53 protein-coding genes (2 of these 53 cut by a window edge) are annotated in these 56,417 nt (G+C 66.5%); 34 read left to right on the plus strand and 19 right to left on the minus strand.

Features of this window, described 5'->3' with window-relative positions; genetic code table 11:
* From FDT80_RS01010 to FDT80_RS01055, 10 genes are all read left to right on the plus strand, one after another.
* Positions 1-130 carry the 3' portion of a TRAP transporter small permease gene (locus tag FDT80_RS01010; protein WP_138660383.1) on the plus strand. The gene continues 386 nt to the left of window position 1, outside the view, so the window shows 130 of its 516 coding nt (coding positions 387-516); its start codon lies off the left edge, out of view; it ends in the stop codon at positions 128-130.
* Between the two features lie 11 nt (positions 131-141).
* Complete coding sequence (locus FDT80_RS01015) at positions 142-1,473, plus strand: TRAP transporter large permease (protein ID WP_138660384.1); 1,332 nt, start codon at positions 142-144, stop codon at positions 1,471-1,473.
* Between the two features lie 12 nt (positions 1,474-1,485).
* Positions 1,486-2,793 carry a histidinol dehydrogenase gene (hisD, locus tag FDT80_RS01020; protein ID WP_138660385.1) on the plus strand — a complete coding sequence of 436 codons (1,308 nt, stop codon included), beginning with the start codon at positions 1,486-1,488 and terminating at the stop codon, positions 2,791-2,793.
* A 3-nt stretch (positions 2,794-2,796) separates the two neighbouring features.
* Positions 2,797-3,555 carry an SDR family NAD(P)-dependent oxidoreductase gene (locus tag FDT80_RS01025; protein ID WP_138660386.1) on the plus strand — a complete coding sequence of 253 codons (759 nt, stop codon included), beginning with the start codon at positions 2,797-2,799 and terminating at the stop codon, positions 3,553-3,555.
* Positions 3,552-4,541, plus strand: a complete 990-nt coding sequence (locus FDT80_RS01030) for an alcohol dehydrogenase catalytic domain-containing protein (RefSeq protein ID WP_138660387.1) — start codon at positions 3,552-3,554, stop codon at positions 4,539-4,541. The genes FDT80_RS01025 and FDT80_RS01030 overlap by 4 nt, the downstream gene beginning before the upstream one ends.
* Before the next feature lie 12 nt (positions 4,542-4,553).
* Positions 4,554-4,868 carry a UxaA family hydrolase gene (locus FDT80_RS01035; RefSeq protein WP_138660388.1) on the plus strand — a complete coding sequence of 105 codons (315 nt, stop codon included), beginning with the start codon at positions 4,554-4,556 and terminating at the stop codon, positions 4,866-4,868.
* An 11-nt stretch (positions 4,869-4,879) separates the two neighbouring features.
* Positions 4,880-6,061, plus strand: coding sequence for a UxaA family hydrolase (locus FDT80_RS01040; RefSeq protein ID WP_138660389.1), 1,182 nt, complete (start codon positions 4,880-4,882; stop codon positions 6,059-6,061).
* A gap of 68 nt (positions 6,062-6,129) precedes the next feature.
* Complete coding sequence (locus FDT80_RS01045) at positions 6,130-7,143, plus strand: Ldh family oxidoreductase (RefSeq protein ID WP_138660390.1); 1,014 nt, start codon at positions 6,130-6,132, stop codon at positions 7,141-7,143.
* 33 nt (positions 7,144-7,176) lie between these two features.
* A complete protein-coding gene (locus FDT80_RS01050) occupies positions 7,177-8,193 on the plus strand; it encodes a YeiH family protein (protein ID WP_138660391.1) in 1,017 nt (338 codons plus the stop codon).
* A 31-nt stretch (positions 8,194-8,224) separates the two neighbouring features.
* Positions 8,225-8,632 (plus strand): universal stress protein, encoded by a 408-nt coding sequence (locus FDT80_RS01055; RefSeq protein ID WP_138660392.1) that lies wholly within the window; start codon positions 8,225-8,227, stop codon positions 8,630-8,632.
* Positions 8,633-8,674: 42 nt separating this feature from the next.
* On the opposite strand, the gene FDT80_RS01060 is transcribed toward FDT80_RS01055, so the two are convergent.
* The 9 genes from FDT80_RS01060 to FDT80_RS01100 all read right to left on the minus strand — a co-directional run bounded on the left by FDT80_RS01060 (position 8,675) and on the right by FDT80_RS01100 (position 17,354).
* Positions 8,675-9,532 carry a helix-hairpin-helix domain-containing protein gene (locus tag FDT80_RS01060; RefSeq protein WP_138660393.1) on the minus strand — a complete coding sequence of 286 codons (858 nt, stop codon included), beginning with the start codon at positions 9,530-9,532 and terminating at the stop codon, positions 8,675-8,677.
* 4 nt (positions 9,533-9,536) lie between these two features.
* Positions 9,537-10,103: a Mut7-C RNAse domain-containing protein gene (locus FDT80_RS01065; protein ID WP_212733836.1), complete on the minus strand. Its 567-nt coding sequence runs from the start codon at positions 10,101-10,103 to the stop codon at positions 9,537-9,539.
* On the minus strand, positions 10,100-11,206 hold the full coding sequence (locus tag FDT80_RS01070) for a Glu/Leu/Phe/Val family dehydrogenase (protein ID WP_138660394.1): 1,107 nt from the start codon (positions 11,204-11,206) through the stop codon (positions 10,100-10,102). Before FDT80_RS01070 ends, FDT80_RS01065 begins: the two co-directional genes overlap by 4 nt.
* Positions 11,207-11,210: 4 nt before the next feature.
* Positions 11,211-12,260, minus strand: a complete 1,050-nt coding sequence (locus FDT80_RS01075) for a dihydrolipoamide acetyltransferase family protein (RefSeq protein ID WP_138660395.1) — start codon at positions 12,258-12,260, stop codon at positions 11,211-11,213.
* Positions 12,257-13,237, minus strand: coding sequence for an alpha-ketoacid dehydrogenase subunit beta (locus FDT80_RS01080; protein ID WP_138660396.1), 981 nt, complete (start codon positions 13,235-13,237; stop codon positions 12,257-12,259). Before FDT80_RS01080 ends, FDT80_RS01075 begins: the two co-directional genes overlap by 4 nt.
* Entirely contained in the window at positions 13,230-14,294 is a 1,065-nt protein-coding gene (pdhA, locus tag FDT80_RS01085) for a pyruvate dehydrogenase (acetyl-transferring) E1 component subunit alpha (protein ID WP_138660397.1), read from the minus strand. The genes FDT80_RS01080 and pdhA overlap by 8 nt, the downstream gene beginning before the upstream one ends.
* Before the next feature lie 3 nt (positions 14,295-14,297).
* Entirely contained in the window at positions 14,298-15,632 is a 1,335-nt protein-coding gene (locus FDT80_RS01090) for an AMP-binding protein (RefSeq protein ID WP_138660398.1), read from the minus strand.
* Positions 15,633-15,718: 86 nt separating this feature from the next.
* A complete protein-coding gene (locus FDT80_RS01095) occupies positions 15,719-17,104 on the minus strand; it encodes a nicotinate phosphoribosyltransferase (RefSeq protein ID WP_212733837.1) in 1,386 nt (461 codons plus the stop codon).
* Positions 17,105-17,123: 19 nt separating this feature from the next.
* On the minus strand, positions 17,124-17,354 hold the full coding sequence (locus FDT80_RS01100; protein ID WP_138660399.1) for a hypothetical protein: 231 nt from the start codon (positions 17,352-17,354) through the stop codon (positions 17,124-17,126).
* A gap of 954 nt (positions 17,355-18,308) precedes the next feature.
* Between FDT80_RS01100 and FDT80_RS01105 the strand changes: the two genes are divergently transcribed.
* The 10 genes from FDT80_RS01105 to FDT80_RS01150 all read left to right on the plus strand — a co-directional run bounded on the left by FDT80_RS01105 (position 18,309) and on the right by FDT80_RS01150 (position 30,461).
* Complete coding sequence (locus FDT80_RS01105; RefSeq protein ID WP_138660400.1) at positions 18,309-19,163, plus strand: helix-turn-helix domain-containing protein; 855 nt, start codon at positions 18,309-18,311, stop codon at positions 19,161-19,163.
* 114 nt (positions 19,164-19,277) lie between these two features.
* Positions 19,278-22,265: a xanthine dehydrogenase family protein molybdopterin-binding subunit gene (locus FDT80_RS01110; protein ID WP_138660401.1), complete on the plus strand. Its 2,988-nt coding sequence runs from the start codon at positions 19,278-19,280 to the stop codon at positions 22,263-22,265.
* A complete protein-coding gene (locus FDT80_RS01115) occupies positions 22,262-23,089 on the plus strand; it encodes an FAD binding domain-containing protein (protein WP_138660402.1) in 828 nt (275 codons plus the stop codon). Before FDT80_RS01110 ends, FDT80_RS01115 begins: the two co-directional genes overlap by 4 nt.
* The gene (locus tag FDT80_RS01120; RefSeq protein ID WP_138660403.1) at positions 23,077-23,583 is read left to right on the plus strand and encodes a (2Fe-2S)-binding protein; all 507 of its coding nucleotides are present in this window, start codon (positions 23,077-23,079) and stop codon (positions 23,581-23,583) included. Before FDT80_RS01115 ends, FDT80_RS01120 begins: the two co-directional genes overlap by 13 nt.
* The gene (locus FDT80_RS01125) at positions 23,576-25,105 is read left to right on the plus strand and encodes an AMP-binding protein (RefSeq protein WP_138660404.1); all 1,530 of its coding nucleotides are present in this window, start codon (positions 23,576-23,578) and stop codon (positions 25,103-25,105) included. Before FDT80_RS01120 ends, FDT80_RS01125 begins: the two co-directional genes overlap by 8 nt.
* A gap of 20 nt (positions 25,106-25,125) precedes the next feature.
* Positions 25,126-25,932 (plus strand): enoyl-CoA hydratase/isomerase family protein, encoded by an 807-nt coding sequence (locus tag FDT80_RS01130; RefSeq protein WP_138660405.1) that lies wholly within the window; start codon positions 25,126-25,128, stop codon positions 25,930-25,932.
* Between the two features lie 38 nt (positions 25,933-25,970).
* The gene (locus FDT80_RS01135) at positions 25,971-27,230 is read left to right on the plus strand and encodes a benzoate/H(+) symporter BenE family transporter (RefSeq protein ID WP_138660406.1); all 1,260 of its coding nucleotides are present in this window, start codon (positions 25,971-25,973) and stop codon (positions 27,228-27,230) included.
* A gap of 578 nt (positions 27,231-27,808) precedes the next feature.
* Entirely contained in the window at positions 27,809-28,822 is a 1,014-nt protein-coding gene (dusA, locus tag FDT80_RS01140; RefSeq protein WP_138660407.1) for a tRNA dihydrouridine(20/20a) synthase DusA, read from the plus strand.
* A gap of 35 nt (positions 28,823-28,857) precedes the next feature.
* Positions 28,858-29,682: a sulfite exporter TauE/SafE family protein gene (locus FDT80_RS01145; protein WP_138660408.1), complete on the plus strand. Its 825-nt coding sequence runs from the start codon at positions 28,858-28,860 to the stop codon at positions 29,680-29,682.
* A gap of 26 nt (positions 29,683-29,708) precedes the next feature.
* Entirely contained in the window at positions 29,709-30,461 is a 753-nt protein-coding gene (locus tag FDT80_RS01150; protein WP_246039788.1) for a hypothetical protein, read from the plus strand.
* 40 nt (positions 30,462-30,501) lie between these two features.
* Here the strand turns inward: FDT80_RS01150 and FDT80_RS01155 are convergent, their stop codons facing one another.
* From FDT80_RS01155 to ccmI, 3 genes are read right to left on the minus strand one after another with little or no spacing between them, the layout of a single operon-like run.
* Entirely contained in the window at positions 30,502-30,732 is a 231-nt protein-coding gene (locus FDT80_RS01155) for a DUF1289 domain-containing protein (RefSeq protein ID WP_138660409.1), read from the minus strand.
* Positions 30,729-31,217, minus strand: a complete 489-nt coding sequence (gene ruvX / locus FDT80_RS01160) for a Holliday junction resolvase RuvX (RefSeq protein ID WP_138660410.1) — start codon at positions 31,215-31,217, stop codon at positions 30,729-30,731. The genes FDT80_RS01155 and ruvX overlap by 4 nt, the downstream gene beginning before the upstream one ends.
* On the minus strand, positions 31,214-32,455 hold the full coding sequence (gene ccmI / locus FDT80_RS01165) for a c-type cytochrome biogenesis protein CcmI (protein WP_138660411.1): 1,242 nt from the start codon (positions 32,453-32,455) through the stop codon (positions 31,214-31,216). The genes ruvX and ccmI overlap by 4 nt, the downstream gene beginning before the upstream one ends.
* Positions 32,456-32,784: 329 nt before the next feature.
* Between ccmI and FDT80_RS01170 the strand changes: the two genes are divergently transcribed.
* A complete protein-coding gene (locus FDT80_RS01170) occupies positions 32,785-34,029 on the plus strand; it encodes a sarcosine oxidase subunit beta family protein (protein WP_138660412.1) in 1,245 nt (414 codons plus the stop codon).
* Between the two features lie 35 nt (positions 34,030-34,064).
* Here the strand turns inward: FDT80_RS01170 and FDT80_RS01175 are convergent, their stop codons facing one another.
* On the minus strand, positions 34,065-34,256 hold the full coding sequence (locus tag FDT80_RS01175) for a hypothetical protein (protein WP_138660413.1): 192 nt from the start codon (positions 34,254-34,256) through the stop codon (positions 34,065-34,067).
* Between the two features lie 143 nt (positions 34,257-34,399).
* On the opposite strand from FDT80_RS01175, the gene FDT80_RS01180 reads away from it, so the two are divergent.
* The 4 genes from FDT80_RS01180 (at position 34,400) to FDT80_RS01195 (ending at position 38,721) form a co-directional block, all read left to right on the plus strand.
* Positions 34,400-34,627 (plus strand): hypothetical protein, encoded by a 228-nt coding sequence (locus tag FDT80_RS01180; RefSeq protein ID WP_138660414.1) that lies wholly within the window; start codon positions 34,400-34,402, stop codon positions 34,625-34,627.
* Positions 34,628-34,735: 108 nt separating this feature from the next.
* Positions 34,736-35,065: a sarcosine oxidase subunit delta gene (locus FDT80_RS01185; RefSeq protein WP_138660415.1), complete on the plus strand. Its 330-nt coding sequence runs from the start codon at positions 34,736-34,738 to the stop codon at positions 35,063-35,065.
* Positions 35,066-35,144: 79 nt separating this feature from the next.
* On the plus strand, positions 35,145-38,159 hold the full coding sequence (locus FDT80_RS01190; protein WP_138660416.1) for a sarcosine oxidase subunit alpha family protein: 3,015 nt from the start codon (positions 35,145-35,147) through the stop codon (positions 38,157-38,159).
* On the plus strand, positions 38,152-38,721 hold the full coding sequence (locus tag FDT80_RS01195; protein ID WP_138660417.1) for a sarcosine oxidase subunit gamma: 570 nt from the start codon (positions 38,152-38,154) through the stop codon (positions 38,719-38,721). The genes FDT80_RS01190 and FDT80_RS01195 overlap by 8 nt, the downstream gene beginning before the upstream one ends.
* A gap of 64 nt (positions 38,722-38,785) precedes the next feature.
* Here the strand turns inward: FDT80_RS01195 and FDT80_RS01200 are convergent, their stop codons facing one another.
* Positions 38,786-39,118, minus strand: a complete 333-nt coding sequence (locus FDT80_RS01200; protein WP_138660418.1) for a GYD domain-containing protein — start codon at positions 39,116-39,118, stop codon at positions 38,786-38,788.
* 230 nt (positions 39,119-39,348) lie between these two features.
* On the opposite strand from FDT80_RS01200, the gene FDT80_RS01205 reads away from it, so the two are divergent.
* A complete protein-coding gene (locus FDT80_RS01205) occupies positions 39,349-39,948 on the plus strand; it encodes a superoxide dismutase (RefSeq protein WP_138660419.1) in 600 nt (199 codons plus the stop codon).
* A gap of 131 nt (positions 39,949-40,079) precedes the next feature.
* Positions 40,080-40,532 carry a host attachment family protein gene (locus tag FDT80_RS01210; RefSeq protein WP_138660420.1) on the plus strand — a complete coding sequence of 151 codons (453 nt, stop codon included), beginning with the start codon at positions 40,080-40,082 and terminating at the stop codon, positions 40,530-40,532.
* 331 nt (positions 40,533-40,863) lie between these two features.
* Here FDT80_RS01210 and FDT80_RS01215 read toward each other — a convergent pair whose 3' ends face one another.
* A complete protein-coding gene (locus tag FDT80_RS01215; protein ID WP_138660421.1) occupies positions 40,864-41,418 on the minus strand; it encodes an LOG family protein in 555 nt (184 codons plus the stop codon).
* A 127-nt stretch (positions 41,419-41,545) separates the two neighbouring features.
* On the opposite strand from FDT80_RS01215, the gene FDT80_RS01220 reads away from it, so the two are divergent.
* From FDT80_RS01220 to FDT80_RS01230, 3 genes are all read left to right on the plus strand, one after another.
* Entirely contained in the window at positions 41,546-42,943 is a 1,398-nt protein-coding gene (locus tag FDT80_RS01220) for a LysM peptidoglycan-binding domain-containing protein (RefSeq protein ID WP_246039790.1), read from the plus strand.
* Between the two features lie 83 nt (positions 42,944-43,026).
* Positions 43,027-44,889, plus strand: a complete 1,863-nt coding sequence (locus FDT80_RS01225) for an ABCB family ABC transporter ATP-binding protein/permease (RefSeq protein ID WP_138660423.1) — start codon at positions 43,027-43,029, stop codon at positions 44,887-44,889.
* Positions 44,879-45,202, plus strand: coding sequence for a hypothetical protein (locus FDT80_RS01230; protein ID WP_138660424.1), 324 nt, complete (start codon positions 44,879-44,881; stop codon positions 45,200-45,202). The genes FDT80_RS01225 and FDT80_RS01230 overlap by 11 nt, the downstream gene beginning before the upstream one ends.
* Before the next feature lie 145 nt (positions 45,203-45,347).
* On the opposite strand, the gene FDT80_RS01235 is transcribed toward FDT80_RS01230, so the two are convergent.
* From FDT80_RS01235 to FDT80_RS01245, 3 genes are all read right to left on the minus strand, one after another.
* Positions 45,348-45,797 (minus strand): DUF302 domain-containing protein, encoded by a 450-nt coding sequence (locus tag FDT80_RS01235; protein ID WP_138660425.1) that lies wholly within the window; start codon positions 45,795-45,797, stop codon positions 45,348-45,350.
* Between the two features lie 97 nt (positions 45,798-45,894).
* Positions 45,895-49,710, minus strand: a complete 3,816-nt coding sequence (locus tag FDT80_RS01240; RefSeq protein WP_138660426.1) for an efflux RND transporter permease subunit — start codon at positions 49,708-49,710, stop codon at positions 45,895-45,897.
* Positions 49,707-50,951, minus strand: a complete 1,245-nt coding sequence (locus FDT80_RS01245) for an efflux RND transporter periplasmic adaptor subunit (RefSeq protein WP_138660427.1) — start codon at positions 50,949-50,951, stop codon at positions 49,707-49,709. The genes FDT80_RS01240 and FDT80_RS01245 overlap by 4 nt, the downstream gene beginning before the upstream one ends.
* Positions 50,952-51,260: 309 nt before the next feature.
* Between FDT80_RS01245 and FDT80_RS01250 the strand changes: the two genes are divergently transcribed.
* The 3 genes from FDT80_RS01250 (at position 51,261) to der (ending at position 54,894) form a co-directional block, all read left to right on the plus strand.
* Positions 51,261-51,938: a hypothetical protein gene (locus FDT80_RS01250; protein WP_138660428.1), complete on the plus strand. Its 678-nt coding sequence runs from the start codon at positions 51,261-51,263 to the stop codon at positions 51,936-51,938.
* A 64-nt stretch (positions 51,939-52,002) separates the two neighbouring features.
* Entirely contained in the window at positions 52,003-53,364 is a 1,362-nt protein-coding gene (locus tag FDT80_RS01255; protein ID WP_138660429.1) for a PQQ-like beta-propeller repeat protein, read from the plus strand.
* A 51-nt stretch (positions 53,365-53,415) separates the two neighbouring features.
* Positions 53,416-54,894: a ribosome biogenesis GTPase Der gene (der, locus tag FDT80_RS01260; protein ID WP_138660430.1), complete on the plus strand. Its 1,479-nt coding sequence runs from the start codon at positions 53,416-53,418 to the stop codon at positions 54,892-54,894.
* A 121-nt stretch (positions 54,895-55,015) separates the two neighbouring features.
* Here der and FDT80_RS01265 read toward each other — a convergent pair whose 3' ends face one another.
* Positions 55,016-55,732, minus strand: a complete 717-nt coding sequence (locus FDT80_RS01265; protein ID WP_138660431.1) for a tryptophan-rich sensory protein — start codon at positions 55,730-55,732, stop codon at positions 55,016-55,018.
* Positions 55,733-55,856: 124 nt separating this feature from the next.
* On the opposite strand from FDT80_RS01265, the gene FDT80_RS01270 reads away from it, so the two are divergent.
* A protein-coding gene (locus tag FDT80_RS01270; protein WP_138660432.1) for a DUF2235 domain-containing protein crosses the window boundary here: on the plus strand, positions 55,857-56,417 show its start. The gene runs 579 nt beyond the window's last position; 561 of the gene's 1,140 nt are visible here — the first part of the coding sequence; its start codon is at positions 55,857-55,859; the stop codon falls past the right edge of the window.

Genomic DNA, 56,417 nt, shown 5'->3' on the forward strand with positions numbered 1-56,417 from the left:
GTTCTTCCTGTCCGCCGTACCCTTCGGCTTCGCGCTGGTCATGCTGCGACTGGTTCAGTCCTTTCTTCGGGACATTTCCGATCTTCGTCACGGGCGCTCCGTGTACGAAGGCGACAAGCTCTTCGATTGAGGGGATAGATCATGCTTTGGCAACAACTCCAGAACCAGGCGGTTGATCTCGGGTGGGATTTCTACCTTCCGGTCATCGTGTTCGTGGTCCTTGTGTCGCTGGCGGTTCCGGTCTGGGCCGCGATCGGCTCGGGCGCGATCCTGATGCTCGTGATGTCGGGCGCGCTGCCCTTGTCGCTGGTCGGCGAAAGCCTGTTCCACGGGATCGACCATTTCGCACTGACGGCGGTGCCGCTGTTCATCCTGACGGGCGACGTGCTGGTGCGGACCGGCCTGTCCAAGAAATTTCTCGATGTGGCCGAGGCGATCACCTGCTGGGCCAAGGGCGGCTTCGGGTCTGCCACGGTCCTGGTCTGCGGCATGTTCGCGGCGATCTCGGGGTCGGATGCGGCAGGGGCCGCCGCCGTGGGTCGGATGACCATCGACCGGCTGGTCGAGAGCGGCTATCCCCGGCCATATGCCTGCGCGCTGGTGGCGGCGGGGGCCTGTACCGGCATCCTGATCCCGCCGTCGATCGCCTATATCATCATCGGTCTCGTGCTGGGCGTGAACGTGTCGATCCTGTTCCTTGCCGCCGTGATTCCGGGTCTGCTGATCCTTCTGTCGATCCTGATCACCAACGTCATCATCAACCGGCGCCATGCCTACGAGGCCGGTGGATTGCTGACCTGGGGTGAGTGGGGGATGAACCTGCTTGGGGCGCTGAAATCGGGCTGGTACGCCTTTATCGTGCCCGGCATCATCTTCTACGGCATCTTCTCGGGCCGCCTGACCCCGACCGAAGCCGGCGCGGTGGCCGTCGTCGTGACGATCGCCATCGGCTTCATCCTCGGAACGCTGAAATTCTCGGATTTTCCCGCGATGCTGGTCAGTTCGGCCAAGGTCAACGGGGTCATCCTGCCGATCATCGCGTTCTCGCTGCCGCTGGCGCAGGCGCTTGCCATTCTCGGCGTGCCGCAGGGATTTGTCTTTTCGGTCACCTCGCTGACGGATGATCCGCGTGTCCTGATCCTCTTGATGGTGCTGATCCTGATCGCGGCGGGCTGCGTGATGGAGACGACGCCGAACATCGTGATCCTCGCGCCGATCCTCTATCCGCTGGCCGAGAGCATCGAGATGAACGAGATCCAGTTCTGTATCATGATGATCACCGCCCTGGGTGTGGGTTTCATCACACCGCCCCTCGGTCTGAACCTTTTTGTGGTGTCGGGGATCACCGGGGAATCGATATTGAAGATCGCGGCCCGGGCCATCCCCTTCGTGTTCTTCATGCTGATCGTCACGCTGATGATCGCCTACATCCCGGCGATCTCCACAACACTCCTTCCGGACAACTACAAATAGGATGGGCTTCCCATGACACGTGAGTATCTCAAGAAAGCGACATTGACCTCGAGAAGCGATGCTTCCGAAGTCAAGGAGATCGTCCGCAACATCCTCGACGACATCGAGGCCGGCGGTGATGACAAGGCGATGGAATACGCGGCGAAATTCGACCAGTACGATGGTCCCGTGCTGCTGAGCCAGGCAGACATCGACGCGGCGATCGCGCAGGTGTCCGACAAACTCAAGGCCGACATCCAGTTCTCGCACAAGAACGTCAAGAAATTCGCCGAGGCGCAAAAGGCCAGCCTCAAGGATTTCGAAGTCGAGGTGATCCCCGGCATGACGGCAGGCCAGAAAAGCGTGCCGGTCCATGCCGCGGGCTGCTATGTGCCCGGTGGCCGCTACAGCCACATCGCGAGCGCGATCATGACGGTCACCACCGCCAAGGTCGCGGGCTGCAAGCACATCGTCGCCTGTTCTCCGCCGCGTCCCGGACAGGGGGTGCCGCCCGCGATCATCTACGCCGCGCATATCTGCGGCGCGGACAAGATCATGGCGATGGGCGGCGTACAGGGCGTGGCCGCGATGACCTTCGGTCTTTTCGGTCTGCCCAAGGCCAACATCCTCGTCGGTCCCGGCAACCAGTTCGTGGCCGAAGCCAAGCGGATGCTGTTCGGACGTGTCGGCATCGACATGATCGCCGGGCCGACCGACAGCCTGATCCTGGCCGATGCCACCGCCGATCCGATGGTCGCCGCCGTCGATCTGGTCGGGCAGGCGGAACATGGCTACAACTCGCCCGTCTGGCTGGTGACGGACAGCCGCGAAGTGGCCGAGGAGGTGATGCGCCTGGTGCCCGAACTCATCGAGGATCTGCCGGAGGTGAACCGCGACAACGCCCGTGCCGCATGGCGCGACTATGCCGAGGTCATCCTGTGCGCCGACCGCGAGGAAATGGCCGCGACATCGGACGACTACGCACCGGAACACCTGACCGTGCAGGCGCAGGATCTGGATTGGTGGCTCGACCGCCTGTCGTGCTACGGCTCGCTGTTCCTGGGCGAAGAGACCACGGTGGCCTTTGGCGACAAGGCGTCGGGCACCAACCACGTGCTGCCGACCTCGGGGGCCGCGTCCTATACGGGCGGGCTTTCGGTGCACAAGTACATGAAGATCGTGACCTGGCAGCGGTCCACCCGCGACGCGGCCAAGCACGTGGCCCAGGCAACCGCCCGCATCGCGCGGCTGGAGGGGATGGAGGGCCATGCCCGCACCGCCGACATTCGCCTGTCGAAGTTCTTTCCCGATGAAGAATTCGACCTCACGGCGGAAGACTGACCCATGGCGAACGCCCTTCATCCCGACCTGACCGGCCATGTGGCCTGCGTGACCGGGGCCAGTTCCGGCCTCGGACGCCGCGCCGCGCTGGCCCTGTCGCAGGCGGGGGCCAGGGTGGTCGCGGTGGCCCGGCGCGCCGATGCGCTTGCGTCGTTGCAGGACGACGCGCCGGGCGACATCGCGCCGCTGCCCTGGGATCTGAGCGATCGCGCCGGACTGGCGGAGCTGGCCAAGGCCGCGGCAAAGCCGTTCGGCGCGCCCGACATACTGGTCCACGCGGCGGGGATAAACACCCGCGAGGCCGCCGATCAGGTCACGGCGGAGGGTTGGGACATCACGCTCAACCTCAATCTGGCCGCACCGTTCTTTCTGTCGCAGCATCTCGTGCCCGCGATGAAATCGAAGGGCTGGGGCCGGATCGTCAATTTCGCCTCGCTGCAATCCACGCGCGCCTTTCCCGGCGGGCTGGCCTATGGCGCGTCCAAGGGCGGCGTGGCGCAACTGACCCGCGCGATGGCCGAAGCCTGGTCGCGCGACGGCATCACCGTCAATGCGCTGGGGCCGGGGTTCTTTCCGACCGAACTGACGGCGGCGGTGTTCAACGACCCCGACCGGGCGGCGCGCAACGCCGCGCAGACCTGCATCGGCCGCAACGGCGTGCCCGAGGATATCGACGGCCCGCTCCTGTTCTTTTGCTCTGACGCCTGCGGTTACGTGACCGGACAGGTGCTGATGGTCGACGGAGGATTCACCGCAAAATGAAAGCGCTTGTCTATCTAGCACCCGAGGCGATGGCGCTGCGCGATGTGCCGGACCCGACGCCCGCCGAGGGCGATCACCTGATCCGCATCGACAGTGTCGGGATCTGCGGATCGGACATGCACGCCTATCTGGGGCACGACGAACGGCGCCCCGCGCCCCTGATCCTGGGTCACGAAGGGGCAGGGACCATCGTCGGCGGCCCCCGCGACGGCGCGCGCGTGACGATCAACCCGCTGGTGACCTGCGGCGACTGCCCGGCCTGCCGGGCGGGCCGCGACAACCTCTGCGCGACCCGGCAGATCATCTCGATGCCGCCGCGCGAAGGCGCCTTTGCGCAATTCGTGGCCATGCCCGAACGCAACCTCGTCGCGGTTCCCGATGACGTGACGCTGGAACAGGCGGCACTGGCCGAACCGATCGCCTGCGGCTGGCACGCGGTGCGGCTTGGGATCACGGCCTGCGGCGCGCAGACGCCGGAAACGGCGCTTGTCATCGGCGGCGGCGCGATCGGCGTCGGCGCGGCGCTCAGCCTCGTGGCGCAGGGCGTCGGCGACGTGACCCTGATCGAACCCAACGCCCTGCGCCGCGCCTACCTGGCCGACAACGGCAGCTACAAGGTGCTTGCGCCCGATGAACTGCCCGCGGACCAGCGGTTCGACATTACGCTGGACGGCGTCGGCTTTGACGCCACCCGCGCCACCGCCTCCGCGGCCACGCGCCCCGGCGGGGTGATCCTGCACATCGGGCTGGGCGGGGGGGCCGCGGGCCTCGATATTCGCCGTCTGACACTGCAGGAGATCACCTTTATCGGAACCTATACCTATACCGCCGAAGATTTCCGCGATACCTGTGCCGCGATGTTCGACGGTCGCCTCGGCCCGCTCGACTGGACCGAAACCCGCCCCCTCAGCGAAGGCACCACAGCCTTTGCCGATATCCGTTCAGGCCGGATTGCCAGCCCGAAAATCATTCTGAAACCCGCATAACTGGAGACGCCAATGGCCGACACAAGCAAACCTATCCCGAACGAAATCCCCCATTTGTTGGTCCACGAAGAGGCCGACAATGTGGGCGTGGTGGTCGTCGAGGGGCTGACCGCAGGCACCGACATGCTGTGCTGCATCACCCACGACAATTCCACCTTCCGTCTGACCTCGGGCGCGGATGTGCCCATCGGTCACAAGATCGCGCTGACCGATCTCAAGGCCGGGGACACCGCCATCAAATACGGCGAGGACATCGGCAAGATCACCGCCGACATTCCCAAGGGCGGCCACGTTCACACCCACAACTGCAAAACCAAGCGCTGGTAAGGACACCGATCATGACATCCAAATATTCCAATATCACCGTCCAGGGCTATCGCCGCGACAATGGCCGGGTAGGGGTCCGCAATCACGTGCTGATCCTGCCGGTTGACGATATTTCCAATGCCGCCTGCGAGGCCGTGGCCAACAACGTCAAGGGCACGATGGCGATACCCCATGCCTATGGCCGTCTGCAATTCGGCGAAGACCTCGACGTGCACTTCCGCACCATCATCGGCACCGGCGCCAACCCCAACGTGGCGGCCGTGGTCGTCATCGGGATCGAACCCGGCTGGACCAAGAAGATCGTCGACGGCATCGCCGCCACCGGCAAGCCCGTCGAAGGCTTCTCGATCGAGCAGAACGGCGATTTCGAGACCATCCGCCGCGCCGGCTGGAAGGCCAAGGAATACGTCCATTACGCGACCGAACTGCAACGCGAGGAATGCTCCATCTCCGAGCTTTGGGTCTCGACCAAATGCGGCGAGAGCGACACCACGACCGGACTTGGGTCGTGCCCCACGGTCGGCAACATGTACGACAAACTGCTGCCCGAAGGGATCTACGGCTTTTTCGGAGAAACCTCAGAGATCACCGGCGCCGAGCACATCTGCAAGGAGCGCGCGGCCACGCCCGAGGTCGGCGAGCGCTGGTACAAGATGTGGAAAGCCTATTCCGAAGACGTCATCTTTGCCCACCAGACCGACGATCTGTCCGACAGCCAGCCCACCAAGGGCAACATCGAGGGCGGTCTGACCACCATCGAGGAAAAGGCCTTGGGCAACCTCGAAAAGATCGGCCGGACATCGAAATACATCGACATCCTCGGGCCGGCCGAAGCGCCGAATTCGGGCAATGGCCTGTATTTCATGGACAGCTCCTCGGCGGCGGCGGAATGCGTGACGCTGATGGCGGCGGGCGGTGCGGTTCTGCACACCTTCCCCACCGGTCAGGGCAACGTGGTCGGCAACCCGATCGTGCCGGTCATCAAGATCACGGCCAACCCGCGCACCGTGCGCACCATGTCCGAGCATATCGACGTCGACGTGTCGGGCATCCTGCGGCGCGACAAGACCATCGACGAGGCCGGCGACGACCTGATTGAAATGATCCGTCGCACCGCGAATGGCCGCAACACCGCTGCCGAAGCTCTGGGCCATCGGGAATTCTCGATGACCAAACTCTACCGCAGCGCCTGACCCCCCGGTTGGGGCGGTCCGCGGATCTGCGGATCGCCCCGATTCAAATTGCATCGATTGGCCCGACCATGACCCAAGTTGAACGCATCGGCCTGGCCGATGCGACAGATCTGATTTGCCGTGCCCTGACCACGGCGGGCGTGCCCTCCGGTCCCGCCACCTCGGTGGCCGAGGCGCTTGTCGCGGCAGAGGCCGAAGGCCAGGTGGGCCACGGGTTCTCGCGGCTGGGCGACTACGTCGCGCAGGTGCGGTCGGGCAAGATCAACGCCCGGGCGCAGATCAGCGTTCAGACCCTTCGCGCCGCGTCCTTGCGGGTGGATGCCGACTGCGGCTTTGCCTATCCGGCGATGGATGCCGCCATCGCGGCGGGCATTCCGGTGGCGCTCGAACAGGGCATCGCGGTCATGGGGGTGGCCAATTCGCACCACTGCGGGGCGCTGTCGGTGCAGGTGGAAAAGCTTGCGCGCGCCGGGCTGATCGGCCTGATGTTCGCCAACGCGCCCAAGGCCATAGCCCCCTGGGGCAGCCATGTGCCGGTGTTCGGCACAAACCCCATCGCCTTTGCCGTGCCGCGCGCGCAGACCGCGCCGCTGGTCATCGACCTGTCGCTGTCGAAGGTGGCGCGCGGCAAGGTGATGAACGCCTATAAATCCGGCCAGCCCATTCCCGAAGGCTGGGCGCTGGATGCCGCCGGGCAGCCCACCACGGATGCCAAGGCCGCACTGGACGGCACCATGCGCCCGATCGGCGACGCCAAGGGCACCTCGCTGGCGCTGATGGTCGAAATCCTGGCCGCGCTGCTGACCGGCAGCGCGCTCAGCACCGAGGCGACATCGTTTTTCGACGCCGAAGGCGCGCCGCCGCGCGTCGGCCAGACCCTGATCGCCATCCGGCCCGAGGACGGCGCGGCGGGCGGCTTTGCCGATCGGCTGGAAGGGCTGCTGGGCCTGATCGCCGGGCTCGAGGGCGCACGTCTGCCCGGCACCCGCCGCCTGGCCGCCATCGCGGAGGCGCGGGACCACGGGCTGTCGGTGCCGCGGCACTACCTTGATCTGGCAAGGAGCCTGTGCAATGCGGATTGATCGCACGTGCCGCACCCGCAAAGCGGGCCTGCAATGACCGCGCAGGGCTGGGTCGATACGCTGCGGGCCGCGGTGCCGGGGCTCACCGTCGCACTGGTCATCGCGCTTGCCAGCAAGTTCGTGTCCGAGCATTACGGCGCACCCTCGATGCTGCTGGCCTTGCTGTTCGGCATCGCGCTCAATTTCCTCGCGCAGGACGTGCGCTGCGGTCCGGGCATCGCCTTTGGCGCGCGCACGCTGCTGCGGCTCGGCGTGGCCCTGCTGGGGCTGCGGGTCAGCTTTGACATGATCAGCGCGCTTGGCTGGCCCATCGTCGGCATGATCGTCGGCGCGGTGATCGCGACCATCGGCTTCGGTCTTGGTGCCGCCCGGTGGTTCGGGTTCAGACACCGCTTCGCGTTCCTGTCCGCCGGGTCGGTCGCGATCTGCGGGGCCTCTGCCGCGCTGGCCATCGCGGCGATCCTGCCCAAGGACGACAAATCCGAGGACCGGCTGGTCTTTACGGTGGTGGGTGTGACGATCCTGTCGACCGTGGCGATGATCATCTATCCCGCCCTGATCGGCCTTTTCGGGTTCGACGATACGACCTCGGGCATCTTCATCGGGGCCACCATCCACGATGTCGCCCAGGTGGTCGGCGCGGGCTTCTCGATCTCGGAGTCCGCGGGCGAGACCGCGACGCTGGTCAAGTTGCTGCGCGTGTCGATGCTGGCGCCCGTGGTGATCGTGGCCGCGATGATCATCCGCGCCAGCGCATCGGCCCCGACCGAGGGCGAACGGCCGCCGCTGGTGCCCGGCTTTGTCGTGGCATTCATCGTTCTGGCCACCCTGAATTCGGTCGTGGCACTGCCGCAGGCGGTCACCCAGGTCGCCCAGGGCGCATCGGCCTGGCTGTTGCTGATCGCGATCGCGGCGGTGGGGCTCAAGACGCGCCCGCAGGAAATCCTCAAGGTCGGCAAACCCGCGGCGGCGCTGCTTTTGGCCGAAACGGTGTTTCTGGCGATCATCATCGTCGTTGCCCTGTTGCTGTTGCCGACGCCATCCCCGTGACCCCGCACATCCCGACAAAGGAGACCAGACAATGCACAGCAAGATCCTCATTCCCGTCGCGATCGACCACGAGGCGATGGTGCCGCGCAAGATCGAAGTCGCGCGCAGACTGCTCTCGCCCGGCGGCCGTATCATCCTGCTGACCGTGCTTGAAAAGGTCAGCGGGTTCGTGGCCGAATTCGTGACCGTGAAGTCCGAGAACCACCTGACCCAACGGGTGCTGGAACGGCTCGAGGCGGCGACGGAAGGCGCGGAGAACATCGATTGCGAGGTGACCACCGGCAAGCCCGGCCTGGAGATCATCCGCTTTGCCAGGGCCAATGACTGCGGCCTGATCATCATGGGATCGCAAAGCCCGGATGCCAGCGACTATATGCTCGGCTCCACCGCCGCACGCGTTGTCCGGCGCGCGCATTGCTCGGTCCACGTGGTCCGCTGACGCATCGCACGCAGCGGCGGGACGTGGCCCCGCGCGCGGGCCTCAGCCCGCTGCGGAATAGTGGCGCTCGCAGTCGGCCTCGCGGCCCCTCACGACCCGTCGGCCCTTGAGCGGCCCGTGGGTTTCCGTCACCACGGTGCGCTGGTGTTCGGGGCCGCCGGGGCGGGCGAAATACATCACAACCCAATCCGTCGTGCGGTGCAGATCATGCGCCAGAGCGGTGTTGGAGAAGAAGACGGAGAAGGACCAGCCGTCGCGGTCCAGATGCATGACCGGAAGCCAGGCCTCGCCTTCGGGGTTGAAGCGTCTGGGCGCGATGCGCCGCAAGCGGTTCGCCTGCGCCTCGCGGCGATAGGTCTCGTCGATCTCGAGCAGCAGCGCCACGGGCGGCTCTTGGTGATCGGCAGGCCCCCGGCGGCGACGGCGCGCCAGCATCGCGGCCAGCGACGCCCGGATCGACGCCGCGCGCCGGGGGCCGATCCCGGGAACCGTCTCAAGCCGTCCGTCGTGGGCGGCTATCTCCAGCGCCTCGAGGGTGTCGAGGTGAAGGGTGTTGCGGATGGCGCGGGCGGTATGGGCGCCGACGCCGGGAATGGATTGAAACAGATGCCCCGGCGCCGCCTCGCCGCGCATCCGGTCCAATTGGCTCCAGCGTCCGGTCGTCACCATCTCGTCGATGGCCCGCGCCAGACGCTCGCCGATGTTCGGCAGCGCCTCCAGCCCCTGCAACCCGTCGCGCTCCAGGATCTTGGCGGGATCCTGTGGCAGCCCGCGCACCGTCTCGGCGCCCATGCGGTAGGCGCGGATGCGAAACCGATCCGCGCCCTGCGCCTCAAGCAGGTTCGCCGCCGCGTCGAGCCGCTCGGCGATCTGCTCTCGGGAAAGTTGGCTCGCGGTCATCGCGTCATCCTTTCACGTCGCCTGTTTGATCCTGCGGCGGCGCGGATCGCGGCATGTCCCGGTTCCAGGCTTCGAGACGTTGGCGCATGCGCCGGCGATGGCTGCCCGCCCAATAGGACCTGCCGCAGGCCGGGCAGGCCAGGACCCGGGTGCCGCCGCCCTCCGCGCCAACCCAGTCAGGACGCCCGGCGGTCTCGGCCGCGGTCGCGGGGCGCAGGCGTGCGTTGTCCATCATGCACCGGCTGAACGGCGCGCGGAGCCAGTCCAGCCCAAGCCGCCGCTTCAGGTCGCGCGCCTGATCGGCGATTTTGCCCCCTTCGATCAGCAGGACGTGCCCGGCGGCGCCCTGTCGCTGCGTAAATCGGCGGTCGCGGGTCAGCAGGATCCGCCGCTCGGCCCGCGCCCGTGCCAGCAGGTCCCGGTCGGTTTCGGTGCCTTCGGCCAGCAGCGTGTCGTGCCCCGCCGCCCGCAGCCAGCGGGCAAGGCGGCCCAGCATCGCGTCGCACAGGAACCCGCCGTCGCGGTCCGGGTCGGGCGGTCGGCAAGGCGGGTCTGCGCGGTGCTGCATCATGCCCCCGTGAACCGCCCGTAGGACATGGCTTCGTGGATCCGCGCCAGCGCCATCGCCTGTGCGGCCTCGCGCGGCATGGCACCGGTGTCGCGGGCACGGGCCAGAACCTCGACGGTATTGGCCCGGATCTTTTCGGTCACCGCCGCGCGCGCGTCGCTTTCCGTGCCGCCGCGGTATTCGACCGAGGCGCAGATCACGCCGCCGGCATTGGCGATGAAATCGGGAACGACGAGCACATCGCGGTCGTGCAAGATCCGTTCGGCGGCGGCGGATGTCGGGATGTTGGCCCCCTCCAGCACCAACCGCGCCTTGACGTCGCGCGCGTTCGCCTGGGTGATCACGTCGGGGCGGGCGGCCGGGACAAGGATATCGCACTGCGCCGTGATCGTGGCCTCGCCCGCCAGGGCCGTGGCCCCCGCCAAGGCGGTGACGCTCCGGCTCGCGCGCTTGAGGGCGATCAGGTCGTCGATCGGCAGGCCCTTGGGGTGTGTGATGCTGCCGCCGCTGTCGGACACCGCGACAAGCCGCGCGCCCATGCCTGCCAGCGCTGTCGCCGCGTTCATGCCGACCGACCCGAAGCCCTGGATCGCGACGCTGGCCCCGTCGAGGCGCAGGCCGCAAAAGGCCTGGGCCGCGTCCGCCGCGACCCCGAGCCCGAAGCCGGTGATGCCGATCTGGTCGAGCGGGATACCGCCCAGCACCCGCGGCAGGCCGACCGCGCGCCCGATCTCGTCATGCACCCAGGCCATCGCGGTCTCGTCCGTGCCCATGTCCGGGCCGGGGATATACCCGCCAAGCTCAGCGATGGCGCGGGCAAAGGCGCGGACCAGACGTTCCTTGCCGGCCATGGCCGGGTTGCCCAGGATCACCGATTTTCCGCCCCCATGCGGCAGCCCGGCCGCGGCGTTCTTGAACGTCATCGCGCGGGCCAGGCGCGCGCATTCACCGAGGCTGGCATCGTCGGCCATGCGTACCCCGCCGATCGACGGGCCTGCGGCGGTATTGTCGATGACGACGATCGCCCTGAGGCCGACAGCGGCATCGTGCAGATGCACGATCTTTTCAGGGCCCAGACCGTCGGCGAGGGCGAAGGGGTCGGTCATGGCGTCATCCATGGCTGCCCGCCGATGGCGTTTCGAGATCGCCGCGCAGCGCAGCGAGGAACCGCGCGGCCTCGCCGCCGGTGACGACCCGGTGATCGAAGGTCAGCGACAGCGGCAGGACGCGGCGGGCGGCGATCTGTCCGTCGGTGACGACGGCGCGGCGGGATATGCGGCCCGCGCCAAGGATCGCGACCTGTGGCGTGCTGACGACGAGCACGGCGTGTACCCCGCCGATCATGCCGAAGTTGGACAGCGTGAAGGTGGCCGCCTTGAGCGCTTCGGGCGCGATGGACCGGTCGCGCACGGCGGTCTTGAGGGCGGCCAGCGACCCGGCGATGTCGGGATCGCCGTCGGCCGCCCGCAGCACCGGGGCAAAGAGCCCTTCCGGGGTGTCCATGGCAAGCGCAAGGTCGACGTGGTCATGCAGGTGCCGGCGGGTCCCGTCATACCACGCATTGAGGGCGGGCTCGGCCCGGCACGCCACGCAGACGGCCCGGATCAGGCGCAGGGTCGGGTCCGCGTCCTTCGGCCAGGCGCCGATGTCGGCATGGTCCATCACGGTGGCCGGCACCACGACGGCATGCGACTGTGCCATCGCGCGCGCCATCGCACGCCGCACACCGCGCAGCTCTTCGCCCGCCCGGGGCCGTTGCGCGGCGGCCAGCACATCCGCCGACACGATGGCGCCGTTGGGGCCGGTCCCGGTGAGGTCGGCCAGATCGACACCATGTTGGCGCGCAAGCGAGCGGACGGCGGGGCTGGCCGAGGGGGGCTGCGCCGTGGCCAGATCGCCGACGATGGCACCGGTGTCCTTGCCGCCCCCGGTGCCGATCTCGATCAGCGCGCCACCGGTCGGCACGACATCCCCGACCGCCGCCAGCAGGTGCGTCACCCTGCCGGGATAGGGCGCCGGGATTTCGACGACCGCCTTGTCGGTTTCGACCGAAAGTAGCGGCTGGTCGGCCATCACATGATCCCCTTCTGAGACATGCCAGGCGACGATCTCGGCCTCCTGCAGGCCTTCGCCGAGGTCGGGGAGGACAAAGACGGTCATGCGAACTCCATCACGGATCGGACCGCATCGAGGATGCGTGCGGTCGAGGGCATGTAATGCGCTTCGAGCCGCAGATAGGGCATCACGGTGTCATAGCCTGCCACCCGCCGGATCGGCGCCAGCAAGCTGGTCAATCGGTGTTCCGCCAGATCGGCGGCGATCTCGGCGCCGAAGCCCGCGGTCAGCGGTGCTTCGTGAACGATCACGCAGCGGCCGGTCCTGGCGACGGATGCGCGGATCGCGGCGCGGTCATAGGGCTTGAGCGTGCCCAGGTCGATCACCTCGGCAGAGAGCCCCTCCGCCGCGAGTGACGTGGCGGCCTGGAGCGTTTCGGTCACCATGGCGCCCCAGGTCACCAGCGTCACGTCCGATCCCTCGCGCAGCACGAAAGCCGTGTCGAGCGCCAGCGCCGCACCGTCGTCCGCGACGTCCTCGGACACCGAGCGATAGAGGCGCTTGGGTTCAAGAAAGACCACCGGATCGGGGTCGCGGATCGCGGCCAGCAAAAGACCGTAGGCCTTGGCCGGGGCGCTGGGGATCACCACCCGCAGCCCCGGTATATGGGCCAGCATCGCCTCGGTGCTTTCGGAGTGATGTTCCGGCGCCTTGATGCCGCCGCCGAAGGGCGCGCGCAGCACCATCGGACAGCCCAGGCGGCCGCGCGTGCGGTTGCGCAACCGGGCGGCATGGTTCGCCAACTGGTCGATGGCAGGGTACAAAAAGCCCATGAACTGGATCTCGGCCACGGGCCGCAGCCCGTGGGCCGCGGCGCCGATGGCGACACCGGCGATGGCGGTTTCGGAAAGCGGCGTGTCGCGCACCCGCGCCGCGCCAAAGCGTTGCACCAGCCCGTCGGTGGCGCGGAACACGCCGCCGTCGATGGCCACGTCCTCGCCCATGACGATCACGTCGTCGTCGTCCTCCAGCGCGCGGGCAAGCGCGGTGCGGATCGCCTCTATCATGGTCATCTCAGCCATCGTCCAACTCCCTTGCCGCTGGCAGCAGATCCTCGGGCAGGGTCGCGAACAGGCTGTCCAGCATGGCGCGGGGCGGTTCGGGTGTCATCGCCAGATAGCGCTCGGCGGCGGTGTTGACCTGTGACTGGCAGCCGCGCAGCAGGGCGTCTTCCTCGTCTTTTGACCAGCCGTGCGCCTTGGTCAGATGGCTGCGCAAACGGACAAGTGGTTCCGCCTTCCAGTGCGGGCGCACGTCTTCATCCTCGCGGTAGCGGCTGGCGTCGTCCGCGGTGGTGTGGTCGCCCAGCCGGTAGCTCAGGCATTCGATCAACGTGCCGCCCTTGCCCGCGCGCGCATGCGCCAGGGCGCGCCGGACCGCATCGCGCACGGCAATCACGTCGTTGCCGTCGATCCGCTCGCCGGGAAGGCCCGCGGCGACGGCCTTTTGGGCTAGGGTGTCGCAGGCGGTCTGATGGCTTCGGTGCATCGAAATGGCCCATTGGTTGTTGTTGATCACGAAGACCGCGGGCAGGTGCCATGCGCCGACGATGTTCAACGCCTCGTAGAAATCGCCCTTGGACGTGGCCCCGTCGCCCGCCAGCGCCACGGCGACCCCGGGTTCGCCCTTGTGCACCATGGCCAGCGCGACGCCGGCGGCCTGCGGAAGCTGCGAAGCCACGGGGATGCAGACCGGGAAATCCCGCCTTGGGCCGGCAAAGTCGTTGCCGCGCTCGTCGCCGCCCCAAAACAGGAACATCTCCTCCAGCGTGACGCCGCGCACAAGCTGCGCGCCATGATCGCGGAACGCGGGCAGCAGGACATCGTCGCCGCGCATCGCATGGGCCACGCCGACGCCGATCGCCTCCTGGCCCAGACAGGACGCATAGGTGCCGAGCCGCCCGGTCCGTTGCAGCGCGATCGCCTTGGCGTCGAATGTCCGCGTTCTGACCATGTCGGAATACATCGCAACCAGCGTGCCGCGGTCGCGGGCGAAATCGGGCAGCTTGCCCTGGGGGTGCCCCGCCGCATCGAGACAGGCGGCGACGGCGGTCGGAAATATCGCCTGGGTGCTGGCCATGTTCTACCCCGCGTCCGCAAAGGCCAGGTCGCCGGCCATGATGTCGCGCATCACGAACTTCTGGACCTTGCCGGTGATGGTGGTGGGAAACGTCTCGACGAAGCGGATGTCGCGCGGGATCTTGAAATGCGCGATCTTGCCCTGGCAGAAGGCGCGGATCTCGTCCTCGGTGGCGCTGCGGCCCTCGCGCAGCTTGATCCAGGCGCAGACTTCCTCGCCGTTTTTCGGGTCCGGCACGCCGATCACCTCGACCTGATCGATTGCCGGATGCGTACAAAGGAAGTCCTCTATCTCGCGCGGGAAGATATTTTCGCCGCCACGGATCAGCATGTCGTTGATCCGTCCGACGATCCGGAAATATCCGTCGTCGTCCAGCACCGCGATGTCGCCGCTGGCGATCCAGCGTGCCTCGTCGATGGCGGCCGCGGTCTTGTCCGGATCGTTCCAGTATTTGGGCATCACGCAATATCCGCGCGTCAGCAGTTCGCCCGGCGTGCCGCGCGGCACGATGCGGCCATCGCGATCCACGATCTTGATCTCCATATGCGGCAGGACCCGGCCAACGGTCTCGACCCGGCGCGCGACCGGATCGTCAACCGCGGTCTGGGTGCTGACCGGGCCGGTCTCGGTCATGCCGTAGGCGATGGTGATCTGCGTCATGTGCATCTTTGCCATGATCCGTTTCATCAATTCCGCCGGGCAGGGCGCGCCCGCGATGATCCCGGTGCGCAGGCCCGCCAGCTCTGCGACGCGCGCGCGCGCGGGTTCGGTGGCGCGCACCGTCAGGTCGGCATAGGCGATGGTACCCGGCGCGGCGGCATCGCCCCCGTCAAGCGTGATCACCCAGCGAAGGCTCGGCACCGCCTTTGCCGACAGCTTTCCCGGTGCGGCGTCGGCAAGCTCTGGGATCAGGTCGGCCAGCATCGCCAAATAGGTGCAGGACTTGAACCCGGGCACCAGCACCAGCGCCGCCACCTCGACCTGGTTCAATGCCAATTCAAGCTCGGACAGGCGGTAGGCGGGGTTGATCGTGACCAGGATCAGCCCGGCTTGCGCTGTGGCGAATTGCAGCACGACCCATTCGGCCATGTTCGGCGCCCAGACCCCGATCCGGTCGCCGGGAACAAGCCCGAGCGCCACCAGCCCCGCCGCGACGTCTTGGACCCGGCGGCCCAGTTCCGCATAGGTCCAGCGGACATCCTGACAGGGCACCACGAGCGCGTCGCCCTGCGGGTGCCGCGCGATGGTGTCGGCAAGCAGCCCGCCCACGGTCAGCCCCATCAGCGGCGTGCCCGAGGCGCCATGTGCATAGCTGGCGCGCGCCTGTTCGCTGGCCATGAATCCCCCCTTTCGATGGTTCAAGGGTACGCTCAGGGACGGGCAAGGGTATTGATACAAGACAAGAAAGCCGTCGCGGCGCGAGGTCAGCGCGGCGCGTCTCCGCGATCGATGAACCCGTCCACGTCGGCGGCGAGCCTGCGCAGGCTGTCCGAGATCCGCACCTCGTAGCGGGGCGCGGTCTGCAGGGCGCGGAGGGCCGGCGGAAGCCTGTCGCGTTCGCGCGCGGCGTGGCTTCGGATGGCATCGAGCGGGGGCGGCGGGGCAACGCGGCGCCCGTCCTGCATCACGCGGCGCAGCAAGGGCAGGCCCTTCTGCGGATCGCTGGCGCACGACAGGGTGTCGCCCGCCATGCACCCGTTGGCATCGACGTGCCGCCAGACCTGCTTGCGCCCCGGCCATGTTGCCTTGCCTTCCGACCGCTTGCGCCGCGCCCGTCCGGCATATTCCTGCAATTTATACGCGCAATCCAGCGCGGGCGCGTCCGATGACGTGGTCAGGCTGGTCCCGACGCCGAAGCCGTCGATGGGCGCCCCTGCGGCCACCAGCCGGTGGATCGCGGTTTCATCCAGACCGCCGCTGGCAAGGATCGTGACATCGCGCAGCCCGCCCGCATCGAGAATGTCGCGCACCGACCGCGACAGCGTGTCGAGATCGCCACTGTCGAGGCGGACGCCGCCGACCGTGATGCCCATGGCGCGAAGTCTGGGCGCCAGCGACACCACCCGTCGCGCACCCGCTATCGTGTCGTAAGTGTCGATGAGCAGCACCAGGCGGTCGGGCCGCGCGCGCGCGAAGGCTTCGAAGGCGGCGGTTTCGCTGTCGAAGGCTTGAACGAAGGAATGCGCCATCGTTCCGGCCGCGGGCACCCCGTATGTCCGCTCGGCCAGGGTATTCGACGACCCCGAGACCCCCGCGACATAGCATGCCCGCGCGGCCCACATGCCCGCCTCTGCCCCATGCGCGCGGCGCAGCCCGAAATCAAGCAGCGTCCTGCCCTCGGCGGCCAGAACCATGCGCGACGCCTTGGAGGCGACAAGGCTCTGGAAGTGCAGGATGTTGATGATCCGTGTTTCGACGTATTGCGCCTCGGGCAGGGGGGCGGTCACGCGCAGGATCGGCTCTTCGGGAAAGAATACCGTGCCTTCGGGCATCGCATCGACATCGCCGGTGAACCGGAAACCGGCGAGCCGGTCGATCATGTCGCGGCTGGCGTGTCCGCTGCCCGCGAGCCATGCCAGTTCGTCCGGGGCAGGGTGCAGATCCTCCAGAAAGCGCAGCACCTGCTCCAGCCCTGCTGCGACAAGGAAATTGCGGCCCGCGGGCAGCTTTCGCACAAAGAATTCGAACACCGCCGTGCCGGTCTGGCCGGTCTCGTAGTAGGCCTGCATCATCGCCAGTTCGTAGAGATCCGTCAGCAGAAAGTCGGGCCGGGCCGTGGTCATGGCATCCGCGACCTGTCGGGGGCCCATCCGGCGGATCCGCCCCCGATCAGCGTTCTTCGTCCCACTGCGCCTCTTGTTGGCGCAGCAAGGTATAAACCGTGAGGGCCCGCCCGGTCAGCGGCTTTCGCAGGTCTCCCATGACGTCGGTTTCCTGAGCCAGGTGGGCGGCGATCTCTTCGAGTTCGCTCAGCGTTGCGCCGCTGCCTTCGATCTGCGCGACCGTATGATCGTCAAGATCCCCGAGCAGGCGCGTGATGTCTTGGTATGTCGGTGTCATGGCACGTCCGGCTCCTGTGTCGCCCCGTGTTGGGCGGTACGGCTTCCCGCTGTCTTCCTGCCTAGCCGACAGAAGGCGGCGGCGCCTTGACTTTGCGCAAGGCGCGCACGCCGTGTTTCTGCCCGGCCTGACGCGGTCACAAGTTCCCGATGATCCGGCCCGCGCCATCGTTCCAATTGTCTGAACCGCAACCGATCGACCGTCAAACGTCGGTATTCTGCATCTCGCCGATCAAGAACGACCTCGATGATGACAAGAGCCTTCACCGTGTCAGGCGCTGTCCGCCTCTCCGTCGCGCCGATGGGGGATCGAACGGGCGGTTGGAAATTTCCTTTTCATTTCCCGTGCTTTGCTGTCGCGCGGTAGGCGATGTTGCAAGAAACCTTGCAACCAATTCAAGCCCGCTCTCCGGTACGCGAGAGCTTTCAAAACCGCGACGGCCCACCCCGCGATGGTCTGCGGTGAAGAACAGGGTGATTTCTTGTGCGACACGATAGCCCGCGATCTTCTGATACGGACCTCGGTAACCGCGTCTTCCTTTTTTGATCGGGGCGCAGAGAACCGTCGCCCCCCCCCGAGACCTGCCGTTCTTGCATCTTGCGGCGGATGAGGACCGGGCCCAGTATGTGCTCGGAGCGGGAATGTCTGCAATTCTCACGACAGTAGATGCCAAGTCTGCCTGGAAGGAAGAAAGCATGATTGTGCCATCTGACGCCGGTCCGAGAAGATGGGCATTTTCGGTGTCAGTGAAGGGAGCCTAAGGCGCTAACCGGTTGCGCCGGGGGGGAGAAGGCCAGGTCAGATGTGATCTGACGCGTCAACCGGCAGCTCCGAGCGGAGCAAGGCGTCGCAACTTTGCCATTTGGCTTCTGCCGGATGGACAGAGCGCCCCCGCGGCCAAGCAAGTCACCGGGCATAATTTGACCGACCCGAGAAAACTGTTAAGGATTATGGATGTCATCTGCGCTTAGGATCGCCATTGGTTCGTTCGGTCGGGTCGCACTCCTCGATATGGACCGACCCCTGGTCAAGCACGCCCACCAACAATGCCATGTACTTCTGAAGGTCGAGGGCGCGGATACGGAGTTCGATGTCGGCGGGACCAGAGTGCCGCTGACCGATGACAGCGCCGTGCTCATCAATGCCTGGGAGCATCACAGCTACGTGCACCGCGACGGTCAGCCGCCGACGATCATCCTCGCACTTTATATCGAGCCGACCTGGCTTGGGTCGTTCCGCGGGAATTGGCAGGCCAGCGCTGGACCGGGGTTCTTTCCGCGTCCAGGCGGTGCGATCACGCCGCAGATACGCCGCCAAGTCGGGGCGACGGCAGAGGCGATGGTTCAAGCCCCGGGCGATGCGGCCGCGCATGAGCAACTGATTGGCCGGCTGATGATCTCGATCATCGAGCGGTTGGCGCTTTGGCGCGAGGCGCAGCCCTCGCTCCGGGCCCGTGCCAAGGCGATGCGCGCGCCCGACCGGCGTATCGCGCGGGCGCTGGCGCTGATGCGCGAGGACCCGGTCCGCATTACTTCCATGGATTGGCTCGCGCGCGAGATCGGGTTGTCGCGTGCGCATTTCTTCCGGCTCTTCGAGGCGGAGACGGGACTCTCGCCAAGGATCTATCTGAATACCCAGCGGGTGGAGCGCGCGGTGCAGGCGGTCGCCAGTGAGGCGCGCAGCTTCGTAGCCATCTCCGAGGAACTCGGCTTTTCGGTGCCGGCGCATTTTTCGCGCTTCTTTCACGATCACGCGGGTTCGTCGCCGCGCACGTTCCGCGATGTCACCGCCTTGCGCGACAAAGCCTGACCACGGTTTTTGAGACTCCTCGGTAAGTTCTGAGACCTCACGGGATCGCGGGGCGTGTCGGCCATCTCATAACGTCTCCTCCAGGGGCTTGCCCATGCCAAGCCGGGAGGGAACATGAAAGATAACGCTACAGAGCCATTTGTCGGACGGTCGGTCACGCGCGTCGAGGATCAGGCGCTGCTGTCCGGGCACGGACGCTTCATGGACGATCTGCCCATCGCGGCGGGCACGCTGGCCCTGGCGTTCGTGCGTTCGCCGCACGGGCATGCGGAAATCCGGTCGGTGGATATGGCCGAGGCCGCCGCCGCCCCGGGCGTGGTTGCCGTAATCACCGGGCGCGATGTGATGGCGCGCATTCGCTCGATGACCGTTGGCGTGAAGGCCGATGTCGAATGCTGGCCCATGGCGGTGGACCGCGTGCGCTATGTCGGCGAGCCGGTGGCCATGGTTGTCGCGACGGACCGTTACCTGGCAGAGGATGCCGCCGATCTGGTCGCGGTCGACTACGCTCCGCTCGGTGCCGTCGTGGATCCCGTCGCGGCGCTTGCCGAAAACGCTCCGGTGCTGCATCCAAGTCTTGGCGGCAACCTCATCAACGAGCGGCGCTTTCGCTATGGCGATCCCGAGGCCGCCTTTGACGCGGCCCCGCACCGGATCGGCATCGACGTCACCTATCCGCGCAGCGCCTGCACGCCAATCGAGACATACGGCGTGATCGCCAGTTACGAGCCCGGCGAGGATGCCTATGACATCACCGCGAATTTCCAGGGCCCGTTTTCGATCCATGCGGTCGTGGCCCGGTCGCTCAAGGTGCCCGGCAACCGGTTGCGGCTGCGCACGCCGCCCGATTCGGGCGGCTCTTTCGGGATCAAGCAGGGCGTCTTTCCCTACATGATCCTTTTGGGCATCGCGGCGCGGATCGCGCAAGCGCCCGTCAAATGGATCGAGGACCGGCTGGAGCATCTTTCAGCCAGCGTCTCGGCCACCAACCGTCAGACGCGGATCGAGGCGGCGGTGGAAGCCGATGGTCGGATCACCGCGCTCGACTGGGACCAGATCGAGGATTGCGGCGCCCATCTGCGTGCGCCGGAGCCTGCGACGCTCTACCGGATGCATGGCAACATGACCGGCGCTTACGACATTCGAAACATGGCGATCCGCAATCGCGTCGTGCTGACCAACAAGACGCCGACGGGGCTCAACCGCGGCTTTGGCGGCCCGCAGATGTATTTCGCGCTGGAGCGGCTGATGGACGCCATCGCGCGGCAGATGGGGTTGGATCGGCTGGACGTGATCCGCCGGAACCTGGTGCCTGCCAATGCCTTCCCCTACCGCACCGCCAGCGGCGCGCTGCTCGACTCGGGTGATTATGCCACTGCCCTGAACCGCGCTGTCGATGAGGGGGGGCTGGCAGAGCTCTGCGCCCGCCGCGACAAGGCGCGCGCCGAGGGCCGTCGCTACGGCATCGGCTTTGCCTGCGTGGTGGAGCCTTCGGTGTCGAACATGGGCTATATCACGACCGTCCTGACGCCCCAAGAGCGCGCCAAGGCGGGGCCGAAGAACGGCGCGCAGGCCACGGCGACGGTCGCGATCGACCCGCTGGGCTCTGTCACTGTCAAGGTCGCCTCGGTTCCGCAGGGCCAGGGCCACCGGACCGTGCTTGCGCAGGTGGTCGCCGACAAGTTCGGCCTGCCTTTGGCCGCGGTGCGCGTTCTGGCGGATGTCGACACGATGCGCGATGCCTGGTCCATCGCCTCGGGCAATTACGCATCGCGCTTTGCCCCCGCCGTGGCCGGAGCCGCCGAGATCGCGGCGTCGCGGCTGCGCGACAAGCTGGCCAAGGTCGCGGCGGCGCAACTGAACATCGCCCCCGGAGACGTCACATTCGAAGCAGGCCGCATCGGTGCAGCGGGCAATCCCGATAACAGCCTGTCGTTCGCAAGGGTGGCGGCCACGGCGCATTGGTCGCCGGGCACGCTGCCGGACGACGTCGACCAGACCATGCGCGAGACCGTTTACTGGACCCCGCCCGAGTTGGAAGCGCCGACGGCGCAAGACGGGATCAATTCCTCGCTCTGTCACGGGTTCATTTTCGATTTCTGCGGGATCGAGATCGACCCCGAAACGGCCGAGCCGAAGATCGACCGCTATGTGACCATGCATGATTGTGGGCGTATCCTGCATCCCGCCATGGTCGATGGGCAGGTGCGCGGCGGCTTTGCCCAAGCTGTCGGCGCGGCCTTCCTCGAGGAATATGCCTATGGGGCCGATGGGTCGTTCCAGTCGGGCACGCTCGCCGACTACCTGCTGCCCACGGTGATGGAAGTGCCCGAGCCGCTCATCCTGCACCACGAAACCCCGTCGCCCTTCACCCCGCTGGGGGCCAAGGGCGTGGGTGAAGGCAACTGCATGTCCACCCCGGTGTGCATCGCCAATGCGGTGGCCGACGCGCTTGCTCCGGATGGTCCTGCGCCCGACATCGTGCTTCCCATAACGGCGGCGAAACTTGCCCCGCTTATCTTTGGCGACGAGCCGGTGTCGAAAGAGCCGGTGCCCGAAACGCAGGCCGAAGCCAGCGCGAACGGGCGCAAGCTGACCGGCGAGGGCCGCGCCGTGGTGCAGGCCAGCCGCGAGGATATATGGAAGATGCTGCTCGACCCCGCGACGCTGGAGGCGATCATCCCCGGCTCGCATGGCGTGCAGAAGGTTGGCGAGACCCGCTTCAAGGCGGACGTGACGTTGGGCATCGGCCCGGTCCGGGGCCGCTACAAGGCCGATATCGAACTCTCCGACCTCGATCCGCCCAATGCCGTGACGCTGTCGGGCCGTGCCGTGGGCGCGCTGGGAAACGGCGGCGGACATGGCCGCGTGACGCTGACCGACACCGCTGAGGGCACCGAGATCGCCTATCGCTACGAGGCCCAGATCGGCGGCAAAGTCGCCTCGGTCGGCGGGCGGCTCCTCGACGGGGCGGCCAAGGTCGTGATCGGCGAGTTCTTCCGCGCGCTGGCCCGTCACAGCGGCGGTGGCGGCGCGGGCAGCGGACCGTTGGCCCGCCTGCGGCGCCTCCTGCAAAGCATCGCGACAGGAGGCCGGTCATGAAGCCCGCTCCTTTCGATCTTGTTGTCGCCACCGATCTGGGCGAAGCGCTGGAGGCGCTGCATCAGGGCGGCACCGAGGCCCGCGTCATCGCTGGCGGCCAGTCGCTTGTGCCGATGCTGAACATGCGCCTTGCCCGGCCTGCCACGCTGATCGACATTACCCGCATCCCGGAACTGTCGCGGATCGAGGCAACCGCCGACACTGTCAGCGTCGGGGCCGCCGTGCGTCAGACAACGCTGGAGCGTTGGGAGGACCTGGCGGACCGCCTGCCGCTCGTGCGCGCCGCGCTCCCTTGGGTCGGGCACACGCAGTTGCGCAATCGCGGTACGGTCTGCGGCTCTGTCGCCCATGCCGATCCCAGCGCCGAGCTGCCGCTTTGCCTGATCGCACTGGGCGGTTCCGTGACCCTGCGCCGTCGTCGCAAGACGCGGCAGGTCGCGGCGCGCGACTTCTTTCAGGGCATGATGTCCACCGACCTCGCCCCCGGAGAGATGATCGCTTCCGTCACCTTCCCGACGCACCGCAAGGGCACCGGATACGCGTTTCGCGAAGTGGCCCGCCGCCACGGCGATTTCGCCATCGTCGCCTGCGCCGCCATCGCACGGCACGATGGGAGCGCCACGCTGACCGTGGGCGGTGTCGCGGATACGCCCCGCACGCTCGACCTGCCTGCGGAGGCTGCCGATCTGGACGACAGACTGAACGAATTTGCCTGGCATCTGCAGGCCCGTGACGACCTGCATGCCACCGCACGCTACCGCCGCGACCTGGTCCGGCACCTTGGCCGCGCAACCTTGAAGGAGGCTTTGTCATGCCGCGACTGACCCAAGACGAAACGCATGAGGTGCGCTTCACCCTGAACGGACGCGCCGTCTCTGCCCGCGTATCCCCGCGTCTGTTGCTGACGGACGTCCTGCGCCATGAGATCGGCGCGACAGGTACGCACGTCGGCTGCGAGCACGGCGTTTGCGGGGCCTGCACGGTGCAGGTGGACGGGGAGCCCGTGCGCGCCTGCCTGATGCTTGCCGCGCAGGCCGAGGGCAGCGAGATCCGCACGGTCGAAGGGCTTGCGAAGAGAGAACAGCTTGCGCCGCTGCAAGAGGCCTTCCGCGAAAACTTCGCGCTGCAGTGCGGCTTCTGCACGGCAGGCATCCTGATGACGCTTGATGCTCTGTTTTCGCGCGAACCGGACGCTGAAGAAGACACGATCCGCGAGGCTCTGTCGGGGCATCTGTGCCGCTGCACTGGCTATGTGCCCATCGTTCAGGCGGCACTGGCCGTCCGCAACCGCATCAAGGGAGGACCAATCGATGCTTGACCTCGGAACCAGCTTTATCGCGTCCGTGGAGCGCGACCCCGGCGCACTGGCGATCGCCGAAGGCGACCGGACACTCACCTATGCCGACTGGTTCATCCGGATCAGCGCGCTTGTGGACGGGCTGGGCCAGATGGGGCTGCGCAAGGGCGATACGCTCGTCACGGCGATGCAGAACCGCTGGGAGAATGCCTCGCTGCATTGGGCCTGCCAGTTGGCGGGAATCGTGATCACGCCGGTCAATTGGCGGGTCACGGCAGATGAGTTGGACCATGCGTTGCGCGATAGCGCCGCCCGCGTTCTCGTTCATGACGATGCCGCGGCCGAGGCGGTTGCCGGATCGGCGCTGGTCTCGGGTCTGACCGTTCTGACGCTGCATGGCGATCATGGTCTCGCAGCCATGCTGTCGGGCCGCGCGCCCGATGCGCTGCCGCAAGCGGGGCCCGAAGACCTGTCGGTCATGCTCTATACCTCGGGGACCACGTCCAAGCCCAAGGGCGTGCCGCGACGCCACCGGGCCGAGCGGGCCGCGGCCATCGCCCATGTGGCGCAGAACATGTACGGCAATGGCGAACGGACGCTGGGCGTCATGCCGCTCTACCATACGATGGGCATCCGGTCGCTTTTGTCGGCCAGCGTCATCGGTGGCGCCTTCATCTGCCTGCCGCGGTTCGACCCGCCGGGCGCGCTCGCCGCGATCGAGCGGCATGGCGTCACGAACCTTTACCTCGTGCCGACGCTCTATCACGACATCGTCCATCACGCCGATTTCACGCCATCGCGGGTGGCGAGCGTGCGCAAGCTGGGCTTTGCCGGGGCGTCGATGACCGACGGTCTGCTTCGGAAACTCGCCGACGCCTTCAAGCCCGATCTTTTCGTGAACCATTACGGCTCGTCCGAGATCTACACCTTCTCCATCTGTCAAGACGCGGCGGCCAAGCCCGGATCGGCGGGTCGCGCCGCGATCAACCAGCGCCTGCGCATCGTGCCGCTCGGCGCGGCGGATGCCAGCCAGACCTGCGCGCCGGGCGAGGAAGGCGAGATCGTCGCCGCCATGCAAGGCGACGAGGCGTTCGAGGGCTATTGGAACCGCCCCGAAGCGGATCGCAAGGCCATCCGCGACGGCTGGTACTTCACCGGTGATTGCGGGCTTTTCGACGAAGACGGCGATCTGTTCGTCACGGGCCGCACCGACGACATGATCATCACCGGCGGCGAGAATGTCTCGCCGGTCGAGGTGGAGAGTTGCCTGTCGCTGCATCCCGGCGTGGCCGAGGTCGCGGTCGTCGGCCTGCCCGATCCACGCTGGGGCAAGATCGTGACCGCCTTCGTCAGGCGCGACGGCACCGTCACCGAGGACGAACTCGATGCCCATTGCCGCAACTCCGACCTGTCGAATTTCCGCCGTCCCCGCCGCTACGTCTTTGTGCGCGAGATCCCGAAATCCCCCGTCGGAAAACTGCTGCGTCGCCTGCTCGTCGCCGGCGACTACGAGGCCGAACCGACCCAGAACACACCTGCCTAATCCAACAGAAAGAGACTGAAATGACAGAGACCATGACCTTTTCCGATCCGCGTCTGGCCGAACTGGACGGCTTCAATGTCCGCCTCGACGCCGAGAACGAGCGCGCCGACATCATCTTGGCGCGCCCGCCCTATAACGTCATCTCGATGGGTGCACGCGATCAGTTGCGCCTTGTCTTCGAGGCACTCGATGCCGACGCGCGTGTCCGCATCATCGTCATCTCGGGCGAGGGCGAACATTTCTCCTCGGGCGGCAATATCAAGGGCTTCCTTGAGGCCAGCCCGGAACATGTCTCGCACCTGGCCTGGAACATCGCAGCACCTGCGCGCTGCTCCAAGCCGGTGATCGCGGCCAATCGCGGGTACACTTTCGGCGTCGGTTTCGAGCTGTCGCTGGCTTGCGATTTCAGGATCGCGTCCGAGACGTGCCGCTACGCGCTGCCCGAACAGAAGCTGGGCCAGATCCCCGGATCGGGCGGCTCTGCCCGCCTGCAGAAGATCGTCGGCGTCACCCGCACCAAGGACATCGTCATGCGCTCCAGGCGCATCAAGGGCCAGCAGGCTTTCGACTGGGGCATCGCCACCGAATGCGTGCCCGATGGCGATCTCGAACAGGCGGTCACCGATCTCGTCAAAGAGTTGCGCGAATTCTCTCCGATGGCGCAGCGCACCGCGAAGAAACTTCTGAACGACACCGACGACGCGCTCTTGAGTACCGCGATCGAGATGGAGGGGCTCAACTACAGCCGCCTGCGGCAATCGGAAGATTTCCGCGAGGGCGTCGAGGCCTTCCACGACAAGCGCAAGCCTGCGTTCACCGGCCGCTGAGGCGGCCACGCATCCATATCCCAGGGAGGAAACCCAAAATGGAACGGACACAACACTCAGACTGGATCGAGAAAGGGCCGGGCTTCGGCGCGGGGCTTTCGGGGCTGCGCGAGGCGCTTGGCATCAAGACCGCCAGCGCCGGGCTCGTCGCGGCGATCTTCGGATGCTCCGGCCCGGCGCTGATCGTCATCGGCGCGGCCAACAATGGCGGGCTGACGGAGGGGCAGACCGTGGCCTGGCTCCTGGCGATCTACGGCCTTGGCGGAGTGATCAGCCTGATCATGGCGCTTTATTACAAACTGCCGGTGACGGGGGCCTATTCCATCCCCGGCGCAGCACTGGTCGCCGGTGCACTTGGCACGTTCCCGTTCGAGCAGGCTGTCGGTGCCTTCCTGATGGCGGGCGCGATGGTCTTCGTGCTGGGCATCACCGGGCTCATCGGCAAGGTGATGCGCTGGCTGCCGATGCCCATAGTCATGGCGATGATCGCGGGCGCGCTCATCCGGTTCGGTATCGGGGCCGTGACCTCGATCGAAAAGCTGCCCATTGTGGTCGGGGCGGCGACCATCGCCTTTTTCCTGTCGATGCGGTTTCTGCGGGCGGTCCCGCCGGTGCTGACGGCACTGGTGGTCGGTCTGGTCGCGGTGGCCCTGACAGGCGGCTTCCAGGGCGGCGATGCGGCGATCAGCTTTGTCGCGCCGGAATTCACCGCGCCGGTCTTCACGGTCGATGCGTTTTTGGCCATTGCCGTGCCGCTGGCTGTCCTGGTCATCGGGGCCGAGAACGCCCAGGCCATCGGAGTCCTCTACGCCGAAGGCTACCGCCCGCCGATCAATGCCATGACCGTGATCTCTGGCGTCGGCGGCATGCTGGCGGGGCTTATCGGCGGGCATAACGCCAATATTGCCGGGCCCATGACGGCGATCTGTTCTTCTGATCAGGCAGGCGAGAACCCCGAGGAGCGGTATGCCGCGACGGTGTTGAACGGTGTGCTGTTTGCCGCCTTCGGGGTATTTGCCGGAGTGGCGGTGCCGCTCATCATGGCACTGCCCGGACCGCTGATCGGTGCGGTTGCGGGGCTGGCGATGATCACTGTCCTGCTAAGCGCATTCCAATCCGCTTTCGACAGGAATGCGGGTCATCAAATCGGTGCCTTCGTTGCGCTGATCGTCGCAATGTCGAATGTGTCCTTCCTGAGCATCAGCGCGCCGTTCTGGGCGCTGGTGGCGGGTGCCGCAGTGTCGGTTCTGAATGAGCGGGTTGCCAGGTCACCCGCCGTTGGCACCACCCCAACTTGAAGCAAGGCGCTTGCCTGTTCTTGTCACCGGGATTGGGGGGCGATGGTGCGAGCACCTCGCCCCCCAGTTCATCATGTTTGGAGTGGCCGTGATTTTTCCAATGTCGCTGCGATGGCTCAACACCTAAATTTTCTTGGCGGATGTCCCCAAAACGTGTCGGTCCGCTGTGCGGACGGGATGGCTCCTCTCATAGGCAATTCATGACAACGGCACTGTGGCGCATCGCGACGACGGATCATGCAGGACCATCCTTTCCATCCGCACTGCTGGCATCCAACCCAATGGATCGAAACGTCGGCTTCAAGCCTTATCATCCTGGAAGCAAAGCAGTTTGAAGGTCGAATATCCTACCACCAACGTCTGTGATCCGGAAAACGCGCAGCCATGCCCAAAGGTGCAAAGACCGTGTGGGGAAAGCGTGCGGCAGCTTGGAAGAGGGCCGATAGAAAGCGGTGATTGCATCATCTGTTTTTGACCGCAGCATGTGTTGTAAATTAGTGGAAAAAGGGCGCGAACAGGCAGTAATCGGACAAAATCTTCTTCTGGTGGCGGCTATTGATTCTGTTTAGACGAAGGTCATGGAAAGAAAATCGCAGAATATCGTACCGTGGCGAATGTCCATTGCGCCGATGATGGATTGGACCGACCGGCATTGCAGGTATCTGCACCGGCAGTTGAGCCGCCGCACGCTGCTCTATACCGAAATGGTGACGGCGCCCGCGCTGGTGCGCGGTGGTGCGCTGCATCTTCTGGATCACCATCCCGACGAGCACCCTGTCGCATTGCAACTGGGCGGGTCCGATCCCGTCGAACTGGCGCAGGCGGCGCGGATCGGCGAGCAGGCGGGGTATGACGAGATAAACCTGAATGTCGGCTGCCCTTCTGACCGGGTGCAATCGGGTGCATTCGGCGCGGTGCTGATGAAGCAGCCCGCGCTGGTGGCCGACTGCGTCGCGGCGATGCGCGCGGCGACAAAAGTCGAGGTGACGGTGAAATGCCGCATCGGGGTGGACGATCAGGACCCCGAAGAGGTGCTGCCGGAGTTCCTGTCGCGCATGGTCGGCGCGGGGATCGAGCGGGTCAGCATTCATGCCCGCAAGGCCTGGCTGGAAGGGCTGAGCCCCAAGGAGAACCGCGATATCCCGCCGCTGGATCACGACCTGGTGCTGCGGATGAAGGGGCTCTTTCCCAACCTGCATATCTCGATCAATGGCGGCATCACCTCGCTGGATCAGGCGCGGGAGTTTCTGGATCGGGGCCTTGACGGCGTGATGATCGGGCGCGCGGCCTATCACAGCCCCGCCGATATCCTCTGCGCCGCCGACCCGTTGATCTATGGCACGGGCGAGGAGACCACGCCCGAGGCCGCCGTGCGCGCCATGCTGCCCTATATCGAGGCGCACCTGGCCGGGGGCGGCAAGCTGAACCAGGTCACCCGGCACATGATGGGGCTGTTCGCGGGGCGCCCCGGTGCACGCCAGTGGCGGCGCATGCTGTCGGAGGGCGCGCATGTTCCGGGTGCGGGGCCCGAACTGGTCGATGCGGCGATGGACCAGGTGACGGCACTGGCGGTGCCGGCGGATGCGGTGTAGGCACGCCCCCAAGACAAATTCCAAAGGATAAAATCATGCAGGACATGGGACTTTTGCTGCAGATGCTTGCGCTTTTGCTGTTCATCGGCGCGTTCGCGGGCGTTCTGGCGGGGCTTTTGGGCGTGGGCGGAGGCATCGTGCTGGTGCCCGCGTTTTTCTATGCCTTTCAGACGCTGGGCTATGGCGGCCCGCAATTGATGCAGATGTGCCTTGCGACCTCGCTGGCGACGATCATCGTGACCTCTGTGCGTTCGGTTCTTGGCCACAACAAGAAAGGCGCCGTGGACTGGGAAATCTTGCGCACCTGGGCGCCGGGCATCGTGATCGGCGCGATCGTCGGGATGTTGCTGGTGGCGCAATTGCGCACCACGACACTGCAGGCGATCTTTGGCGGGCTCGCGCTGATCGTGGGGCTCTACATGGGCTTTGGCCGCTCTCACTGGCGCCTGGGGCAGGCCATGCCCAAGGGAATTCTGCGCGCGGTCCTGTCGCCGGTGATGGGGTTTCTGTCGGTTCTGATGGGTATCGGCGGGGGCAGCTTCGGCGTGCCGACAATGAGCCTTTACAATGTTCCGATCCACCGGGCGGTGGCGACGGCGGCGGGCTTTGGCGTGTTGATTGCCGTGCCGTCGGTGGTCGGGTTCCTGTTCGTCGCGATCGACCCCGCGTCGCGCCCGCCCTACACGCTGGGGGCGGTCAACGGTGTCGCTTTCCTTGTGACCATCGCGATGACCCTGCTGACCGCGCCGCTCGGCGTCAGGCTCGCGCATGCGATGGACCCCAAGCCGCTCAAGCGTGTGTTCGCGGTGTTCCTGGTGCTGGTGGCGCTGAACATGCTGCGCCGCGCCTTTGGGTGGTAGGCGACTGGTCCGACAGGGGCTGGGCGGTGTTCCCGCCCGAGCCGGATATGTGCGACTGGGCGCGTCATGCACGGCGCGCGGCGCAGCGCGCTGTCGCTGACCCTTCCCATGCCGCGCAATTTCAGTGCAAGGGCACGTGGTTCGTCGGTCTCGATGCACTGGACAACGATCCGCAGGGCCGCGTGGCGGGCGCAGGTCCGCTGCGCGGCGCCGCGGTCGAGGCGATCCGCGCCGTCCATGGCTGGCCCGCATTGCACCGCGCGCAGATCTCGATCACCTATCCCGACTATCCCAAACCGCGCGCGACGGAAACCGACGCCGCCTTTGCCTATCGCCGCGACCGCGACGCCGCGCATGTGGACGGGGTGCTGGGGCTGGGCTCCCCAAAGCGCCGTTTCGTGCGCGAACCGCATTCCTTCATCCTCGGCGTGCCGCTGACCGATGCCGCGCCTCAGGCCGCGCCGCTGGTGGTGTGGGACGGAAGCCACAGGATCATGCGCGACGCCTTTGCCCGCGCCTTTGCGGGGCGCGACCCCGCCACGCTGGGCGATCTGGACGTGACGGAGACCTATCAGGCCGCGCGGCGCACCGCGTTCGAGACATGCGCCCGCGTCGTCGTGCATGGCGCGCCGGGGTCGGCCTATGTCGTTCACCGGCTGGCGCTGCATGGTGTCGCGCCTTGGGGACAGGGGGCCACGGCCGCGCCGGAGGGCCGCATGATCGCCTATTTCAGGCCACCGATGCCAGGTGGTGCCGCAGCCTGGGTCGCGGCGGGCTGATCCATTCGTCCGGGGCCCGGCCCCGTGCCGGGTGCGCAGATCAGCGCGCCAGTCGCGCGGCGCGCCCGCCGCGGCGTTTGGCGATCTGGCCCGACCGCGCGGGCAGCTCGGCCATGATCGCGCGGCGATCCTCGGCGCTCAGTTTCGACCAGCGGGTGATTTCGTCGATCGACCGCAGGCATCCCGTGCACAAACGCGCCTCGGGATGGATGACGCAGATCTTGATGCAGGGGCTTTCGACCTCCGCGCGCTTCCAGACCTCGTCACTCATTCGATCACCCCTTTCAGAACCCGCAGCCGGTCCAGCACCCCTTGCAGGATAAACCCCGCGGCCACGTGGTCGATCACCTCGGCGCGACGCTTTCGCGACGTATCCGCCTCAAGCAGGGCGCGTTCCGCCGCCACCGTGCTCAGCCGTTCATCCCAAAAGCCGATGGGCATGTCCACCAATTCGGGCAGCCGCGCCAGGTTGCGTGCAAAGGCGCGCGTCGACTGGCAGCGCGGGCCTTCTGAGCCGTCCATGTTTCGCGGCAGGCCCAGCACCAGCCCGCCGATCCGCCGGGCCGCGAGGATCTGCACCAGCGCCGCGGCATCCAGTCCGAACTTGCGGCGACGGATCGTCTGGAGCGGCGTGGCGACGCTCAGGAAGTTGTCGCTGACCGCCACGCCAATGGTCTTTTCCCCAAGGTCGAGGCCGGCAATCGCCTGCATCGGGGGCAGGGCGGCGGCGAATTCGGCGACATCGTCAAGGATCACTCCACCACCCTCGCGCGCTGGCCCGCACGGCGCATCAGGTCAAGCGCGGTCTCGTCGCCGGCGAAGACCTCGACCGCGTTGTCATAGACCGCGCGCGCCCGGCCGGTTTCGCCCAACACGCCCAAGGCGCCGATAAGCTGCGCCCAGTCCTCTGCCGGGCCACCCTGCGTCGCCAGCCGCTCGGACAGGCGGCCGACCATGCCTTCGATCATCTCCATGCGTTGCGCCGGGGTCATGTCCTGCGCGGCCTCGATATCGGCGGCGTCGGGGCCACGGCCCGCTGCGACGCCTATCTCGGGCAGTTGGTAGCGGACACCGGCCCGCAGGGCCATCTCCTCGATCTGGTTGAGAATGGGCGCGATCCAGGGGGCATCCTCGGGCCCCTCGCGCAGCAGTTGGTCCCACAGGCGAAAGGCGGTGTCGGGCCGCCCGGTCTGCGCCAGCATCAGCCCCATGTAATAGCGTGCGGTGCCATTCGTGCCGTCGCGGGCCAGCGCCGCGCGCAGCACCGCTTCGGCCTCGGGCGAGACATAGCCGCCCGCCGCGATGATCAGCATGTCGGCATAGTCGATCATCTCGTCCACGCTGGCCTGCGCGCCCTTGATGCGCAGCACGGCCTGCTGCGCACGGGCGGCGGCGGCGTAATTGCCAAGGTTGGCTTCGCTCTGGGCCAGCAACAGATGTCCTTGCAGGTCGTCGGGCCGCGCCGCGACGGTGGCGCGCAACTGTTCGACCAGCGCGATGTAATCGGGGCTGGCATCGCCGGGCACCTGCGCATCGGGCAGGCTGGCTTCGGCCTCGGACTGGCCGGGCCGTTCGCGGCGCAGGGTCTCGGCCATCTCGATCCGCTGCGCCAGCGCCAGATCGCCGTATCCCGGGGCGCCCAGCCGCAGATACAACGCAAAGCTGCCCGCGACCATGCCGGCGACCAGCAGGCCCGCCAGCACGGCGGTCGTCCGGCTGCCGTCGGCTTCGGTCTCGGGCGCGGCCCGCACTTCGGCATCGGCGGCCAGCAGGCGGCGCGACACTTCGGTGCGCGCACGGTCGGCATCTGCCCGCGACACCACGCCGCGTTCCAGATCCCGCTCCACCTCGCGCAGCTGGTCACGGTAGACATCGACGTCATAGGCCGCCGGTGACCGGTCGTCCGCCGCCTGCGCGCGCGACCGCGCAAGGCTCAGCGCAAGCAGCCCCGAGACGACAAGTGCCAATAGCCCGGTGAGTATCCAGAACGCCATGCGACCTCTTTCGTTGGTTCGTCCCTTGATGTAGCGATCAAAGGGCAGCGACAAAAGGGCCAATCGGCCCCGATCCGCGGCGCGGTCCTGCGCCATTGCGGCGCAGCGGCACCATCCTGCGCGGGGCCGGGGGGTGGGGGCCGCGCCTGGGGGGCGCATGGGCGGCCGCTTTGGCAATTGCGGGGGATATCGCAAAACTGCTAAGGCCAAATGCGGCAGGTGTCGCAAAACCTGTACCGAATGCCGCGCGCAGTATCCTCTTTTCCGGGGGCTCGCGCAGAAAGACCGAAAGCCGGGCTCGAACCGGCGAATCCTTCGAGGGGCGCACCATGAAACGCTATTCCGCCTTTGCCATCGCCAGAGAGGCCCTGCGGTATCACACCGGATGGGACCGTGCGTGGCGCGCGCCCGAACCGAAGCCGCATTACGACGTCATCATCATCGGCGGCGGTGGTCACGGGCTGGCCACGGCGTATCATCTGGGCAAGAACCACGGCATCACGAACGTCGCCATCCTTGAAAAGGGCTGGCTGGGCGGCGGCAACACGGGCCGCAACACGACGATCATCCGCTCCAACTACCTGCAGGATCCTTCGGCCGCGCTCTACGAGAAATCGCGCAGCCTTTACGAGACGATGAGCCAGGATCTGAACTACAACGTGATGTTCAGCCCGCGCGGCGTGATCATGCTGGCGCAAACCCAGCACGAGGTCCGGGGTTATCAGCGCACCGCGCATGCCAACGCCCTGCAAGGGGTGAAGACCGAATTCATCAGCCCCGACCGGGTCAAGCAACTGGTGCCGATCATCAACATCGACGGTCCGCGCTATCCGGTGCTGGGCGGGCTGTGGCAAGCGCGCGGCGGCACCGCGCGGCACGATGCGGTGGCCTGGGGCTATGCGCGGGCCTGCTCGGACATGGGCATGGACGTGATCCAGCAATGCGAAGTCACCGCGATCAAGCGCGACGGCGGCAAGGTCACCGGGGTCAGCACCACCAGGGGCGAAATCACCTGCGGCAAGGTCGGCATTGTGGTGGCGGGCAATTCGGGCCACGTGGCCGGATTAGCGGGGTTCCGCCTGCCGATCGAGAGCGTGGCGCTTCAGGCGCTGGTCAGCGAGCCGATCAAGCCCTGCATGGACGTGGTCGTCATGGCCAATACCGTGCACGGCTACATGAGCCAGTCCGACAAGGGCGAGATGGTGATCGGCGGCGGCACCGACGGCTACAACAACTACACCCAGCGCGGATCGTTCCACCACATCGAGGAAACCGTGCGCGCCCTGGTCGAGACCTTCCCGATGGTGTCGCGCCTCAAGATGCTGCGCCAATGGGGCGGGATCGTGGACATCACCGGCGACCGCTCGCCCATCCTCAGCAAGACGCCGGTCGATGGCGTGTTCATCAATTGCGGCTGGGGCACAGGCGGGTTCAAGGCGACGCCGGGATCGGGCTGGGCCATGGCGGAATTGATGGCCAAGGGGCGTTCGCCGCTGACCGACGCCTTCGGGCTGGAGCGGTTCCGCGAGGGGCGTTTCATCGACGAAAGCGTGGCGGCGGGGGTGGCGCACTGATGCGCCGCGCCACCGCTCCCGGCCGCCCTGCGCCGTCAGTCCTCGGCGCGGTTGCGATTGGCGTCGCCCGCGGCGCTGCCAAAGGCGATGAGGTCGCTCACATCGACTTCGCGCCCGCCGCGCGCGGCCCTGCGGGCGGCCACGCCGCGCCGTTCCAGCACGAACATCACCAGCGCGACGCACAAAATCGCGCCAAACACCACTATTGCCATCGCTTCCTTGCTCATCGCGTCCTCCGCCTTGCGCAGAATGACGCCAGCCTAGCGCGAAAATCGCCGCACGGCGACGGAAACAATTTTGTGGCGCGGTGGAACAATGTGTCGCAGCCCGCTGTTTGCTTTTCAAATGGACCTGCAAACGGAGACACACCATGGCTGACAATACCGATCGCACGACAACCACAACCACAACCAACACCGGCGGCAACACCGGACTGGCGTTCATCGTCGGCATCCTTGTCGTCGTCGTCGCGGGCCTCGCGTATTACATGTTCGCCGACGGCGGCAGCGGCGATGACGTCAGCATCACCATCGAAGGCGCGGGCGATGCCGTCCAGGGCGCTGCCGAAGCCGTCGAAGGTGCAGCCTCGGGCAACTGACGCCGCGCAGAGCACCGCCTTGACGAAACAGGCCGACGTCCCCCGGGGCGTCGGCTTTTGCGTGTCCGGGCCTTGGTCCGCCGTCGCCCCCCACCGCAGGAGCCTGCCATGCTGATCCTCACCTGTCCCGTCTGCGGCGTCACCGCCGAGGAAACCGAATTTCACGCCGGCGGCGAAGCGCATCTGACCCGGCATGGCCCCGGCGCGTCGGATGCCGATTTCGAGGACTACCTGTTCATGCGCGCAAACCCCCGTGGCGTGCATTTCGAACGCTGGCGGCATGTCTATGGCTGCGGCAAGTGGTTTCATGCGGCGCGGTGCACGACCACCTTGCAGGTCTTTGGCACCTATACCGCCCAGACCTCCGCGCCGCCGCAGGAGATCCTCGACAAGATCGCCGATGCGCGCCCGGACTGGACCCCGAGGACGCCCGGATGATGTCTGCGTCTTTTACCCTAGCCCCGAAATTTCCCGCCGGAGGGGGCCATCCCCTCCGCCAGCCCGAAGGTCTGACCCCATGAGCACCCGTCTCGCCACCGGCGGTCGCTTGCTGTCCAAGGACAAAGCGCTGTCGTTCACGTTCAACGGTCGCCGGCTGCGCGGCTTTTCCGGCGATACGCTGGCGTCGGCGCTGCTGGCCAACGACCAGATGCTGGTGGGCCGGTCGTTCAAGTACCATCGCCCGCGCGGCATCGTGGCCTCGGGCGCGGAAGAGCCCAACGGCCTTGTGAACATGGGCGAGGGGGGGCGGTTTGAGCCCAATCAGCGCATCACCACGACCGAACTGTTCGACGGGCTGACCGCCACCAGCCAGAACCACTGGCCCAGCCTTGATTTCGATGTGGGTGCGATCAACTCGAAACTCGCGCGGTTCCTGCCGGCGGGCTTTTATTACAAGATGTTCATCCATCCGCGCCCCCTGTGGAAGCACGTGTACGAGCCGATAATCCGCCGCAGCGCGGGCCTTGGACGGGCGCCGACGGCACCGGATGCGGATACTTACGAGCATTTCCACGCCTTTTGCGACGTGCTGGTCATCGGCGGCGGTGTGGCCGGATTGCAGGCAGCCAAGGCCGCGGCCCGGTCGGGCGCCAGGGTGCTGGTGCTGGAGCAGACGCCCCATTGGGGTGGGCGGGCACCGGTCGACGGCGGCACCGTCGATGGCAAGCCTGTGGATAAGTTCGTGGAAGAACTGGTGTCGGAATTGGCAGACATGCCCAATGTCACCCTGCGCAACCGAACGATGGGCGCGGGCGTGTACGATCACGGCTACGTTCTGGGCTACGAGCAGCTGGGCGATCACGCGCCCGAAAAACCGGGGCCACGGCACCGCTTGTGGCGCATTCGGGCAGGGCATGTGCTGACCGCGACGGGCGCCATCGAACGGCCGCTGCCCTTTGCTGGCAACGACGTGCCGGGGGTCATGCTGGCCTCTGCGGTGCGCGACTACGTGGTCAACTACGGCGTGTCGCCGGGCGACCGGACGGTGGTCGTGACGAACAACGACAACGCTTACCTTACGGCAATTGCGCTCAAGTATGCTGGGCTCAGCGTGCCTGCGATCCTCGATGCGCGGGTGCTGCCGACCGACAGCCCGGCGATGGAGCAGGCCAAGGCGCTGGGGATCCGGGTGCTGATGGGCCACGCGGTGTCGTCGGTCAAGGGCGGCAAGCGGGTGACGGGTGTCGCCGTCTGCTCGCAGTCGGGCGAAGGCGCGGTGCTGGAAGAGATCGCCTGCGACGTGGTGGCGATGTCGGGCGGCTGGTCTCCGGTGGTGCATTTGTGGTCGCATTGCGGCGGCAAGCTGCTGTGGGACGAGACACAGGCGCATTTCCGCCCGGATGTGGATAAAGCGCCCATCGGTGCGGATGGGCATGGGTTTGTCACGCCCGCCGGATGCGCCAACGGCGTGATGCAACTTGACGCGATCCTTGCCGATGCGGTTCAGGCCGGTGAAATCGCCTGTGCCGCTGCCGGGTTCAGGGCCCGCCATTCCGATGCGCCGACCGCCGAGCCGTCGGGCGAAACCCCGATGACCCCGGTCTGGATGATGCCGCAGGGCGCGGGCATCAAGCTGCGCAGCAAGGCCTGGCTGGATTACCAGAACGACGTCAAGGTCTCGGACGTGCAACTGGCCGCGCAGGAAGGGTTCGAGAGCGTCGAGCACGCCAAGCGCTACACCACGCTGGGCATGGCCACCGATCAGGGCAAACTGAGCAACATCAACGGGCTAGCCACGCTTGCGGCCGCGCGCAACGTCGCCATCCCACAAGTCGGCACGACCACCTTCCGCCCGCCCTATACGCCCATTTCGATGGGCGCCATCGGCGGCGAGGCGCGGGGCGACGTGTTCCAGCCACTGCGCCGCACCCCGATGCACGACTGGCACGCCGCCAACGGCGCGGAGTGGGAACCGGTGGGCCACTGGCGCCGTCCCTATGCCTACAGGCGCAGCGGCGAAAGCACCCACGAAGCGGTGATGCGCGAAGTGCGCAATACCCGCGACAAGCTTGGGCTGCTGGATGCCTCGACGCTGGGCAAGATCGTGGTCAAGGGCCCGGACGCCCCCAGGTTCCTCGACATGCTTTACACCAACATGATGAGCACGCTGAAGCCCGGCAAGTGCCGCTACGGGCTGATGTGCAGCGAAAACGGGTTCCTGATCGACGACGGCGTGGTCGCGCGCATCGACGATGACACCTTCTTGTGCCACACGACCACCGGCGGGGCCGAGCGGATCCACCAGCACATGGAAGAATGGCTGCAGACGGAATGGTGGGACTGGAAGGTTCACGTGGCCAACGTGACCGAGCAATATGCCCAGATTGCCGTCGTCGGCCCCAACGCCCGGACCGCGCTCGAGCGCCTGGGCGGCATGGATGTGGGCAAGGACGCGCTTGGGTTCATGGACTGGGCCGAGGGTACGCTGGGCGGCTTTGCCGTCCGCGTGTACCGGATCTCCTTTTCGGGCGAGCTGAGCTATGAAATTGCCGTCGATGCAAGCCACGGTCAGGCGTTCTGGGACGCGCTGATGGTCGTCGGTGCGGATCTCGGCGCGATGCCCTACGGCACGGAGTGCCTGCACATCCTGCGCGCGGAAAAGGGGTTCATCATGATCGGGGATGAAACCGACGGCACGGTGATCCCGCAGGACCTGGGCCTTGACTGGGCGATTTCGAAAAAGAAGGAAGACTACCTCGGCAAGCGCGCGCAGGCCCGGTCGCACATGGCTGACCCGACCCGCTGGAAGCTTGTGGGGCTGGAGACCGAGGACGGCAGCGTGCTGCCCGACGGCGCCTATGCCGTGGCCGCGGGCGAGAACGCCAACGGTCAGCGCAACACCCAGGGGCGCGTCACCTCGACCTATCACTCGCCGACGCTCGACCGGGGCATCGCGATGGGTCTGGTGCTGCACGGCCCCGACCGCATGGGCGAGGTGCTGGAGTTTCCGCGCCTCGACGGCACGACCGTCAAGGCCAAGATCGTCAGCCCGGTATTTTACGATCCGCAAGGGGAGAAGCAGAATGTCTGAACCTGTCAGCGCGCTGCATGGCATCAGCGACGATCACGGACTGGTACGCATCACCGAACTGGGCCCGCGCGGCATGATCACCCTGCGCGGCGATCTGGCATCGTCCGCGATCAAAAAGGCCGCGACAAAGGGGACGGATCTGTCGCTGCCGGGGCCCGGGCAGGCGGTTTTGTCAGGCGACGACGGTGTCGCGTGGATGTCGCCCGACGAGCTGTTGGTGATGTGCGCATACGACGACGTTCAGGCGCGGCTTGCCAGGATGACCAAGGCCACGCAGGGCAAGCACGCGCTTGCGGTCAACGTATCGGATGCCCGCGCGGTCATCGAGGTGTCAGGCACGCGGGCTCGCGAGGTGGTTGCGAAACTGGCCCCCGTCGATCTGTCGCCCGACGCCTTCACGCCCGGCATGTTCCGCCGGACCCGCATGGCGCAGGTCGCGGCGGCCTTCTGGATGCACGATGACACCACGTTCCGCATCATCTGCTTTCGCAGTCAGGCGCGGTATGTGTTCGATCTGCTCAAGGTCGCGGCGCAACCGGGGTCGGAGGTCGATTACTTCTGATCCCCGTGCTTATGATCCCCGTGCTTATGATCCCCGTGCTTTTGATCCGCGGCCCCGACCGGCGTCATCCGGTGGCGGGCTTGTAGCTCGTCATCGCCGATTTGGCCTTTTTCATGGCGTCGACGGCCTCGCCGGTGGTCATCAGTTTGGTCGTCGATCCCCCCGCAAAAGCGCCTGACGCGGCCAGAACCATCGCGCCCGATGCCATCGCGGTGTCGTCGGGTGCTTCGATCAGGGCGATCACGTCGTCGGTGCCCATCGCAAAGAACACGTGATGCAGCGTGCCGCCAAAGCTTTCGACCAGTTTGCGCGCGGGCGGTTCGCGGTCATGCGGATTGTTGACCATGGCCTTGAATGCGGCCGAGGTGTAACGGCCTTGAAAAAGGTAGAATGACATTGCACTGTTCCCCCAGTTGAAATGATGATTTTGAACGATACCCGGCACGCCCCCACGTGCCCCGGCGTCGTGATCTTAGCACGAAATCGCCGCAGAACGGAAAATAACCTCGGCGGAACGGCCATTTGGAACCATCGTTCGGCTGGTTCGTTGAACCATGACACTTGACGCAAGGCGCGAACGCGCTCAGTTACGTCGCAATGACATTCAGACAGACAAGGGGTCCTACAATGGCTTTTGAACTTCCCGATCTTCCCTATGCTCACGACGCGTTGGCCGCAAAGGGCATGTCCCGCGAGACGCTGGAGTATCACCACGACATTCACCACAACGCCTATGTCACGAACGGCAACAAGGCGATCGAGGGGACGGAATGGGCCGGCAAGTCGCTTGAAGAGATCATCAAGGGCACCTACGACAAGTCCGCCGTGGCCCAGTCGGGGATCTTCAACAACATCAGCCAGTTGTGGAACCATAACCAGTTCTGGGAGATGATGAGCCCGAATGACAGCGCGATGCCCGGCGCGCTTGAAAAGGCGCTGACCGAAAGCTTCGGGTCGGTGGACAAGTTCAAGGACGAGTTCAAGGCTGCGGGCGCGGGTCAGTTCGGATCGGGCTGGGCGTGGCTGGTCAAGGACACGGACGGCAGCCTGAAGGTCACCAAGACCGAAAATGGCGTCAACCCGGTCTGCTTTGGCCAGACGGCGCTTCTGGGGTGCGACGTGTGGGAGCATTCCTACTACATCGACTTCCGCAACAAGCGTCCCGATTACCTGACCAACTTCCTTGACCACCTGGTCAACTGGGAAAACGTCGCCGGACGCATGTAACTGCGCTTCGGCCCCGGATTTCGGCACTTTGCGCCCCGTGGACAATTACGTCCGCGGGGCGTTTTTGCGTTGGAACAGTTTTGCGTGAAAATTCGTTGCTAGGCTGCGCTCACCAACCAAGGAGAGTGACGATGGTAAAGTTGACGCATGGCACATGGGTCCTGATCGCCGATGGCGAAAAGGCCCTGTTCACAGAAAACCAGACCGATGGCCAGGATCCGTTCCTGCAGGTGATCCGACAGGAGGAACAGGACAACCCGCCCAACCGCGAACAGGCCGCCAGTCTTCCGGGGCGGCTGAGCGACGGGCCCGGCGCGTCGCGGTCGGCGGTGCAGGACACCGACTGGCACCAACTGGCCAAGGACCGCTTTGCCGATGACCTTGCCGATATCCTGTATGATTATGCGCATAACGATGCGTTTCACCGGATCGTTCTGGTGGCGCCACCGGGCACATTGGGCGAATTGCGCGACAAGATGCACAGCGAAGTGGCCAGCCGCGTCATCGCCGAAGTTCCCAAGACGCTGACCAATCATCCGCTCAACGAGATCGAAAAGATCGTGTCGAAGGATCTGGCATCCTGAACCGCGCCGAGGCGCGAGGAATTTAGCCGAATTGCACTGGTTTGCGCGCGATGCGGCATTTGGGCGGCTGTGACTTTCAGATCACAACGCGGGGGCGACGTTCGGGGCATTGACCCGATGGCGGGATGCGGGGTGCGGGTGGCCGTTCAACGGGCCGGCGTGCGCCCGCGCCCCCTGGTGGGGCCGCCGCGCCGGTCGGCGCAAGCGGCGCGCGGCGATCCCGGCGTTCGCGCGGGCGCGGTGGCGAAACCGGTCATTTGCTTGGCGTCGTCGGGCCGGGGGGCGTGCGTCTGATCGACCCGCCCGTGCGGCGTGGATCGGCAGGGCAGGATCAGCGTGACAGATGGGCGGCCAGCGCCGCTTCGGCGGCGTCCGCGTCCGACACGACGGTGTAATAGCCAAGCAGCGTCGCCTCGGCGAAGCCCTGATCCACGACATGCTGCATCAGTTGGATCAACGGGTCCCAGTATCCATTGGTATTCACGATGAAAACCGGCTTTTGATGCAGGCCGAGCTGGCGCCATGTCAGCACCTCGAACAACTCGTCCAGCGACCCCGCACCACCCGGCAGAACGACCACCGCGTCCGAGTTCATGAACATCACCTTCTTGCGTTCGTGCATGGTCTCGGTCACGACATAGCGGGTCAGATCGGTCTTGCCGACCTCATGCTCCACCAGATGCGCGGGGATCACGCCAAAGGTGTCGCCGCCCGCCACCTGTGCCGCGCGCGCCACGGTGCCCATGATCCCGATATCGCCCGCGCCGTACACCAGCCGCCAGCCGTTGCGCGCCAGCGCCGTTCCGATCTGGGCCGCGTCGCTGACATAGTCGGGATCGGCCCCGGGGCGCGAGCCGCAGAACACACAAACGGATTTTTGGGACATGGCGCTGCTCCGGTGACAAATGGAATTGTGATATGTTGGGTGCGATGCTTTTGACCGGTGATATCCTGCTTGCTAGTAAGGCTCAACAACCTGCGGCGGAGCCGGGGAAAATTGCGGCGGAATGGCGATGAACACTCACGATCACAACAGCCCGCGCAGTGGCGGCATGACGCTTCCGCTGGTGCTGGCGGCGATACTTGCCCTCTTGATCGGAGGGTACGTGATGTGGACGCCATCCGCGCCCGACCTGTCGGATGTGACCCGCGCGGCGACCGACGCGCCCGCTGCCGCACCCAAGACGCCCGACGATACGCCCAAGCCGCCCGCCACCGCCGATACATCGGTCGCGCAAGACCTTGCCGCCGCCCGGACGCCTGACCCCATCACGGGCGATATACCCGACGCACCGCGCATCGACGAGGTCCGCATCGAACCCGACGGAATGACGGTGATTGCCGGGCGGGCCGCACCGGGCAGCACGGTGTCAGTTCTGATCGACGGGGCCGAAGTGGCCACGGCGCGTGCCGATGGCAGCGGCAGCTTTGCCTCCGTCACGATCCTTCCGCCCAGTGCCGCGCCGCGGGTGCTGACCCTGTCGCAAGAGACCGGAGGCCAGGCGACGGCGTCGCGCGACGAGGTGATCCTCGCCCCCGCCCAACGGCCCGAACCCCCCCTTGCGGTGGCACAGGCCGACACGCCCGACCCGCAGCAGCACACGCCCGTCACCGCCCCCGTGGACCAGCCGCAGGTCGCGCCCGACACAAGCGCCGCGGCGGCGCAGGGCGACAACGCGGCGCCCGGATCCGACACGGCCGACCAAGATGCGGGCGGGCAGGCACCGGTGCCCGACGCGGTCATCGCACTTGCCACGCCGGATCTTCAGGCCGGCCAGCCGCCGACAAGCGATCCCGCGCCGCAGGGGCTGACCGCAGCGACGGCGGTCACCGGTGGTGCCCCGCCTGCCATTGCGCCGCCCGCACCCCAGGGGGTCGCGGTACTGCGCTCCACCCCGGAGGGGGTCGAACTGATGGCCCGCGCCGGCGCGCCCGAGGTCATGTCCGCGGTCGCGCTCGACACGATCAGCTATTCGGATGCGGGCGAAGTCCGGCTTGCGGGCCGGGCACAGGCCGCCACGCGCGAGGTGCGCGTCTATCTCGACAACACCGTGGTCGCGACCCTGCCGGTGGATGACGCGGGCCGCTGGCGCGGCGATCTGCCGGATGTCGATGCCGGCATCTACACCCTTCGCGTGGACGAGGTGGGCAGCGGTGGTGACGTCACCAGCCGGGTCGAAACCCCGTTCAAGCGCGAAGACGCGGCAACGCTGGCGCAGGCGACGTTTGCCGCCGATGAGGGTCCGATCAAGGCGATCACGGTGCAGAAGGGCAATACGCTTTGGGGCATCGCCCGCGACCGCTATGGCGACGGGCTGCTGTATGTCAGGGTCTTCGAGGCCAACAGCGGCGCGATCCGTGACCCCGACCTGATCTATCCCGGACAGGTCTTCGATCTGCCGGCCGAATAACCGCCCCGGTCCGTGCGCGCGCACTGGCAACTCCGTGCCCGTCGGCCTATGTATCGTCGGGACAGATTTGTTCAGGATACTGCATGGCCACCGACACCTCCGCCGACCAGACCGACACCGCGACAGACGCGGCACAAGACGCCCGCGACCTGTCCGATCTGAAGGCGGCCGAACGGCGGTCCGGCCTGCGCACCATCCGCAAGGTGGCGCCCTACCTCTGGCCCGAGGATCAGCCCTGGGTCCGGCACAAGGTGCTCTGGGCGATGGTGCTGCTGATCGCCTCCAAGCTGGTGACGGTGGGCACGCCGGTTCTCTACAAGGGCGCGGTCGACGCCCTGTCGAACGAGGGCGTGCCGATGCTGGCGCTGGGGGCCATCGGCCTGACCGTGGCTTACGGCGTGGCAAGGTTGATGGGTGTCGGGTTCCAGCAATTGCGCGATGCGGTGTTCGCCCGCGTGGGCCAGCGGGCGCTGCGGATGCTCGCGCTCGAGACCTTCGGCCACATTCACCGCCTGTCGATGCGCTATCACATCACACGCAAGACCGGCGGCCTGAGCCGGATCATCGAGCGCGGCGTCAAGGGCGTGGATTTCCTGCTGCGCTTCATGCTGTTTTCCATCGGGCCGCTCATTCTGGAACTGATCCTGATCGGGATCATCCTGACGGTGCTGTTCGACGTGTGGTATCTGGTCGTCGTGGCGGTCACGATCGCGCTGTATGTCTGGTTCACCTTCGCGGTGACGGAATGGCGGGTCAAGCTGCGCCGCGAGATGAACGAACAGGACACCGATGCCAACCAGAAGGCGATCGACAGCCTGTTGAATTTCGAGACGGTCAAATATTTCGGCGCCGAGGAGCGCGAGGCGCGACGCTATGACAGCGCGATGGCCCGCTACGAGGAGGCGGCGATCAAGACAAGCTATTCGCTGGCCTTTCTGAACTTTGGCCAGTCGGTTCTGATCACGGGCGGTCTGATCGGCGTGATGATCATGGCGGCGGTGGGGGTGCAGAACGGCACCTTGACCGTGGGCGATTTCGTGATGGTCAACGCGTATATGATCCAGATCACCGTGCCGCTCAATTTCCTCGGGACGGTGTACCGCGAGATCCGCCAGTCGCTGACCGACATGGGCGAGATGTTCGATCTGCTCGAGCAACCCGCCGAGGTGACCGACAAGCCGGGCGCCACACCGCTGAAGGTCACGGGCGGCCGGATCGAACTGGACGAGGTGCGATTTGGCTACGACCCCAAGCGGCCGATCCTCAAGGGCATCAGCATCACCGCCGAGCCGGGCGAGATGGTGGCGATCGTCGGGTCCACCGGGTCGGGCAAATCCACCGTCGGGCGGCTGCTGTTCCGCTTCTACGACGTGAACGGCGGTGCCCTGCGGATTGACGGGCAGGATGTGCGTGACGTGACCCAGGAAAGCCTGCATGCCGCCATCGGTGTGGTGCCGCAGGACACGGTGCTGTTCAACGACACCATCCGCTACAACATCGCCTATGGCCGTGACGGCGCCACCCAGGACGAGATCGTCGCGGCGGCCAGGGCCGCGCAGATCCACGATTTCATCACCGCCTTGCCCGATGGCTACGACACCACGGTCGGCGAACGCGGCCTCAAGCTCTCCGGCGGCGAAAAGCAACGGGTCGGCATCGCGCGCACGCTGCTCAAGGACCCGCCGATCTTGCTGCTCGACGAGGCGACGAGCGCGCTTGATTCCGAGACCGAGCAGGAGATCAAGGAGGCGCTGATGCAGGCGGGCCGCGGGCGCACCGTTCTGACCATCGCGCACCGGCTCAGCACCATAGCGGAGGCGGACCGCATCGTGGTGCTTGAGCAGGGCGAAATCGTTGAGCAAGGCACCCATGACGGCCTGCTGGCCAGCAATGGCCGCTATGCGCAACTGTGGCACCGTCAGCAAAGCGAAAGCGATGCCGCGTAAGGACCACCCGCACACCCCCGACGGGCGCTATTTCGTCGCCAAGGAGCGGCTCTGGCGGCGCAGCGATCCCGGTCTGCCCGAGACCGAGCGCCGCGCCGCCGTCAAGGCGCTGATGCAGGCCCGCAGGGCCGTTGGAATGGCGGACACCGACGCGGCAAGGCGCGCCGCGCGTCAGGACGTGCAAGCCGCCAAAGAACGCCTGGGCGAGCGTGGTCCGGTGTGGTGGACCGATGGCGCCCCGGACGAGGGCGGCAAGCATCCGGAGAACTCAAGCTATGCGGACTGGTGGAGCGGCCTGGACCGCGACGCCTGATCCGGGCCGCGCGCAGGCAATCTGCCGCGCCCCCGGTGGCACGGGCTTTCGCGCACCCGCGCGACAATCGGACGTCACGGGCAGGCGGCGATATGCAGCGCACCTGACGCCGGACCACCCCACTGGGTGCTGCCAAAGGCGTGGATCACTCGGCAATCGCCGCGTCGGTCAGCTTCGACAGGGCACCTGTCATCTTTGCGATGTACTCGGCATCGCCGGGCAGGCCGTGCGCGGCGGCAAGGTTGGCGGGATCGCGATAGACAAGATGCACCGCGCCTTGGGCGTCCGCAAAGGCCAGCACACGCAAAGGCAGATCAAGCCCGGCGGTCTGCGCCTCGCGCATCGCCGGGGTGCCAAGCGCGGGATTGCCGAAGATCAGCACTTCGGTCGGCCGCAGGTCCGATCCCGCCTGTTGCGCGCCGGCGGCATGGTCGATCCGGGCAAACACCGTGGCGCCGGCGTCGGTCGCGGCGGCCTCCAGCCGGTCCATCGTGGCGGTGACCGAATGCGGGCTGGTCTTGTGGATCATCTCGGCCGTGGCCGGGGTGACAAGTGCGACGCCGAGCGCGGCGGCGAGGGCTGTTCGGGTCAGCATGGCAAGGTGTCCTCTGACTGTGGCGGGTTCGCCGAAATCCTAGCATATGGCCGCGCATTTGCGAGCCGCCGCGCCGTGCCGCGCCGCGTATCCGGCGCTATTCCGCCGCCTTGAGCCGCGAGGGCGCGCCCGCCATATGCGGGGTGCTGCCGTCGTCCCAGATGATTTCATCCGACGCGATGCGGCGGGCGTCGCGTTGCAGCGCCCAGTCCTGTGCCGCCCGGCTTGCGCGGCCCAGCGACAGCTTTGCCAGCAGTCGCGCGATCCAGCGCACGTAGGTGGTGGCCCAGACCCGGATGGCCAGCATCGAGGGGGTCACCATCAGCGTCAGCACCGTCGCGATGCCAAGCCCGAACACAACCGCCGTCGCCAGTTGCTTCCACCAGAGCGCCGTGGGGCTGTCGATGGTATAGCCGCCTTCGGCAAAGTTGAGCGACAGGCCGAACATCATCGGCGCGAGGCCCGCCATCGTGGTGATCGTGGTCAAGAGGACGGGCCGGATGCGCGCCTGTGCCGTGCGGATGATCGCTTCGATCCGGGGCATGTACTGGCTGTATTCCTGGTAGGTATCGATCAGGATGATATTGTTGTTCACCACGATCCCGGCCAGCGCCACGATCCCCGTTCCGGTCATGATGATCGAAAACGACTGGTCCATCACGATCATCCCGATCAGCACGCCCGTCGTGGACAGCACCACGGCCAAAAGCACCAGAACCGCGTTGTAGAAGCTGTTGAACTGCGCCAGCAGGATGATGAACATCAGCCCCAGCGCGGCGGTGAAGGCCGAGCTGAGAAAGGCCTGGCTTTCCGCCTGTTCTTCCTGATCGCCGGTCCATTCCCACTCCACGCCGCCGGGCAGCGGCTTGGTCTCGAGCCATTTGGTGATCTCGCCGATCCGTTCGTTGGCATTTACCGGCACAAGCCGGATCTCGCCGGTTTCGATGCCGCCGGTCAGATCGGTTTCACCTGCCGCCGCCATCCGTTCGGTGATCTTGTAGGCGGTGCCATCGGGGGCCGTCACATCCGCGTCCGACCCCGCAATGCGCAGCAAGGCCAGCGTCCTGTCCGTGTCCGCGCCGTCGCGGCGCGCGGTCTCGACCGCCTTCACGAGCCCGGCCGCGACATCGGCCTTGACGTCGAAATAGCGTTTCTGATCCACCCGCGTGATTTCGGCCAGTTTCGGCACCGGCGTGCGCGTGATGAAATTCGACAACGGCACCAACCCGTCCGCGGTGCGCACCTTGAGCGTGTCGAGGGTGCTCAGCAGGCGGTCCTGCGCGGGCAGCCGCACCCGGATCTCGATCTCCTCGTCCGAGGTATCGACACGCATGGTATCGAGCAGCAGACCGCGGGTCACAAGCTGGACCATGGCGCCCACGGTGGCCACATCGGCGCCATATCGACCGGCCTTTTCGACATCCACGTCGATCTGCCAGTCGATGCCGGGCAGGGGGCGCGTGTCCTCGATCAGGGTCAGCCCCGGCGTGGTGTCGAATTCCGCCCGCGCCAGCGCCGCCGCGTCCAGCAGGCTGTCGAAATTATCGGCCTTGAGCCGCAGGTGCACGGGCTTGCCGCTGGCCGGGCCACGCGCCTGGGCCAGGATCTCGATGTTGATGCCGGGGATTTCGCTCAACTGTTCGGTCAGTTCCGCGATGACCAGATCGCCGTCCAGTTCGGGCCGGTCGGCGCGGTCTTCCCACGGGATCGTCTCAAGCTGGACCTGTCCGATCAGGTCCTTGGGTTTGGACGCGCCCGACGCATCGGTGTTCAGCCCGCCTTCACCGGCAAAGGAAAACGCCGTCTTGACGCCGGGATGCGCCAATACGACCTCCTCGACCTCGCGCACCAGATCGTCCTTTTCCTCAAGCGACAGGTTGCCGCGCGCCAGCACATAGACGATGGCCTGTTCGGGCTCGCTCTCGACAAAGAACTCCACCCCGTTGTTGTTGTTGGAGAAAAAGATCATCACGGTGCCGACAAAGACAAACACCGTGCCCGCCACCACCAGCGGCATGACCGGATTGCCGGCGATGAAGGCGATCACGCGGCCAAAGCCCGACCGGCGGTAGCCCGCGTGAATCCGGGTGTCGTGACGCGCGAACAACCGCCGCGAGATCGACCGCCCGGTATTGCCCGCCCGCGTCAGCAGGGCGAATGTCGCCAGAAGGGCGACCATCGCCCCGCTGGCCGCCAGCGCGATCAGGGCGGCGGCCGCAAGGACAAGTGCAAAGACCAGCGCGAAGGTCGGCACCACCGACCCCAGCAGATCGAGCCCGTCCATCGCGGCGAATTGCGCCGAGACCGCGGAAAACACCAGCGGCATGAGCGTGGCGGCCACGACCACACCCGCCATCCCCAGCGGGAACAGCGCCAGGTGCAGGTAGAACCGGATTTCGGCGATCTTGGTCATGTAGTCGGCCATCCACCGCTCAAGCCGCCCGGTGACACCGCCCATCACCGGCAGATAGATCAGCGCCACCACCAGCGACGCGGACAGAACGAAGATCAACGTCACCGGCAGCATGCCCATGAATTCGCCCGGCACACCGGGCCAGAACAGCATCGGCAGGAACGCGCACAGCGTCGTCGCGGTAGAGGAAATGATCGGCCAGAACATGCGCTTGGCCGCCTCGACATAGGCGTGCATCGGGCCGACGCCTTCCTTTTGGCGGGCGTCGGCGTATTCCACGACGACGATCGCGCCGTCCACCAGCATCCCCACCGCAAGGATCAGCCCGAACATCACGATGTTCGAAATCGAGATCCCCATCAGCGCGAGGAAGGCGAAACACAAAAGAAACGAGGTCGGGATGGCAAAGCCCACCAGCAGCGCGGCGCGGATGCCAAGTGCGGCCAGCACCACGATCATCACCAGCGCGATGGCGGTAAAGACCGAGCCCTGCAATTGCTGGACCATCGAATCGACGATGCGGCTTTGGTCGTTCGACGTGCCGACCTTGACCGCCGCGCGCAGGCCCGCGGGCCACTCTGCGCTCTTCTCGTCCACCAGCGCCTTTACCAGGTTGGCGGTGTCGATCAGATTGAACCCCTTGCGTTTGACCACCTGCAGGGCAACCGTGTTTTCGCCGTTGAAACGCGCCGTGCCCAGGCGGTCCTCGAAGGTCAGGTTGATCTGCGCCAGATCGCCCAGCGTCACCACCCGGTCGCCATTGGTCTTGACGGGCAGGGCATAGACATCCGCCGCCTCGTCGAAGGACGAGGGAATCTTGACGCTGAAGGTGCCCTGCGCGGTTTCGACCTCGCCCGCGGCGATAAGCTGGTTGTTGTTCTGCACCGTGGTGATCAGTTCGCCCGCGGTGACGTTGTAGGCCTCCAGCCGAAGCGGGTCGATCAGCACCTCGAGCATTTCGTCGCGGCTGCCTGCGATCCCGGCTTCGAGCACCGCATCAACCGCTTCAAGATCGTCCTGCAAGTCCTTGGCCACGCGGATCATCGTCCGTTCGGGGACCGGCCCTGTCAGGTTCACGATGATGATGGGAAATTCGCTGAAGTTGATCTCTTCGATGGAATACTGCTCGGCCCCGGCGGGAAAATCCGCCTCTGCCTTGCTCATGGCGTCGCGCACGTCGGCCATGATCCTGGTCTTGTCCCAGCCGAATTCGAACTCCAGCGCGATCCCGGCATAGTTTTCCGCCGCCGTGCCGGTCATTGTCTTCAGGCCATCCAGATCGGCAAGCTCGGTCTCCATCGGTTTGACGAGCAGGGTTTCGCTGTCGCTGGCGGAAATGCCCGGAAAGGGCACCGACACGAACAGCGCCGGTATCTCGATGTCCGGCTCGCCTTCCTTGGGCAGGGTGGAATAGGCATAGCCGCCCACCACGATGCTAAGCAGGATGAAGGCCAGAACCATCCGCGCCCGCGACGCGGCCCAGTCGACCATGCCCGTCATTGGCTCAACTCCCGAAAGGTGGGTGCGACCGTGACGCCGGCTGTCACGAATTCCTGCCCGACCACGATCACCGTCGCCACGTCGTCCAGCCCGGTCAGCCACACCCCCTGCGCCGTGTCACGCATCAGCGACACCGGCTTGAACTGCACGACGTCATCCGCGTCCACCGTCCGCACGCCCAGCGTGCCATCGTCGTTCAGCGTCAGCGCCGATTGCGGCAGAAGATGCGCCTTGGCCCCGTCGGACGCGATGGCGATCTCGGCGGTCTGCCCGTCGCTGATCGAAAGATCGTCGTTGCGCACCTCGATTTCAACCCGGAAGGTGCGTGTGGTAGGATCGGCGGAGCGCGACAGGAAGCTGACCGTGCCACGGACTTCGCCGCCGCCCGCCGCCAACCGGGCGCGCGCCGAAGCGCCCACCGCGATGCGGGCCACCTCGGTTTCCGGCACGAAGGCCACCAGCTTGATCGGATCGAGTTGCAGGATCGTGGCGCACAGGTCGCCCGGTCGCAGCAGCGCGCCCAATTCGGCCGTATCGCTTTCCAGCAGGCCGCCGAAGGGGGCGTGGATCGTCACGCGATCCAACTCCGTCTCGGCCAGCGCCACACCGGCCTTGGCCGATTGGATGCCCGTTTTCGCCGCCTGAAGCCCGGCGCGCGCCGATTCGACGGCGGCCTGCGCGGTGGCGAATGCGGCTTCGGCATTGGCCACCCGCGTGGTCGAGGCAAAGCCGTCCTCGCCCAGCCGGGCCGACGCGTCCCGGTTGATCCGCGCCTCCTCCAACTGGGCCTGGGCTTGCGCCAAGCGGGCCTGCGCCTCGGGAACCCGCGCCTGCGCCTCGTCAAGCTGCGCGCGGGCCTGCGCCAGCGTGTCCTGGCGGGTGCCGGGGTCGAGCCGGCACAGCTCCTGCCCCTCGCTGACCGTGGTGCCCTTGCGCAGCGGCTCAGACATCACGCGCGCCGAAGTTTCGGCTTTGACATCCACCTGCCGCGCGGCGTTGGTCTGGCCGCGCAGGATCACCGCCGTATCGATGTCGCGCGCCTCCGAGCGGTGTACGACCACCTTGACCCGGCCCGCGGACGCGCCGTCGTCACCCGGTGTCGCTGCCGCGGTACCCTCTGCCTGCATCTGCGCGGCGGGGGAGGACAGGCCAAGAAATTCGGTCACCACCGCCCGCTCGAAGACCGCAAGATAAAGCAGCGACGCAACGGCAACGGCTGCGAGAACTGGGAAAATACGCATTGGTGGGCCTCGTTCTGGGTCTGATCGGCGGGCCTGGGGCCGCGCCACGTATCGGTACAAGTTTTAAATCATGGCATTCGGCGCGATCGGCCGCCCGGTGAAACGCAAAATGTATTTAGCCTGATTACGCTAAACTGACCAGTTCAGATTAAAATTTTCTGGCCTCTCGTGCAATGCCTGACCGCGCAGGCGTCGATGCGGCCCCTTGGCTTGGCCTTCGTCGCGCGTTAAGAGGGGCGAATTCAGGCGCGGGGCCCGTCCGCGGGGCCGCCTGAAGGGGACATCGACGCAACGTACGGGCAGGCCTTCATGAGCGATACGGACAGTTTCATCGACGAAGTCAACGACGAGGTCCGGCGCGACCGGCTCTTTGAGCTTTTGCGCCGCTATGGCTGGGTCGCGGGGCTCGTGGTCGCGCTGATCGTCGGCGGCGCCGCCTTCAGCGAATACCGCAAGGCGCAGATCCGCGCGCAGGCCGAGGCACTGGGGGATGCGATGCTGGCCGCCGTGTCATCGGACGATGCGCAAGCCAGGGCCGCTGCCCTGGCCGACATCGATGCCGCGAACCCGACTGCCGGCGCGGTTCTGGCGATGCTGACCGCCGCCGAACAGGTCGAGGCCGGAGCGATGGAGGCGGCAGTCGCCACCCTCAACACCGTCGCAACCGATGCCGAGGTCCCCGCGATGTACCGCCAGATCGCCACGTTCAAGGCGTTGACGATGCAGGCCGACACCTTGCCGGCGGCAGAGCGCCGCCAGCAGTTCGAGGCCCTGGCGCAGGCGGGATCGCCCCTGCGTCTGCTGTCCGAGGAGCAACTGGCGTTGATCGACATCTCCGCCGGGGACCGCGATGCGGCCATCGCTCGGTTGCAGTCGATCCTGAACGACGCCGAAGTCAGCGCGGACTTGCAACAACGCGCCTTACAGGTGATTGTGGCGCTTGGGGGCGCGCCCGAACTGGATGCGATGCCCGATCCGGTCAACTGAACCGGTCATGCGGTGGCCCGGCGGGGGCCATCGCCAAGCGATGAAGATAAGGGCGAGCAGGGCGATGACAGCGATTTCCAACATACCGGCCACGCGGCGACCGGGGCGCGCGATCCTTGCGACACTGGCGATCAGCGCCTTGCTGGCGGCCTGCGCCGAGCCCGAGGTCATCCTGCCCGGAAAGCGCGAGAATATCCGCTCGGTGCTGCAGGACCCGGGCCTCGAACCCATCGAGAGCGGCCCCGTCGCCAACGTCAGCCGCGCCATTTCGCTGCCCGCCGCCACGTCGAACGCAAGCTGGCCGCAGGCCATCGGCACGCCGCGCACCCGCACGGCGCATCCGGCCCTTGGCGCCGCATTGGCCCCCCTGTGGTCCAGCAGCATCGGCGCGGGCGACAGCCGCCGCCAGCGCATTACCGCCGATCCGGTCGTGGCGGGCGGTCTGATCTATACGCTCGACGCGGGCTCCACGGTCACGGCGACCGACATCGGCGGACGGACGGTCTGGCAAAACGACATCCGCCCCGTGCGCGATGGCGAGGGGCAGGCGACCGGGGGCGGCATCGCGGTCAGCGGCGGGGTGCTTTATGTCTCGCTCGGTTACGGATCGCTGGTCGCGCTGGATGCGGCGACCGGCACCGTCACGTGGCGTCAGCAGCTTGACGCCACGGGCTCTGGCGCGCCGACGGTCTATGACGGGATCGTATACCTGACCGCCGGCGACGATACCGGCTGGGCGGTCAATACCGCCAACGGGCGGATCCTGTGGCAGATCAGCGCCGCCACAAACATCAACAACGTTCTTGGCGCGCCCGCACCGGCGCTGAGTGACGATCTGGCGATCTTCGGCTTCGGGTCCGGCGAGCTTCAGGCGGTGTTCCGCCGGGGCGGGCTGCGCCGCTGGGATGCCGCGGTGCTGGGCGAACGTCCGGGCCGGGCGCTGTCCAAGGTGGGCGACGTCACCGGCGCGCCCGTGATCGTGGGCGATACCGTCTATGCGGGCAATCAATCGGGCCGCATCGTGGCCCTCGACACCGGCAGCGGCGCGCGTATCTGGACCGCGCCCGAAGGTGCGATCGGCCGGGTCTGGCCCGCGGGCGACAGCGTCTTCGCGATCACCGATACCAACGAACTCGTGCGCCTCGATGCCCGCGACGGCAGCCGCGTCTGGGGCGTGCCCTTGCCCAATTTCGTCAAGGACCGTCCGCGCAAACGGTCCGAAGTCTTCGCCAACCATGGCCCCGTGATCGCGGGCGGGCGGGTGATTGTCGCCTCCAGCGACGGTCAGTTGCGCAGCTTTGACCCCCGTGACGGGCGCCTGATCGCCAGCACGCCGGTGCCCGGCGGCGCGACCACCGCGCCGGTCGTGGCGGGTGGTGTTCTGTATGTCGTGTCGACCGGCGGGAAATTGCACGCTTTCCGTTGACGCGCAATTGGGGTAAGGCGCGTGCCTGACCCTCGGCTCGGAGCCTGATCCATGTCTTTTACCCTCGCCATCGTGGGGCGGCCCAATGTGGGCAAGTCCACGCTGTTCAACCGCCTTGTCGGCAAACGCCTCGCCCTGGTCGATGACCAGCCCGGCGTCACCCGCGATCTGCGCGAAGGTGCCGCGCGTCTGGCGGACCTGCGGTTTACCGTGATCGACACCGCCGGGCTTGAGGATGTGACCGACGACAGCCTGCAGGGCCGGATGCGGCGCCTGACCGAACGCGCGGTCGACATGGCCGACATCTGCCTGTTCATGATCGATGCGCGCGCCGGGGTGACACCGACCGACCTGGTTTTTGCCGACATCCTGCGCAAGCGCGCGGCCAACGTGATCCTTGCCGCCAACAAGGGCGAGGGCGCGGCGGCGGACGCCGGCGTGATCGAGGCGTATTCGCTGGGCCTGGGCGAGCCCATCCGCCTGTCTGCGGAGCATGGCGAGGGGCTCAACGATCTCTACACCCACCTGATGCCGCTGGCCGACGGGTTCGCCGAACGCGCCGCCGAGGATGCGCCCGAGATCGACGTGACCCTTGACGAGGACGAGGGCGACATGGAGGCGACCACGCCGCAGCCCACCAACGCCAAGCCCTTGCAGGTGGCCGTGGTCGGTCGCCCCAACGCGGGCAAATCCACCCTGGTCAACCAGATCCTGGGCGAAGACCGCCTGTTGACCGGGCCGGAGGCCGGGATCACCCGCGATGCCATCTCGCTGCGGATCGATTGGGAGGGCCCCGACGGTGTGGCCGTGCCGATGCGGATCTTTGACACTGCCGGTATGCGCAAAAAGGCCAAGGTGCAGGAAAAGCTCGAGAAGCTGAGTGTCAGCGACGGGCTGCGGGCGGTCAAGTTCGCGGAAGTCGTCGTCGTCCTGCTGGATGCCGCGATCCCGTTCGAGCAGCAGGATCTGCGCCTTGCGGATCTGGCCGAGCGCGAGGGCCGTGCGGTGGTGGTGGCGGTCAACAAGTGGGATATCGAGGAAGACAAGCAGGGCAAGCTCAAGGAGCTGCGCGAAAGTTTCGAGCGGCTGCTGCCGCAACTGCGCGGCGCACCGCTGGTCACGGTCAGTGCAAAGACGGGCCGCGGGATGGACCGGCTGCAAGCCGCGATCATGCGCGCCTATGACGTGTGGAACCGCCGTGTGACAACCGCGCATCTCAACCGCTGGCTTGCGGGCATGATGGAGGCGCATCCGCCCCCCGCACCGCAGGGCAAGCGCATCAAGCTTCGCTACATGACGCAGGCCAAGACGCGCCCGCCGGGCTTCGTGGTGATGTGCAGCCATCCCGACAAGGTGCCCGAAAGCTACAGCCGGTATCTTGTCAATGGTTTGCGGGTCGATTTTGACATGCCGGGCACACCGATCCGGCTGTATATGCGCGGCCAGAACGACGCCAACCCTTACAAGGGTCGCAAGAAGGCGCCGCCCAGCAAACTGCGCAAACACACCGAAGGCCGGCGCAAGGATTGACGCTCGGCACGGGTCGGATTCTGAAAAATCCGGTCCGTTCTATGTACAAGAAAACGGACTGGCGTCCAGGTTGCCGGGCGCGGCGCCGCCCTGGGCCGCGATGCCTTGGGCAAGCGTCCGGTCAGTCGGCAGACACGGGGCGGCGGCAGGCCTGCCATGTTGGATACAGCAGGGCGGCGCCGCCGCCCGCCGCCAGTGCCGCGATCGTCGGAGCCGAGCCGAGATTTTGCACCACGACCGCGACAAGCGCCCAGATCACCGCCACCCCATAAGTCGGCGCGCGGCGCAACGTCGATTGTACGCCGCCCGCCAGTCCGATGGCCAGCAGCACAAAGACGACCGCCGCGGAGGCCTCCGACATCCAACCGTAGCCCGCCGCCAGAAGGCCCAATGAAACGCAGCTTGCCGCGCTGAGCCATCCTGCATAGAGCCCGACCGGCAAGGCCGCCGCCCAGCCGTCGCCGGCAGGCGCGCGGTAAAGCGCCCACAGCGCGCCGAGCAGCATGACCCAGATCAGGATGCTCGCCCAGACCGGGCTTTGGACGGCAACCGCCAGCCACACCGCACCCACCGCCAACGACAGGCAAAGCGGCGCGCGCATCGCGTGCCAGTCTGCGTCGTCGCGCCGCCGCACCAGCCCGTATCCCAGCCCCAGCAGCAGCCAGAGATAGATCACCCCCCAGATGGCAAAGGCATAGCCGGCGGGCTGAACGGGAGGATCGGTCTGCGGCACCGGAAACTGATCGGGATCGAAGCCGCCGAAATCCGGCACCAGCAACGGTGACGCGGCAAAGGCAAGGGCAAGAAGGACGCTGAGGACTGCGGTGGCGCGACGCATGACATGATCCTGATGGGGGCAAGGGCGGGACGCAGGATGGCCACGCGGATTTACATTGTCGGGCAACCCGTTAAAGTTGCACCATTCTATATCATTCATTTAGACCTATCCGGGGTTTCGGCAAATGGCAGTCATCGCGATTTTCTGCGACGGGACGTGGAACAGCCCGACGATCCCGCAACCCACCCATGTGTACCGCCTCTATGCGGCCACCGCGCAACACGACGGGCAAAGCGCGCTCTATCTGCCGGGGGTCGGAACGGGCGGCGCGGTGCGCGGGTTTCTCGGCAAGCTGATCCACAAGATCGGGGGCGGCGCCTTTGGCTGGGGTCTCAACGACAATATCAAGCTGGCCTACATGGCGTTGGCGACTGCGTACCAACCCGGCGACAAGATCCTGATCTTCGGCTTTTCGCGCGGCGCCTATACCGCGCGGTCGCTTGCCGGGATGATCCGCAAGGCGGGTATCCTGGCCGATCCCACGCCCGCCAACCTGCGCAGGGCGTTCCGGCTCTATCGCAGGGCGGGGCCGGGGAATGCGCCCGACGCCGGGCATATCCGCAAAGCCCGCAAGAAATTGTCGCCCGGCTACGCGACCTCGCAACAGGATGTCGAGGAGCGGTTGCGCGAAAATCCCGAGGACGACAGCCACCTGGTGCGCATCACCTACCTCGGCATCTGGGAC

This window comes from Sulfitobacter sabulilitoris, assembly GCF_005887615.1.
Classification (GTDB): Bacteria; Pseudomonadota; Alphaproteobacteria; order Rhodobacterales; family Rhodobacteraceae; genus Sulfitobacter_E; species Sulfitobacter_E sabulilitoris.

Coding starts and splice junctions, on each gene's coding strand:
- FDT80_RS01245 (WP_138660427.1), bottom strand. CDS start 50,951: ATGCGTATTTTCCCAGTTCTCGCAGCCGTTGCCGTTGCGTCGCTGCTT.
- FDT80_RS01170 (WP_138660412.1), top strand. CDS start 32,785: ATGAAACGCTATTCCGCCTTTGCCATCGCCAGAGAGGCCCTGCGGTAT.
- FDT80_RS01230 (WP_138660424.1), top strand. CDS start 44,879: ATGCCGCGTAAGGACCACCCGCACACCCCCGACGGGCGCTATTTCGTC.
- dusA (WP_138660407.1), top strand. CDS start 27,809: ATGGAAAGAAAATCGCAGAATATCGTACCGTGGCGAATGTCCATTGCG.
- FDT80_RS01190 (WP_138660416.1), top strand. CDS start 35,145: ATGAGCACCCGTCTCGCCACCGGCGGTCGCTTGCTGTCCAAGGACAAA.
- pdhA (WP_138660397.1), bottom strand. CDS start 14,294: ATGGCCAGCACCCAGGCGATATTTCCGACCGCCGTCGCCGCCTGTCTC.
- FDT80_RS01250 (WP_138660428.1), top strand. CDS start 51,261: ATGAGCGATACGGACAGTTTCATCGACGAAGTCAACGACGAGGTCCGG.
- hisD (WP_138660385.1), top strand. CDS start 1,486: ATGACACGTGAGTATCTCAAGAAAGCGACATTGACCTCGAGAAGCGAT.
- FDT80_RS01055 (WP_138660392.1), top strand. CDS start 8,225: ATGCACAGCAAGATCCTCATTCCCGTCGCGATCGACCACGAGGCGATG.
- der (WP_138660430.1), top strand. CDS start 53,416: ATGTCTTTTACCCTCGCCATCGTGGGGCGGCCCAATGTGGGCAAGTCC.
- FDT80_RS01225 (WP_138660423.1), top strand. CDS start 43,027: ATGGCCACCGACACCTCCGCCGACCAGACCGACACCGCGACAGACGCG.
- FDT80_RS01130 (WP_138660405.1), top strand. CDS start 25,126: ATGACAGAGACCATGACCTTTTCCGATCCGCGTCTGGCCGAACTGGAC.
- FDT80_RS01185 (WP_138660415.1), top strand. CDS start 34,736: ATGCTGATCCTCACCTGTCCCGTCTGCGGCGTCACCGCCGAGGAAACC.
- FDT80_RS01180 (WP_138660414.1), top strand. CDS start 34,400: ATGGCTGACAATACCGATCGCACGACAACCACAACCACAACCAACACC.
- FDT80_RS01255 (WP_138660429.1), top strand. CDS start 52,003: ATGACAGCGATTTCCAACATACCGGCCACGCGGCGACCGGGGCGCGCG.
- FDT80_RS01135 (WP_138660406.1), top strand. CDS start 25,971: ATGGAACGGACACAACACTCAGACTGGATCGAGAAAGGGCCGGGCTTC.
- FDT80_RS01240 (WP_138660426.1), bottom strand. CDS start 49,710: ATGACGGGCATGGTCGACTGGGCCGCGTCGCGGGCGCGGATGGTTCTG.
- FDT80_RS01060 (WP_138660393.1), bottom strand. CDS start 9,532: ATGACCGCGAGCCAACTTTCCCGAGAGCAGATCGCCGAGCGGCTCGAC.
- FDT80_RS01095 (WP_212733837.1), bottom strand. CDS start 17,104: ATGGGCCCCCGACAGGTCGCGGATGCCATGACCACGGCCCGGCCCGAC.
- FDT80_RS01155 (WP_138660409.1), bottom strand. CDS start 30,732: ATGAGTGACGAGGTCTGGAAGCGCGCGGAGGTCGAAAGCCCCTGCATC.
- FDT80_RS01220 (WP_246039790.1), top strand. CDS start 41,546: ATGAACACTCACGATCACAACAGCCCGCGCAGTGGCGGCATGACGCTT.
- FDT80_RS01045 (WP_138660390.1), top strand. CDS start 6,130: ATGACCCAAGTTGAACGCATCGGCCTGGCCGATGCGACAGATCTGATT.
- FDT80_RS01105 (WP_138660400.1), top strand. CDS start 18,309: ATGTCATCTGCGCTTAGGATCGCCATTGGTTCGTTCGGTCGGGTCGCA.
- FDT80_RS01200 (WP_138660418.1), bottom strand. CDS start 39,118: ATGTCATTCTACCTTTTTCAAGGCCGTTACACCTCGGCCGCATTCAAG.
- FDT80_RS01125 (WP_138660404.1), top strand. CDS start 23,576: ATGCTTGACCTCGGAACCAGCTTTATCGCGTCCGTGGAGCGCGACCCC.
- ccmI (WP_138660411.1), bottom strand. CDS start 32,455: ATGGCGTTCTGGATACTCACCGGGCTATTGGCACTTGTCGTCTCGGGG.
- FDT80_RS01035 (WP_138660388.1), top strand. CDS start 4,554: ATGGCCGACACAAGCAAACCTATCCCGAACGAAATCCCCCATTTGTTG.
- FDT80_RS01040 (WP_138660389.1), top strand. CDS start 4,880: ATGACATCCAAATATTCCAATATCACCGTCCAGGGCTATCGCCGCGAC.
- FDT80_RS01110 (WP_138660401.1), top strand. CDS start 19,278: ATGAAAGATAACGCTACAGAGCCATTTGTCGGACGGTCGGTCACGCGC.
- FDT80_RS01205 (WP_138660419.1), top strand. CDS start 39,349: ATGGCTTTTGAACTTCCCGATCTTCCCTATGCTCACGACGCGTTGGCC.
- FDT80_RS01030 (WP_138660387.1), top strand. CDS start 3,552: ATGAAAGCGCTTGTCTATCTAGCACCCGAGGCGATGGCGCTGCGCGAT.
- FDT80_RS01115 (WP_138660402.1), top strand. CDS start 22,262: ATGAAGCCCGCTCCTTTCGATCTTGTTGTCGCCACCGATCTGGGCGAA.
- FDT80_RS01075 (WP_138660395.1), bottom strand. CDS start 12,260: ATGACCGTCTTTGTCCTCCCCGACCTCGGCGAAGGCCTGCAGGAGGCC.
- FDT80_RS01195 (WP_138660417.1), top strand. CDS start 38,152: ATGTCTGAACCTGTCAGCGCGCTGCATGGCATCAGCGACGATCACGGA.
- FDT80_RS01070 (WP_138660394.1), bottom strand. CDS start 11,206: ATGACCGACCCCTTCGCCCTCGCCGACGGTCTGGGCCCTGAAAAGATC.
- FDT80_RS01145 (WP_138660408.1), top strand. CDS start 28,858: ATGCAGGACATGGGACTTTTGCTGCAGATGCTTGCGCTTTTGCTGTTC.
- FDT80_RS01235 (WP_138660425.1), bottom strand. CDS start 45,797: ATGCTGACCCGAACAGCCCTCGCCGCCGCGCTCGGCGTCGCACTTGTC.
- FDT80_RS01015 (WP_138660384.1), top strand. CDS start 142: ATGCTTTGGCAACAACTCCAGAACCAGGCGGTTGATCTCGGGTGGGAT.
- FDT80_RS01090 (WP_138660398.1), bottom strand. CDS start 15,632: ATGGCCAGCGAACAGGCGCGCGCCAGCTATGCACATGGCGCCTCGGGC.
- FDT80_RS01215 (WP_138660421.1), bottom strand. CDS start 41,418: ATGTCCCAAAAATCCGTTTGTGTGTTCTGCGGCTCGCGCCCCGGGGCC.
- FDT80_RS01080 (WP_138660396.1), bottom strand. CDS start 13,237: ATGGCTGAGATGACCATGATAGAGGCGATCCGCACCGCGCTTGCCCGC.
- FDT80_RS01210 (WP_138660420.1), top strand. CDS start 40,080: ATGGTAAAGTTGACGCATGGCACATGGGTCCTGATCGCCGATGGCGAA.
- FDT80_RS01175 (WP_138660413.1), bottom strand. CDS start 34,256: ATGAGCAAGGAAGCGATGGCAATAGTGGTGTTTGGCGCGATTTTGTGC.
- FDT80_RS01120 (WP_138660403.1), top strand. CDS start 23,077: ATGCCGCGACTGACCCAAGACGAAACGCATGAGGTGCGCTTCACCCTG.
- FDT80_RS01265 (WP_138660431.1), bottom strand. CDS start 55,732: ATGCGTCGCGCCACCGCAGTCCTCAGCGTCCTTCTTGCCCTTGCCTTT.
- FDT80_RS01065 (WP_212733836.1), bottom strand. CDS start 10,103: ATGATGCAGCACCGCGCAGACCCGCCTTGCCGACCGCCCGACCCGGAC.
- FDT80_RS01025 (WP_138660386.1), top strand. CDS start 2,797: ATGGCGAACGCCCTTCATCCCGACCTGACCGGCCATGTGGCCTGCGTG.
- FDT80_RS01050 (WP_138660391.1), top strand. CDS start 7,177: ATGACCGCGCAGGGCTGGGTCGATACGCTGCGGGCCGCGGTGCCGGGG.
- FDT80_RS01100 (WP_138660399.1), bottom strand. CDS start 17,354: ATGACACCGACATACCAAGACATCACGCGCCTGCTCGGGGATCTTGAC.